The sequence below is a fragment of the Haemophilus sputorum HK 2154 genome (assembly GCF_000287615.1).
Taxonomy (GTDB): domain Bacteria; phylum Pseudomonadota; class Gammaproteobacteria; order Enterobacterales; family Pasteurellaceae; genus Haemophilus_A; species Haemophilus_A sputorum.
The window spans coordinates 1-57,671 of record NZ_ALJP01000023.1; the positions used below are offsets into that span (position 1 = coordinate 1).

Annotated in this window: 55 protein-coding genes and 2 tRNA genes (1 of these 57 running past the window's edge); 18 read left to right on the forward strand and 39 right to left on the reverse strand. The window is 39.5% G+C overall.

The features are described from left to right. Positions 1 to 1,068 precede the first annotated feature (1,068 nt). From csm6 to HMPREF1128_RS09170, 10 genes are all read right to left on the reverse strand, one after another. The gene (csm6, locus tag HMPREF1128_RS09125; protein ID WP_007526695.1) at positions 1,069 to 2,268 is read right to left on the reverse strand and encodes a CRISPR-associated ring nuclease Csm6; all 1,200 of its coding nucleotides are present in this window, start codon (positions 2,266 to 2,268) and stop codon (positions 1,069 to 1,071) included. 7 nt (positions 2,269 to 2,275) lie between these two features. Beyond that, entirely contained in the window at positions 2,276 to 3,448 is a 1,173-nt protein-coding gene (locus HMPREF1128_RS09130; protein WP_007526914.1) for a Card1-like endonuclease domain-containing protein, read from the reverse strand. Positions 3,449 to 3,457: 9 nt separating this feature from the next. Beyond that, positions 3,458 to 3,748, reverse strand: a complete 291-nt coding sequence (gene csx16 / locus HMPREF1128_RS09135) for a CRISPR-associated protein Csx16 (RefSeq protein WP_007526957.1) — start codon at positions 3,746 to 3,748, stop codon at positions 3,458 to 3,460. 60 nt (positions 3,749 to 3,808) lie between these two features. Next, positions 3,809 to 4,729, reverse strand: coding sequence for a CRISPR system precrRNA processing endoribonuclease RAMP protein Cas6 (gene cas6, locus HMPREF1128_RS09140; protein WP_007526934.1), 921 nt, complete (start codon positions 4,727 to 4,729; stop codon positions 3,809 to 3,811). Further along, on the reverse strand, positions 4,729 to 6,282 hold the full coding sequence (locus HMPREF1128_RS09145; protein ID WP_007526819.1) for an RAMP superfamily CRISPR-associated protein: 1,554 nt from the start codon (positions 6,280 to 6,282) through the stop codon (positions 4,729 to 4,731). The genes cas6 and HMPREF1128_RS09145 overlap by 1 nt, the downstream gene beginning before the upstream one ends. Then, positions 6,279 to 7,217, reverse strand: a complete 939-nt coding sequence (csm4, locus tag HMPREF1128_RS09150) for a type III-A CRISPR-associated RAMP protein Csm4 (protein WP_007526964.1) — start codon at positions 7,215 to 7,217, stop codon at positions 6,279 to 6,281. The genes HMPREF1128_RS09145 and csm4 overlap by 4 nt, the downstream gene beginning before the upstream one ends. Before the next feature lie 9 nt (positions 7,218 to 7,226). Continuing rightward, positions 7,227 to 7,919 (reverse strand): type III-A CRISPR-associated RAMP protein Csm3, encoded by a 693-nt coding sequence (gene csm3, locus HMPREF1128_RS09155; RefSeq protein WP_007526791.1) that lies wholly within the window; start codon positions 7,917 to 7,919, stop codon positions 7,227 to 7,229. 15 nt (positions 7,920 to 7,934) lie between these two features. After that, positions 7,935 to 8,324 (reverse strand): type III-A CRISPR-associated protein Csm2, encoded by a 390-nt coding sequence (gene csm2 / locus HMPREF1128_RS09160; RefSeq protein ID WP_007526634.1) that lies wholly within the window; start codon positions 8,322 to 8,324, stop codon positions 7,935 to 7,937. Positions 8,325 to 8,333: 9 nt separating this feature from the next. Then, complete coding sequence (gene cas10 / locus HMPREF1128_RS09165) at positions 8,334 to 10,511, reverse strand: type III-A CRISPR-associated protein Cas10/Csm1 (RefSeq protein WP_007526761.1); 2,178 nt, start codon at positions 10,509 to 10,511, stop codon at positions 8,334 to 8,336. 109 nt (positions 10,512 to 10,620) lie between these two features. Then, positions 10,621 to 11,430, reverse strand: a complete 810-nt coding sequence (locus tag HMPREF1128_RS09170) for a Cof-type HAD-IIB family hydrolase (RefSeq protein WP_007526669.1) — start codon at positions 11,428 to 11,430, stop codon at positions 10,621 to 10,623. 123 nt (positions 11,431 to 11,553) lie between these two features. Between HMPREF1128_RS09170 and HMPREF1128_RS09175 the strand changes: the two genes are divergently transcribed. Next, complete coding sequence (locus HMPREF1128_RS09175) at positions 11,554 to 12,231, forward strand: DNA utilization protein GntX (protein ID WP_007526743.1); 678 nt, start codon at positions 11,554 to 11,556, stop codon at positions 12,229 to 12,231. 147 nt (positions 12,232 to 12,378) lie between these two features. On the opposite strand, the gene asd is transcribed toward HMPREF1128_RS09175, so the two are convergent. Next, positions 12,379 to 13,494, reverse strand: coding sequence for an aspartate-semialdehyde dehydrogenase (gene asd, locus HMPREF1128_RS09180; RefSeq protein ID WP_007526951.1), 1,116 nt, complete (start codon positions 13,492 to 13,494; stop codon positions 12,379 to 12,381). 180 nt (positions 13,495 to 13,674) lie between these two features. Here asd and sodC point away from each other — a divergent pair, with 180 nt between their 5' ends. Next, complete coding sequence (sodC, locus tag HMPREF1128_RS09185; RefSeq protein WP_007526920.1) at positions 13,675 to 14,223, forward strand: superoxide dismutase family protein; 549 nt, start codon at positions 13,675 to 13,677, stop codon at positions 14,221 to 14,223. A 93-nt stretch (positions 14,224 to 14,316) separates the two neighbouring features. On the opposite strand, the gene accC is transcribed toward sodC, so the two are convergent. From accC to nadR, 10 genes are all read right to left on the reverse strand, one after another. Further along, positions 14,317 to 15,660 carry an acetyl-CoA carboxylase biotin carboxylase subunit gene (accC, locus tag HMPREF1128_RS09190; protein ID WP_007526802.1) on the reverse strand — a complete coding sequence of 448 codons (1,344 nt, stop codon included), beginning with the start codon at positions 15,658 to 15,660 and terminating at the stop codon, positions 14,317 to 14,319. Between the two features lie 126 nt (positions 15,661 to 15,786). Then, positions 15,787 to 16,263 carry an acetyl-CoA carboxylase biotin carboxyl carrier protein gene (accB, locus tag HMPREF1128_RS09195; protein ID WP_007526766.1) on the reverse strand — a complete coding sequence of 159 codons (477 nt, stop codon included), beginning with the start codon at positions 16,261 to 16,263 and terminating at the stop codon, positions 15,787 to 15,789. Positions 16,264 to 16,613: 350 nt separating this feature from the next. Then, the gene (mltF, locus tag HMPREF1128_RS09200; RefSeq protein WP_007526732.1) at positions 16,614 to 18,068 is read right to left on the reverse strand and encodes a membrane-bound lytic murein transglycosylase MltF; all 1,455 of its coding nucleotides are present in this window, start codon (positions 18,066 to 18,068) and stop codon (positions 16,614 to 16,616) included. 9 nt (positions 18,069 to 18,077) lie between these two features. After that, entirely contained in the window at positions 18,078 to 19,376 is a 1,299-nt protein-coding gene (locus tag HMPREF1128_RS09205; protein ID WP_007526909.1) for an NAD(P)/FAD-dependent oxidoreductase, read from the reverse strand. Positions 19,377 to 19,454: 78 nt separating this feature from the next. After that, positions 19,455 to 19,531, reverse strand: a tRNA-Arg gene (locus HMPREF1128_RS09210). Positions 19,532 to 19,544: 13 nt separating this feature from the next. Then, positions 19,545 to 19,639: transfer RNA gene (locus HMPREF1128_RS09215), tRNA-Ser, on the reverse strand. A gap of 181 nt (positions 19,640 to 19,820) precedes the next feature. After that, a complete protein-coding gene (locus HMPREF1128_RS09220) occupies positions 19,821 to 20,339 on the reverse strand; it encodes a porin family protein (protein ID WP_007526706.1) in 519 nt (172 codons plus the stop codon). A gap of 72 nt (positions 20,340 to 20,411) precedes the next feature. Then, positions 20,412 to 21,128 (reverse strand): two-component system response regulator ArcA, encoded by a 717-nt coding sequence (arcA, locus tag HMPREF1128_RS09225; protein WP_007526899.1) that lies wholly within the window; start codon positions 21,126 to 21,128, stop codon positions 20,412 to 20,414. A 154-nt stretch (positions 21,129 to 21,282) separates the two neighbouring features. Continuing rightward, positions 21,283 to 21,975, reverse strand: a complete 693-nt coding sequence (locus HMPREF1128_RS09230; protein WP_007526697.1) for a metallophosphoesterase family protein — start codon at positions 21,973 to 21,975, stop codon at positions 21,283 to 21,285. Then, positions 21,972 to 23,246, reverse strand: a complete 1,275-nt coding sequence (gene nadR / locus HMPREF1128_RS09235; RefSeq protein WP_007526869.1) for a multifunctional transcriptional regulator/nicotinamide-nucleotide adenylyltransferase/ribosylnicotinamide kinase NadR — start codon at positions 23,244 to 23,246, stop codon at positions 21,972 to 21,974. Before nadR ends, HMPREF1128_RS09230 begins: the two co-directional genes overlap by 4 nt. A gap of 219 nt (positions 23,247 to 23,465) precedes the next feature. Between nadR and ribF the strand changes: the two genes are divergently transcribed. The 5 genes from ribF (at position 23,466) to rlmB (ending at position 30,663) form a co-directional block, all read left to right on the forward strand. After that, positions 23,466 to 24,422, forward strand: a complete 957-nt coding sequence (gene ribF, locus HMPREF1128_RS09240; RefSeq protein WP_007526753.1) for a bifunctional riboflavin kinase/FAD synthetase — start codon at positions 23,466 to 23,468, stop codon at positions 24,420 to 24,422. Between the two features lie 58 nt (positions 24,423 to 24,480). Then, on the forward strand, positions 24,481 to 25,371 hold the full coding sequence (locus tag HMPREF1128_RS09245; protein ID WP_007526889.1) for a hypothetical protein: 891 nt from the start codon (positions 24,481 to 24,483) through the stop codon (positions 25,369 to 25,371). A 35-nt stretch (positions 25,372 to 25,406) separates the two neighbouring features. Continuing rightward, positions 25,407 to 28,223, forward strand: coding sequence for an isoleucine--tRNA ligase (gene ileS, locus HMPREF1128_RS09250; protein ID WP_007526689.1), 2,817 nt, complete (start codon positions 25,407 to 25,409; stop codon positions 28,221 to 28,223). Between the two features lie 253 nt (positions 28,224 to 28,476). Beyond that, positions 28,477 to 29,835, forward strand: a complete 1,359-nt coding sequence (gene pssA, locus HMPREF1128_RS09255) for a CDP-diacylglycerol--serine O-phosphatidyltransferase (RefSeq protein WP_007526860.1) — start codon at positions 28,477 to 28,479, stop codon at positions 29,833 to 29,835. An 87-nt stretch (positions 29,836 to 29,922) separates the two neighbouring features. Then, a complete protein-coding gene (gene rlmB, locus HMPREF1128_RS09260) occupies positions 29,923 to 30,663 on the forward strand; it encodes a 23S rRNA (guanosine(2251)-2'-O)-methyltransferase RlmB (protein WP_007526887.1) in 741 nt (246 codons plus the stop codon). A 36-nt stretch (positions 30,664 to 30,699) separates the two neighbouring features. Here rlmB and mfd read toward each other — a convergent pair whose 3' ends face one another. Beyond that, on the reverse strand, positions 30,700 to 34,161 hold the full coding sequence (gene mfd, locus HMPREF1128_RS09265; protein WP_007526728.1) for a transcription-repair coupling factor: 3,462 nt from the start codon (positions 34,159 to 34,161) through the stop codon (positions 30,700 to 30,702). A gap of 119 nt (positions 34,162 to 34,280) precedes the next feature. Here mfd and HMPREF1128_RS09270 point away from each other — a divergent pair, with 119 nt between their 5' ends. After that, on the forward strand, positions 34,281 to 34,574 hold the full coding sequence (locus tag HMPREF1128_RS09270) for a YfcZ/YiiS family protein (RefSeq protein WP_007526960.1): 294 nt from the start codon (positions 34,281 to 34,283) through the stop codon (positions 34,572 to 34,574). On the opposite strand, the gene HMPREF1128_RS09275 is transcribed toward HMPREF1128_RS09270, so the two are convergent. The 10 genes from HMPREF1128_RS09275 to dnaA all read right to left on the reverse strand — a co-directional run bounded on the left by HMPREF1128_RS09275 (position 34,571) and on the right by dnaA (position 44,524). After that, positions 34,571 to 34,921, reverse strand: a complete 351-nt coding sequence (locus tag HMPREF1128_RS09275) for a RidA family protein (protein WP_007526785.1) — start codon at positions 34,919 to 34,921, stop codon at positions 34,571 to 34,573. The genes HMPREF1128_RS09270 and HMPREF1128_RS09275 overlap by 4 nt on opposite strands. Next, a complete protein-coding gene (locus HMPREF1128_RS09280) occupies positions 34,918 to 35,415 on the reverse strand; it encodes a hypothetical protein (protein WP_231287874.1) in 498 nt (165 codons plus the stop codon). The genes HMPREF1128_RS09275 and HMPREF1128_RS09280 overlap by 4 nt, the downstream gene beginning before the upstream one ends. Positions 35,416 to 35,499: 84 nt before the next feature. Further along, on the reverse strand, positions 35,500 to 36,537 hold the full coding sequence (locus HMPREF1128_RS09285; RefSeq protein ID WP_007526725.1) for a branched-chain amino acid aminotransferase: 1,038 nt from the start codon (positions 36,535 to 36,537) through the stop codon (positions 35,500 to 35,502). 87 nt (positions 36,538 to 36,624) lie between these two features. Continuing rightward, positions 36,625 to 37,569 (reverse strand): 2-hydroxyacid dehydrogenase, encoded by a 945-nt coding sequence (locus tag HMPREF1128_RS09290; protein ID WP_007526636.1) that lies wholly within the window; start codon positions 37,567 to 37,569, stop codon positions 36,625 to 36,627. A gap of 77 nt (positions 37,570 to 37,646) precedes the next feature. After that, positions 37,647 to 38,501 carry a 3-deoxy-8-phosphooctulonate synthase gene (kdsA, locus tag HMPREF1128_RS09295; RefSeq protein ID WP_007526827.1) on the reverse strand — a complete coding sequence of 285 codons (855 nt, stop codon included), beginning with the start codon at positions 38,499 to 38,501 and terminating at the stop codon, positions 37,647 to 37,649. A gap of 135 nt (positions 38,502 to 38,636) precedes the next feature. Further along, positions 38,637 to 40,304: an anaerobic C4-dicarboxylate transporter gene (locus HMPREF1128_RS09300; RefSeq protein ID WP_010128239.1), complete on the reverse strand. Its 1,668-nt coding sequence runs from the start codon at positions 40,302 to 40,304 to the stop codon at positions 38,637 to 38,639. Positions 40,305 to 40,446: 142 nt separating this feature from the next. After that, the gene (locus HMPREF1128_RS09305; RefSeq protein ID WP_007526829.1) at positions 40,447 to 40,881 is read right to left on the reverse strand and encodes a methyltransferase family protein; all 435 of its coding nucleotides are present in this window, start codon (positions 40,879 to 40,881) and stop codon (positions 40,447 to 40,449) included. 26 nt (positions 40,882 to 40,907) lie between these two features. After that, the gene (recF, locus tag HMPREF1128_RS09310; RefSeq protein WP_007526747.1) at positions 40,908 to 41,993 is read right to left on the reverse strand and encodes a DNA replication/repair protein RecF; all 1,086 of its coding nucleotides are present in this window, start codon (positions 41,991 to 41,993) and stop codon (positions 40,908 to 40,910) included. 66 nt (positions 41,994 to 42,059) lie between these two features. Continuing rightward, positions 42,060 to 43,163 (reverse strand): DNA polymerase III subunit beta, encoded by a 1,104-nt coding sequence (gene dnaN / locus HMPREF1128_RS09315; RefSeq protein ID WP_007526839.1) that lies wholly within the window; start codon positions 43,161 to 43,163, stop codon positions 42,060 to 42,062. 17 nt (positions 43,164 to 43,180) lie between these two features. Continuing rightward, a complete protein-coding gene (gene dnaA, locus HMPREF1128_RS09320; RefSeq protein WP_029494984.1) occupies positions 43,181 to 44,524 on the reverse strand; it encodes a chromosomal replication initiator protein DnaA in 1,344 nt (447 codons plus the stop codon). A gap of 206 nt (positions 44,525 to 44,730) precedes the next feature. Here dnaA and prfA point away from each other — a divergent pair, with 206 nt between their 5' ends. From prfA to HMPREF1128_RS09345, 5 genes are all read left to right on the forward strand, one after another. After that, positions 44,731 to 45,813 carry a peptide chain release factor 1 gene (gene prfA, locus HMPREF1128_RS09325; protein ID WP_007526922.1) on the forward strand — a complete coding sequence of 361 codons (1,083 nt, stop codon included), beginning with the start codon at positions 44,731 to 44,733 and terminating at the stop codon, positions 45,811 to 45,813. 41 nt (positions 45,814 to 45,854) lie between these two features. Then, entirely contained in the window at positions 45,855 to 46,412 is a 558-nt protein-coding gene (locus HMPREF1128_RS09330) for a hypothetical protein (protein WP_007526770.1), read from the forward strand. Positions 46,413 to 46,478: 66 nt separating this feature from the next. After that, positions 46,479 to 47,051, forward strand: coding sequence for an META domain-containing protein (locus HMPREF1128_RS09335; protein WP_231287875.1), 573 nt, complete (start codon positions 46,479 to 46,481; stop codon positions 47,049 to 47,051). Between the two features lie 6 nt (positions 47,052 to 47,057). Then, a complete protein-coding gene (gene prmC / locus HMPREF1128_RS09340; protein ID WP_007526757.1) occupies positions 47,058 to 47,927 on the forward strand; it encodes a peptide chain release factor N(5)-glutamine methyltransferase in 870 nt (289 codons plus the stop codon). After that, entirely contained in the window at positions 47,924 to 48,790 is an 867-nt protein-coding gene (locus HMPREF1128_RS09345) for a SirB1 family protein (RefSeq protein ID WP_029494985.1), read from the forward strand. Before prmC ends, HMPREF1128_RS09345 begins: the two co-directional genes overlap by 4 nt. Before the next feature lie 170 nt (positions 48,791 to 48,960). Here the strand turns inward: HMPREF1128_RS09345 and HMPREF1128_RS09350 are convergent, their stop codons facing one another. Next, positions 48,961 to 49,368 carry a MerR family transcriptional regulator gene (locus tag HMPREF1128_RS09350; RefSeq protein ID WP_007526955.1) on the reverse strand — a complete coding sequence of 136 codons (408 nt, stop codon included), beginning with the start codon at positions 49,366 to 49,368 and terminating at the stop codon, positions 48,961 to 48,963. 121 nt (positions 49,369 to 49,489) lie between these two features. Between HMPREF1128_RS09350 and HMPREF1128_RS09355 the strand changes: the two genes are divergently transcribed. Both HMPREF1128_RS09355 and fghA read left to right on the forward strand, forming a co-directional pair. Continuing rightward, entirely contained in the window at positions 49,490 to 50,626 is a 1,137-nt protein-coding gene (locus HMPREF1128_RS09355; RefSeq protein ID WP_007526736.1) for an S-(hydroxymethyl)glutathione dehydrogenase/class III alcohol dehydrogenase, read from the forward strand. An 8-nt stretch (positions 50,627 to 50,634) separates the two neighbouring features. After that, positions 50,635 to 51,462: an S-formylglutathione hydrolase gene (fghA, locus tag HMPREF1128_RS09360; protein ID WP_007526953.1), complete on the forward strand. Its 828-nt coding sequence runs from the start codon at positions 50,635 to 50,637 to the stop codon at positions 51,460 to 51,462. A 124-nt stretch (positions 51,463 to 51,586) separates the two neighbouring features. Here fghA and corA read toward each other — a convergent pair whose 3' ends face one another. Next, entirely contained in the window at positions 51,587 to 52,540 is a 954-nt protein-coding gene (corA, locus tag HMPREF1128_RS09365; protein ID WP_007526678.1) for a magnesium/cobalt transporter CorA, read from the reverse strand. A gap of 364 nt (positions 52,541 to 52,904) precedes the next feature. Here corA and tatA point away from each other — a divergent pair, with 364 nt between their 5' ends. From tatA to tatC, 3 genes are read left to right on the forward strand one after another with little or no spacing between them, the layout of a single operon-like run. Continuing rightward, positions 52,905 to 53,126, forward strand: coding sequence for a Sec-independent protein translocase subunit TatA (gene tatA / locus HMPREF1128_RS09370; protein WP_007526803.1), 222 nt, complete (start codon positions 52,905 to 52,907; stop codon positions 53,124 to 53,126). A gap of 3 nt (positions 53,127 to 53,129) precedes the next feature. Then, positions 53,130 to 53,723, forward strand: coding sequence for a Sec-independent protein translocase protein TatB (tatB, locus tag HMPREF1128_RS09375; RefSeq protein ID WP_010128243.1), 594 nt, complete (start codon positions 53,130 to 53,132; stop codon positions 53,721 to 53,723). Further along, entirely contained in the window at positions 53,713 to 54,471 is a 759-nt protein-coding gene (gene tatC / locus HMPREF1128_RS09380) for a twin-arginine translocase subunit TatC (protein WP_007526851.1), read from the forward strand. The genes tatB and tatC overlap by 11 nt, the downstream gene beginning before the upstream one ends. 41 nt (positions 54,472 to 54,512) lie before the next feature. Here tatC and HMPREF1128_RS09385 read toward each other — a convergent pair whose 3' ends face one another. The 5 genes from HMPREF1128_RS09385 to HMPREF1128_RS09405 form a co-directional block, all read right to left on the reverse strand. Continuing rightward, the gene (locus tag HMPREF1128_RS09385; RefSeq protein ID WP_007526940.1) at positions 54,513 to 54,875 is read right to left on the reverse strand and encodes a DUF4870 family protein; all 363 of its coding nucleotides are present in this window, start codon (positions 54,873 to 54,875) and stop codon (positions 54,513 to 54,515) included. Between the two features lie 87 nt (positions 54,876 to 54,962). Further along, a complete protein-coding gene (gene cysE, locus HMPREF1128_RS09390) occupies positions 54,963 to 55,778 on the reverse strand; it encodes a serine O-acetyltransferase (protein ID WP_007526671.1) in 816 nt (271 codons plus the stop codon). A gap of 39 nt (positions 55,779 to 55,817) precedes the next feature. Then, entirely contained in the window at positions 55,818 to 56,828 is a 1,011-nt protein-coding gene (gene gpsA, locus HMPREF1128_RS09395) for an NAD(P)H-dependent glycerol-3-phosphate dehydrogenase (protein ID WP_007526841.1), read from the reverse strand. A gap of 172 nt (positions 56,829 to 57,000) precedes the next feature. Continuing rightward, positions 57,001 to 57,498, reverse strand: coding sequence for a protein-export chaperone SecB (secB, locus tag HMPREF1128_RS09400; protein ID WP_007526949.1), 498 nt, complete (start codon positions 57,496 to 57,498; stop codon positions 57,001 to 57,003). 9 nt (positions 57,499 to 57,507) lie between these two features. Continuing rightward, positions 57,508 to 57,671: the final stretch of a rhodanese-like domain-containing protein gene (locus HMPREF1128_RS09405; protein WP_007526862.1), read on the reverse strand. The gene runs 283 nt beyond the window's last position; 164 of the gene's 447 nt are visible here — the last part of the coding sequence; its start codon lies off the right edge, out of view; the stop codon is at positions 57,508 to 57,510.

Sequence of the window (57,671 nt, forward strand, 5' to 3'; positions counted from 1 at the left end):
ATTTTTTATCTCCTATATTATTACTACCCTGATAGCAAGTTCGCAGCACTTGCCAAGCTGGAAGGCTAATCCTTCATCAAGCGGTCAACCACTTCTCTTGTTGCGTACGCAACAACTACTTCTGCTACAAGTAACCACATAACTTTCTCCTTCTGTTTCAATTTACCAATACGTTTTAAGCTCGTCAGCTGCCCATTTTCCGCTGAAGCTCACGGTGTAACTACCACTTGATAATAATAGTAATCACAGCATTAACTGTACCAATCATTACTTTCTCCCTATTGAGCTATTTTGGTTGCGGATAATAAAGAAATCTGCAAACACTTTTTCATTTTGCAAATTTGTATTAGCTGCGATAACCGCCACAGCAAGCGGGCTGTTTTGCTATTGTTTTTTCAACTCTTCTAACACAGCTTCAATAATACGAATCATGGTTTCTAACCTTTTCTTTTTCCTCTTTTATTAAATAAATAGTTTTACCCTGCGGACTCTCGGCTCCGCGAGCCGCCGAATTAATCTTCGGAAGCGTTTTGCACCGCTCTTGCGATTGCAGTTACAATCGCGACAACGACTAAGCGTTCAATCATTTTTTATCTCCTATATTATTACTACCCTGATAGCAAGTTCGCAGCACTTGCCAAGCTGGAAGGCTAATCCTTCATCAAGCGGTCAATCGCTTCTTTTGTTGTTTTGTTGTTATTTCTATTGAGAATAGTATCTCAACTTTCTTTGTTTCAATCTGTATTACAAATTTGTAATTGTTGCCGTGATAACCGCCACGGCAAGCGGTCGCATTAAAAACGAATAGGTGGTAATAATGCGAAATGATTGATATGTTCTGATGTAATCATGATATTTCTCCTCGTTTTCAATGATGCGCAGTTTAGCGATTTTTTACATTGCGTTTGCGTTTTGCAAATTTGTATCGCTGAACTGCTTGTTTTCGTTTCGATTGCGTTATCGCGTTTCGATGAGGGTATTATAGGGAGGAAAAAGGAGTGGCGAGGGAAATGCAAATTTGTAAAAAAATGCCCTTCAATAATTTGAAGGGCAATGAAAGAAAAGGTTTTAAATTAACTTTAAACGTTTTAAATCGGATTCTATTTCATCAAAATTAATATTCTCTAAATCAATATTGAGTGAATAATTCCCTGTTCTATGTGAAGCAGAAGGGATATAGTCACTTTTTGCACCTTTAGCGAGAGAGAAATACTCCATCATTTTCTTACGAATATCAGTTTGTGATTCTGATAACACTTTTTTTAGATCATTTTCAACACCGCTGCCAGCTAAACGTTCTTTCATTATATCTTTTTTCTCTTTTATTTCTTGAAAGTCAATGTTAAGTGGTTTAATGTCTCTATAAATTGCTAAATAAGTATCTCTGGTTTTTTCATCATCTCGAATACCAACATTCCAACCTTGTTTTTTAGCAACTACAAGACTCAATAAAAGAGTGTAACCTCTTGGTGCAAGTTTAATTTGTTTATTACCAAACATTACATTGCATTCATCCATTGGAGATAAAAATTTTAATGACGGCTGTTCTAATAATGCTTGCGCATTTTTTATCGACTCACTATAAGAGATAGATTGTTGTTTTAAATCTTCAGGCACTCCTAACCCCAATCTTACCCAAGGAATTTCAGCAAGCATTACCTTACCATCTTTGGCATCAATTTCTTTACCATCACGATCATTAATTAAATATGAATAAGGTTTCGGATAGTAGAAACTAGGTAAGTTTTCATATTGTGCATCAACTAAAACATGCGAAAGGCTATCTTGCTCACGCCCATAAAGCGAAAGCGCATACCCCATAAAAAAGCCCATTGTTTTGCGTCCACCAGCGATAGAAACGTGTAATTGCGAATTTTCATCTTGGCAGAGTTCACCTACTAATTGCACGATACTATTTGCCGCATATTCATTTTCTTCAGGGGTGCGAATGTCTGGTAAATTCTGACCGCTTGCGTCTTCAATAATCTTTACACAATTTTCATCAAAGTGAATAGAAGAAAAACCATATTGCTCTCCATAATCTTCGATAAATTCTTGCAATGCACCTTTGCTTTCTTTTCGTCCACCTTGCATACCAAGTAGTGTTTGAAGCAATTTATTTTTACCTTGTTCTGTAGTTATTACTTGAATTTCTGTTGGAATAAAGCCTTTTTCTGTATCTGTAACAAGCGCATAAAGGGTTTCAGTCACAACCGCTGGTGACATTCCTGTTACAGAAAGCAGTATTCTTTTATTATAATTACTCATAGTATACCTATCTTTTTCCAATCCATTCTTGAATTTTAGATTTTAATCGTTGTAAATCTTTTCCTTGGATAATTTCAATATTCAAGAAACTTGCACGATTTTTAACTTGTTCAGGCACTTCAAAATAACTAACTAGACATTTCTTCGTCATTAAACCACCGTAATCTTTAAGTGTTTCTAATTTATAAAGAATATCATCAGCTTTTATTCCACCACTTTTATCCATTAATTGTGTTTTACATTCAATAATATGTAATTTATTTTTTGCCATGAATATAATATCAAATTCATTTTTATTGCCTTTATTTTCTGCACTATATTCATTTTTACCTAGCTTAAATTTAGGATTTGCTACATCAACACCACAAGCAAGATCCTCTATATTAGAAATTTCTTTAAGTTGAAAATAGGTATAATCCTCTAACCAACCACCATTTAAGAAAGTTTTAATCTCTTTATTTTTGAAATCAATAGTTCGTCCATCATATTTAATTAATCCTTGATAATCTAAGCCTAGAAATAATTCATCCATCTTCTTAGTTTTAGGATTACCTTTCGTATATTCAGATTTATAACCATTGCTTTGAGAGAGAGTCGCATGCATATTAAGCAATGGAATCAGTTGTGTATAATCGTCATAATTCCTAATAAATGTCTCAACAGCAGCTAAGTATTTTTTACGTTCTAAGGGATTTTGCGTAGTTAATACTGTAGAACCATAAGCAGAAAGATAAATATCAATTTTATTTTTAGCTTTCATTTCTAAGTTTGGTAGCCATTGCTGCTCTTGGTCCTTAGAAATAAATAGAATTTGATTACTATCTGTATCAATATAAAAAATTGGCTTACCTAATGCACTAAACGCATTTTCAGCAGCAATAGACATTAATTTTGTTCCGCCTGTTACATTTAAAGCAATACTTTCATTTTCATATTCTTCAACTAGCTTGAAGATCTCATCTTCCATTAAACCAAAATTAAATTCATCAGAGATGTTTTTTAATTCAACTCTTACATTTAATTTTTCAAATGTTTTCGCCAAGTATTCAGCTCGTTGTTTCATTGCTTTAGAAACAAGAAAAATCGCTTTTTTAGGTTTAAACTCACTATCTAAAATAGGCAGTAAATTTGGTGCAGCTTGTGCTGAAACTAAACAAACGTGAATATCATATTTTTGCATAATAAAATCCTATAATTTTTCTATCCAAAATGGTTGGATTGAGCATTGTTGCTCGGTTAATTGTTCACACGTCAATTCTGTTCCACGTTGTTCGCGTGAAACATTAACAGATAAAAAATAAAATTTTGCCCCTTTTTGACAGATTTCTGCGGCCAAGTGAATAGGAAGCGTACCAATAACTACATCACCTGTTTGTACAAGTGAAGTATTTAAATGACTTTCAAAACGATCGATCTGGATATTTTGTTGTTTTACCCATTCAATCGCACCTTCATGTCTTGAAATAAACCACGTTGTCATACCTATTTCCTCAAAGATTTAAAATTAAATAATAGCAAGCGGTCTATTTTTTGTTATAAATTACAAATTTGTAATTTGATATTTACCTAATCCAAAGGTTGCATTTTTTCCACAATGTAACCATTGACCGATATAAAGCAACTTGGCTAATTCTGGTGATAAGTTTTTAAATTGCCATTTACCAATTACCCCTCCTAACTTCATTTTTTGTTCTTGTCGGGAAGAATAACGCGTCCAATCTTGCCATTTTAAGCATTTTTCATCTTCAATTTGCGCGATCTGATTTTTTAGTAACTCAAAGTCTAAATGTAATAGCTCAAAATGAAATTCACTTAATAACGCAATACGTTTAGCAAGTGAAATAAAAAAACGCTCTACATTGATTTCCTTATCACTCAATGGCTTACCGTTTTCTTGCAAACGTAAAGGAGTACTAATTTCAATCACAGCATTATTTGCAAAATGTTCCGGAAAATTCACCTCTTTACGATGTTCAGTAATATTGCCATCAAATAAAACAGACTCAAATCTTCTTGCACTTTCGTTAAACGCAGAAATATCCAATAAATTTGCTCTGCCATGCCCAACTTTATATTCAAACGCTCGTTTGAACGCAAATGCAATTAAAGGCAGTTGTTCGATTAACCGTCCAAACAATACCAATGAAAACTGAAGTATTTCACCCGAAAAATAGACTTTTTCGCCCCATGTAGGTGGTTCAATCATATAACCATTTGGCACTTGGCTAAATTTTTGAATTTCGTGTTCACTTGGTGCAGGTGTCTCAAAAATATTCGTGTAAGGGCAAGTACGATAAAGCGGACAACCTTTGCAATCTGCTTGTTTTGTCATGCAAGCAATTTTACGCAACGCACGCCCAAAGGCTCCACGCAAGGTAGAGCCTGCATATTCGGGCAGTTGAATAGGTTCAGTTACAGTGAAAGTAAATTGGTAGCGGACTATTGGCAGTGAACTTAGCATTATTCTGCCACCAGTTTATTGCGCAATTTTTTAAATTCTACGGCTGATTTTGCTTTTAAATTACTGAAACCACTTAAACCATCAACATATTTTTGTAAGCCTTCATTTGGTTTTGTAGGATCGATTTTTTCATAAAGATAATGACGATCTTCTTTATTCCATTGTTGAGCCTCTTCTAACAATTTTTGGGCTTCTGCAAAAATAGGAGATACTGTAAATTGTTTTCTTTCCTGAGAATCCCATTCGACCAACTTAGCTTCTACTAAACGTTGATTGTCCGAAAGCGAATCTAACAATGTTTGCTTTTCTTCTTCCGCGTTTTTTTCTGCTAAACGCTTGGCTTCCACCTCGGCTTGTAAGCGAGCTTGTTCTGCTTTTTGTGCTTCACGTTTCGTTAAAATTGCTGTGCGATCAAATTTGGATTTTGGCTGTGTCTCACACCATGTTTTTAAGACTTCATTTTCCGTCGTTGGATTAATTTCAACTAATGCCCAGCCTAAAGGTAGAAGGGCCGTTTGCTGCGAACCATTTATACCTGCTAACCATACGGTTGTACTGCTATCTTTAAACGTTGGTGGTGTACCTTTTGCTCCCATTATCTTAATTTGAGCAATATTATCACCTTGATAGGTTTTACTATCCGCTCCATTTTTTCCTAAACGGATTAAAGCAACATTTGGTAACGTTATCAGGCTTTCAAGTAATTTGATATATTGAGTAGCAACCAAATTACGCTCTTGTAATAGCTCTATTTCTTTTTTAAAAATAGGTAGATAGAATTTTTTAAGGGCATCAATAAGCTGTGTTAAAGAAAAAGTATTTTCACTTTTAGTTAAGGTTAATTGGCTTTGGAATGCACGATATTGTCCTGCAGTGATACATTCTCTACGTAATGCCATAGCCCGCCCTTTACCATCTGTTTTACCTAATTTCTTTTTAAAATTCAGAGCATAGTAAATTTTACTTTCAACTTGTGATTCTGGAACAAAATCACTAAATTTAATATGACGTAATTTACTTTCTCCAAAATCACCAATATATTCTTTAAGTAATTTTCCATGATCTTTTGCGTTTACTTTAGGATTATTTTTTGCCTGATGAGCTTGATCTAATAATGCTGTTGCCAAAGCCCCTTTAAATCCACTTCCCGGAATATAAGGTAAATGTTGAATGGGTAAATAAGCTGTACGTTCAATCGAGAGATTATTAATCACTTTATTACCATCATTTTCACGCTGTGCCACTTTACCAACACGATTTTTATAATCTTGTGCTAAACCTTCTGCGACATCTGCAAAATAATAGGCGCTTGCAATAGCTTTATCTTTTTGATTTAAGAAAAAACGTTGAATAGCAAGTAAATCTAAACGGTTCACAGCATTTAACAGCTCTATTCTCTCGCGTTCATTCAATGCTAATTGACTTGGCTCAAAATTAAATAACGTTTCGCCATCAATCACATAATTTGTTGGCTCAAAATCTTCTCCACAACCAATATGAATAGGACTTAATGGAGTTAAATAAACCTTGTGAGTTTGCATAAATTTGTTCATTTGTGATCCTTATGTTTAAAATCGACAAATAAATTTAAAACGGGAGCATAGCCCTGATGTACCGCATTTGGCTGAGCGTGAGAAACATTACCCAATCCATTCCCTAAAAATAATCGTGGTTCATATGTTTCAGGCGTAAAAATCGCAGCTGGCTTTGCCAAAATAATCGGCTTTTTAAATGGGCTGGAACTTAATGCCTGAATATTGCCGTGGCGACCAAATCTAGTGGTAATTTGGTAATAGCAATATGCTTTATCTAAACCTAAATTTTGTGGTGCACAATTTGCCAAAGTTAAATAGCAATTTGCATTTTGTTGGGTAAAATCTACCGCTTTTGAATTATCACAATAGAATTTTCCTAGCCCAATAGAAGCATCTCTCCCAAATCCAAAACTTCCTATATCTTTAAGGATTTGCGTTAAATCATCTAATGAAAAACGAACTTCATCTAATACGATATAAATATCAAATTTCTGTTCTATACCAAACCAAGTTAGCTCAGTTGAGTACGGGGCAAATTGTCCTTCTCCTGTCGTATTAGTTTGACGATTAATAGTATTGTGGAATTGATCTTGTTTTTCTTTTTCAAACTTGAAATTAGCTTGTAAAGCACATTCTTGCCAAAATTTTACCGCACTTTTTTTTACATCACTGATTTTAACCCATTGGACTTTTTTCAAACTTTTACGATCCGTTTCTGTTTTAGTTTCCCAAAATTTAGAAGGTAAAGTGGGTAAGGGTAGAAAGCCTTCGGGAAAAGCATCAGACACCACCATAAATGGGCGTTGTGCAGTATAACCGTCTAATAATTCAATTAATCGAGCTTCACCAAAGCGATTGCGTATCGCCCAGCAAAGTTGTCCGAATAGAGTATCACCCACCAAAGGCGTTCCAATCGCGCTTTGGAGGGTTAGTGTGAAACGATACAATTTCATAGCACCACCTTATTCAAAGGGTTTGATATCGTCTAAACTACGTAATTCCCCATTCACGGTTAATTCAACAAACTTCACTTTACCGTAACCACGTGAGCCTGAACCGCCAAGACTATCCATTTCAAGGAGTTTCAATCCTTTTAACACTAATGCTAAAAGTTCAGGTTTATCGCCTTCAAATTGGCGTAGCATTAGCTTAAAATCAAATTTTGCACCAGCAGGCACACGTTCAGTTTGGCGAGGATTACCAGCAGTGGACGTAATACGGTCGATAGTATTCTCATTTTTCGCTTCTGTTAAAAGTTGGTTATCATTACGAATAGATTTTTCCCATTCTGCATCTAATGCGCAATCCCAGAAAGCTAAACGAGAAACACCAATTTCAGCAACTTCTTGTTCACTATTTTTGGTATCACCACTAATGCCGAATAAACGTAAAATGTTTTTTACTTCTTCAGGAGTTTTAGATACTTCTTTTAACGTTAATGGTGTGCTTTGCACTGCACCCGAACGCCATTCTAATAAGGTCCGAATTTTCCCTTTAAGGCTTGATCCAGGAATATAAGGTGATTGTGTAATCGGGTGTTTAATTACTGAATTATCAATACCACCAATATGCATTTCGCTATCACCCGCACCAATATGTAAACCTGTTTGTAATTCTAATTTTGCTTTAATTTCAATAATATTTGTTAATTTCATAATTAGCATTCCTTATTAAATTTCTTCTAATTTGCAAAAGCCCATTACAGCTTCCATAAATAATTTTGCATCTCTTAAAGTTTCAACATTATTTGCTTGATCAATACAGCGATTAAATACTTCTGAGAAATTTCTATCAACGTGTTTACGCCCTTCGGCATATGCTACTTTTGCTTTTAACATTTTGATAAAAGGTACTAACTCCTTAAATTTATTTTCTTTATTTTCACGCGCTAATTGCACACGCTCATTCCACATCGCTAATTCATCATAAAACTTGCGTAATTGCGTTGTTTTATTAACATTCTTATTTGATTTAACATGTTGGGCTGCACGTTGCGCAATATCTGAAAAAATTTCAGCAGATTTATCTGTACCAAATTTAATTTCATTAATGTTTAACATAAGTTTTCCTTATCGTTTTTGATAAAAATAGTTTGTTAATGGAATAGCAAAGTTTAGTTTATATGTACCAATTCCTTTATCGCCTAATGAAATACTCATTTCACTTAATGCTTTATTTCGATTTTCTTTAGAGAGTTTATCCGTTACATAACGTGCGGTTCGATAATAAAAACGACTCCGCCATATTGTATTCTCAATATTCTTCATATCTGCCGCTTGTTCACATAAATGAATTAATGAATAAAGATAAGAAGTCGAAATTTTATAAGTTTCTGCTAAGCGGTGAATTTCTTCCTCTAAATCACAAAGTTGTTTCCAATCCGCCCACTTCACCGACCGATTAAAAATCGTCACTGCATTTTTTCCTTTCGCTGTAGAAACTTTTTCACCCTTATCAATACTTTTCGATTTATCCAAAGCGTCTTCAGCTAAATCGCCTAAACGTGGCACAGGAATGTTTGATTTACTCATTACCATTCCAACCGAAAAATGAATCTCAGGATTTCCCGCCACATATCGACTAAAAGCTTGTTGCATCGCGTGAGCAACTTTTTGTGTGGAATACCAAGGGCCAATCAAAAAGAAGTCATCACCACCCGCAAATACGGTGTACATATTGGGACTATTCTCAGCACAATATGCCGGCAACCAAAGGCTAAAAAATTGGTTCATTTGACGAGAAAGTGCTGCCATTTTCGCAATATTGGCAGGCTGAATACCTTTTTGGAAAATTGAACCAAGATTATCGACATCACCTTTTAAGGTCATTAAAGCATCTTGCCCTTCATCTTTAGTTTGAATTTCCTCAAAGGTAACAATTTTTCCTTGGTTATCAAAAGGCACATAAGCGTTGATATAACGACGAGCATAGCCATTCCAAATTGGAACATTGGTATTTTCTGGCAATGAAAAATCCCAAAAGCGGTAAATATCATTACTATGCAAACCAAACTTACCTGTATCACTTTCATTTTTGGTAAAAATAACTTTAAAACCAAAAATTGGTAATTTGAGAATTTGTGTCTCATATTCATGATGAATTTGTGTTTTTTCATCAGCAATAATTATGCGTTGTCGTTTAGAAAGCATTTCCCCAATTTTGATCTGATCTTCTGAAATAACCGAATAATCTTTACCCATTTGCGCAGGAAAGAAACTATTCATCGCACAAACACTATTAGGATAATTTTCTTCATGCACACTTTGCGTGGTATCCGTTAAATCTAATCGTTTGAGTTTTTGTTCTTCTAAATTTTCAAACAGTTTTTTCACTAATTTCTCATAATTACTCTGCTCGAATTCATGTGTTTGGGCTATCTGAACAGCAATACCTAATCCAATTAAACCGTAAGTTTCTTTAATAAACCATTGATTCAATTCATTTTTTATTTTTTGTATTGCTGTTTTTACTTTTTCTGTATTTGGTGCAATAATCAAAAATTTTCCAGCCGCATTCATCATTTGAGAAATCGTTGGCAAACTACAAGCACTTAAGATTTTAAGTGCTGCAAGTTCAGTAAATAGTGAGACTTGGAAAGAGCGACCACGTAGAATTTTTGCAGCGCCTTTATTCGATTCGCTGCCACCAGAAAAAATAAAATCTTGAATGCCAAAGAAGTCTCCTTGAATTAGTAAAAATGGAGCATCCTTCTCTGCATTTTCATCCGCGAGAGCTACCACAAATGCTGCCACGACTTTAGTAAAATCATAAAAAGAAATATCATGCCTATAAAGACTCGGAATGTGTGATGTAAAACATTGCATTGCCGTATCAAAATGATCTAACCATAAATTCAAATTTGTTTGGTGGGAATGTGGGATAGCGTCAATTCCTTTTATAAAATTACCCCATAATTCAGACAAAGAAGCCTTTAGCGTATTTTTAATAGGGAAAATAGAATTCGCTGATAATTCTCGATATTCATAGGAAAAAAGATTGGTATTAGGCTGATGTCCATTTTCTAAACTTATATTTTCAAATAAGCTAGATAATCTTTCATTTACAATGATTTCTTTTGATGATGAATTTCCTAAAACAATATCTTCTGCTTGAGAAATAAAAGATGATACATCTATTAACTGTAAATGTTTAGGGAAAGGAGGTAACAAGAATTGATGTTTTTTAGCAAATTCACTCAAATAATAATGAATCACTGAAAAAGCAAGAGAATTTCTGTAAATTGACATAATTACTCCATGTAATAAAATTTAGCTAAGTATAATCAAAATTATAAATAATTACTAATAAATAAACATTTATAAACTAATTTCTAATACTTAATTCATATGTTAACAATTAAATTACCCCTAACGTTTCCAATGCATACAAAATGCCATCTTCACGGATATCTTTGGTGACAAAATCAGCAATCGCTTTCAGTTCTTCTTCCCCATTTCCCATCGCAACAGAAAAACCAACCGTTTCAAACATTTCTAAATCATTAAATCCATCACCAAATGCCATTGCTTGTTGAGGTTCAAGTCCTAAATAAGCTAATGTATCTTCAATCCCACGTGCTTTAGAGTTTTGTTTAAGGAAAATATCTACTGCATTTTCATGCCAACGTACTGCTTTAAGATCGTCACCTAATACCCCCGCGGCTTCTACGGCTTCACGTTGTTCTTCATTATAATAAGCTAACATTTGTACAACGTTATTCTTCAAATAGAAATCTGGATCGATAAGGTAATCAGCAGTAATCGGGGTGGTCGCTTCTTTAACAATCGCATCATCCGCAGAAACCGCTATTGCTTCACGGCTAACGAACGCATATTTAATGCCTAATCGTTGTAATTTTTCAACCGCTTGCGTAATGCGCTCCGTGCTTAAGCCATAAGCGCTAATCTGCTGATCACGATAAAGATTATCCTGCCCGTTAATGGTTACTAATAATTGGAAACCCTCTTCATTCAGATATGGCAATAAAGCTTTAGGAAAACCACCCACATTTCGACCCGTTGCAATAGCTGGAATGATCCCTTTTGCTTTCAAGCGAGGTAACACTTCTTCAATAATTGAAGTGGGAATACGAGCTTCGTTTTTAATATATAGTGTGTAATCAATATCAAAGAATACGACTTTAATAGAATCTGGTGTGATTTTCATGAGAGTACCTTCTTACAAGCGGTGAGATTTTGGTAAAAATTTACCAAGATTGTACTCGCATTTCGAAGGCCGTCGCAAAATTTATTTGGCGGGTATGCTAAATTCTGCCGAAAAGGAGAAAAGATGAATCAGGCAGATTTTAGATGTTTCGAATGTAAAAAACGTTTAGCATTATCCCACCATGGATTTTGTAGTCGTTGTGTACGGTTACTGGAGAAAAAACCTTATTGTGGTCATTGTGGAATGCCATTATTAGAGTTTTCTATGCAATGTGGAGAGTGTTTAAAACACGAACCTAAATGGCAAAGGTTAGTTCGCATTGCGATGTATCAAAAGCCGCTTTCAGATTGGATTCATCGATTTAAATTTCAGCAACAATACTGGCTAGATAAACCGCTCGCCCGATTATTGCTGCTTTCATTAAGAGAAGCAAAACGAACACATAGTTTGCAATTACCTGAAGTCATTATGCCTGTGCCTCTATATTGGCAACGCCATTGGTGGCGTGGATACAATCAAGCGACGCTACTTGCCCGACCATTAGCCACCTGGTTAAGTCTACCATTAGAAGAAACTGCGATTAGTCGCATTCGCGCAACCCAGCCACAACGAGAACTTACCGCTAAAGCGCGCAGACATAACTTACAACATGCCTTTCATTATGCGCCTAAAAAACATTATGAACGTGTTGCTTTAGTTGATGATGTCGTGACAACTGGCTCAACTATCAACGCCATCGCACGTGTGCTACAAAAGCAAGGGGTAAAAGAAATTCAAGTTTGGACGTTAGCACGAGCTTAGCCGGCTCTGACAAAATAATAGATAATTTAAAGAATAGGTTAAATAACACCGAAGATTGGTGAAAAATAAAAGCGGTTAAATTTCTATAGTTTTTTGCAAAACATCAAGAAAATTTAACCGCTTGATTTTATTAAGAAGTCTTAAAAATTATTTAGTCAATTGCACTAAAATACGGCGAACAGGCTCAGCAGCACCCCATAATAATTGGTCGCCTACAGTAAATGCGGCTAAGTATTCTGGGCCCATCGCTAATTTACGTAAACGGCCAACCGGCACGCTTAATGTCCCTGTTACTTTAGCAGGTGTTAATTCACGTAAAGTAGTTTCTTTATCGTTAGGAATCACTTTTACCCACTCATTGTGTGCAGCGATGATTTGCTCAATTTCCTCTAATGGAACATCTTTTTTCAGTTTAATGGTAAACGCTTGGCTATGGCAACGTAATGCACCAATGCGTACGCATAAACCATCTACTGGAATTGGATTATCACTTAAACCTAAAATTTTGTTGGTTTCTGCATAACCTTTCCACTCTTCTTTGGTTTGTCCGGTTTCTGGTAATAATTTGTCAATCCAAGGAATGAGGCTGCCACCTAATGCTGCACCAAAGTTTGCTGTTGGGAAGCTGTCATCACGCATGGTTGCGGTCACTTTGCGTTCAATATCTAAAATAGAAGAGGCTGGATCTGCTAATTCTGCTTTCACGCTGGCTTCTAATTGACCCATTTGTGAAAGTAATTCACGCATATTTTTAGCGCCCGCACCTGAAGCAGCTTGGTAAGTTGCCACAGAAATCCACTCAACTAAATCTTTTTCGAATAAACCACCAATTGCCATTAACATTAAGCTAACGGTACAGTTACCACCGACGAAGGTTTTAATGCCGTTTTTTAAGCCTTCTGAAATAACATGTTGGTTTACTGGATCTAAGACGATAATCGCATCTTTTTGCATACGAAGTGCTGAGGCTGCATCAATCCAATAGCCATTCCAGCCGGTTTCACGAAGTTTTGGATAAACTTCATTCGTGTAATCACCACCTTGGCAAGTGACGATAATGTCTAATTTTTTTAATTCGTCAATATCGAAAGCATTTTTAAGATCGCCTGCTTCTTTACCTGCAAAAATTGGGGCTTTTTGACCCGCTTGCGAAGTAGTGAAAAAAACTGGGTTAATATTGGCGAAATCATTCTCTTGAACCATACGATCCATTAATACTGAACCGACCATTCCACGCCAACCGACGAAACCGACATTTTGCATTGTGTTGCTCCTGAATAATTAATAATGTTTTAAGGGGTAAGGTGCATAAATACTCTATTTCGACATAAAATGCAATGCTTGAAATCATAGTTTTTGCCGATTTGTAAATTTTGTACACAATACCCTAATAATAGGTAGAATTAAAGATATCATTTCATCAACCATAAATGGAGTATTACAATGAAAATGAAAAGTGCAGTCGCTATTTTAGCTAGCTTAGGTTTGTTCGCTGCAGTTTCTGCTAATGCAGAACAAGCGCCTGAAAAATTAGTTGTGAAAGTACAACAATTAGATGTTGAGCATGGCAATAAAGACGTAGGTACTGTTGAAATTACCGAATCACCTTACGGCTTAGTTTTCACTCCGAATTTAAATGGCTTAGCACCAGGCTTACACGGTTTCCATATTCATGAAAACCCAAGCTGTGAGCCAAAAGAAAAAGACGGTAAACTGACTGCAGGCTTAGCGGCAGGCGGACACTGGAACCCAAATAACGCTAAAGGTCATGGCTTCCCATGGTCTGATGACGCTCACTTAGGCGACTTACCAGCATTAACCGTATTACATGATGGTAGCGCAACTCAACCAGTTTTAGCACCACGTATTAAAAAATTAACTGAAGTGCAAAATCACTCTATTATGATTCACGTTGGTGGTGACAACCACTCAGATCACCCAGCTGCACTTGGCGGTGGCGGTCCACGCATGGCATGTGGTGTAATTAAATAAGTCAAAATAGACAAAAATAAAGTGGGTTAACGTTTTAAATGCTAACCCACTTTTTCATGACAAGCGGTAATTTTTTAATACCGCTTTACCAAATTATTTTAAACCAAGTTTCTTCTCAAGATAGTGGATATTCGTGCCACCTTTGCGGAAGTTTTCATCAGCCATGATTTGTTCATGTAATGGAATATTGGTTTTAATGCCTTCAATGATAGTCTCTGATAATGCGTGTTCCATACGACGAATAGCAATATCACGATCTTCAGCAAATGTAATCAATTTACCAATCATTGAATCATAGTGTGGTGGTACAGAATAACCCGCATAAATGTGGGAATCCCAACGTACACCTAAACCGCCTGGTACATGTAGAAGCGTAATTTTGCCTGGTGATGGTAAGAAGGTATTTGGATCTTCTGCATTGATACGGCATTCGATAGCATGACCTTTCACTTTAACATCCTCTTGAGTAATAGAAAGTGGTAAGCCAGCTGCAACACGTAATTGCTCTTTAACTAAATCGATGCCGGTAATCATTTCAGTAACCGGATGCTCTACTTGTAAACGGGTATTCATTTCAATGAAATAGAATTCGCCATTTTCAAATAAGAATTCAAAAGTACCCGCACCACGATAGCCAATTTCACGACATGCATTCGCACAACGTTCACCGATGAATTTACGCAATTCAGGGGTGATACCTGGTGCCGGTGCTTCTTCCACCACTTTTTGATGGCGTCGTTGCATTGAGCAGTCACGTTCTGCTAAATAAATCGCATTACCGTGAGTATCTGCTAAAACTTGCACTTCGATATGGCGAGGATTTTCTAAATATTTCTCCATATAAACCATATCATTATTAAATGCTGCTTTCGCTTCTGCCTTAGTCATCGCAATAGATTCTTCCAAGTCTTTTTCTTGGTAAACCACACGCATACCACGACCACCGCCGCCACCTGAAGCTTTGATGATAACAGGATAGCCAATGCGCTTAGCGATCTCTTTATTTTTTGCCATATCGTTGCCTACTGGGCCATCAGAACCTGGTACACATGGCACGCCTGCTTTTTTCATCGCATTGATAGCTGACACTTTATCGCCCATTAAACGAATCACATCCGCAGTTGGTCCAATAAAAGTAAAGCCTGATTTTTCTACTTGCTCTGCAAAATCGGCATTTTCAGATAAAAAACCATAACCTGGGTGAATCGCATCTGCGCCGGTTACTTCAGCTGCAGCAATGATAGCAGGAATGTTTAAATAACTTTTTACAGAAGGTGCTGGCCCGATACAAACGGTTTCATCAGCTAATAAGACGTGTTTTAATTCACGGTCAGCGGTTGAATGAACAGCAACCGTTTTAATACCTAATTCTTTACAAGCGCGCAAAATGCGTAGGGCAATTTCGCCACGGTTAGCAATGACAACTTTTTCTAACATTGCGTGTTCCTCATCGGGCAGGCATAGCCTGCCATTTAAAACAATCAAGCGGTAAAATTTTCTTCAAATTTCACCGCTTACCACACGGGCTTTGGCTCAATAAGTTCACCAACTGCCCATGCTACCTTATTCAATAATTACTAATTTTTGATCGAATTCAACAGCTTCGCCATCATTCACTAAGATCGCTTTTACCACACCGGCTTTATCTGATTCGATACGGTTCATCATTTTCATTGCTTCAACAATACAAAGTGCATCACCTACTTTTACTGACTGACCTACTTCGATAAATGGTTTAGCATCTGGGCTTGGGCTACGATAGAAAGTACCAACCATTGGAGAAAGTACTGCATGACCGCTTACTTCATTATTTGCTGGTGCTGCTGGTGCACTTGGCGCTGCTGGTGCACTTGTCGCTGCTGGCGCAGCAGCTGGAGCAGCAACAGGTGTTGGTGCAGCAGTATATTGAACTGCAGGTGCTGCCACCACTGGTGCTGCACGACTAATGCGTACTGTACCTTCTTCTTCAGACACTTCTAACTCAGTGATGCCTGATTCTTCAACTAATTCGATTAATTTTTTGATTTTGCGAATATCCATAATGAAATTCCGTCAATTATATTAAGAAATGGATGCCGTCCATCAAATATAGACGGCGGAAAAATATTTGTGTAGATTACCTGATTTTCGGCAATTTTGCGAATAAAATCTTCTAAAATTGGCGAAAGTTTGCTGAATTTACCACTCATCGTAGCAGTTATTTTTCAACCAATTTGCCCTAAATAGGACAGATAAAATTACAAATTTATGCCATACAAGCGGTCATATTTTCGTAAAAATTTCCAAAATAGGTGCTTATTTCTTATTCTTCATTGAATACCATAAAGGCAATTCCTCTTCGTTCAGCAATTTGGCGTTTATGTTTCCAAATGCGTTGAATTCGGCGGAATTTATTGCAAGTTAACGTTTTTTTGGGTTTCAGGCGCAATTTGCGTTTCATCTTCAACTCCTATTTGTTTTTCTTGATTTTTTTGTTCTTCTATACGCTGATGATTCACAATACTGTTGTAATATCGACGAATATTTTCAACATACTGCAACGCTTCAAAACCACGCGCATAGCCATATTTTAGTCCAGTATAATGTCGTTTTTCAGCCAATAATGGTAAGTTTTTCTTTACATCTAACCAATTATCCGGATCGCCACCAAGCTGACGGGTTAAACGGCGTACATCTAATAAATGACCTAAGCCCATATTATACGCCGCCAAGGCGTACCAAATTCGATCTTCTTGAGCGATAGTTTCGGGAATTTGACTAATCAAAAGGTGCAAATATTCCGACCCACCTCGGATACTCTGCTCTGGATGCGTTCTATCTGTTACTCGCATTCTTTCTGCGGTATCTTTCGTTAGCATCATAATCCCACGAACACCTGTTGGAGAGGTCGCATTCGGATCCCAATGTGATTCTTGATAAGCAATGGCAGCCAGCATTTGCCATTCCAGGTCGCCTTTATATTTTTCAAAAATCGGTTGATATTTCGGCAATACCTCTCGAATAGCTTGAAGATAACTCTGGGCATCAACATAGTCAAACTTATTGAGGTAGCTAAAATATTTTTCCTCAATTCGAGCAATTAACCCTGTATCATTTGCTTCGCCCATAAATTCAAGCACAGCCGCTTGTAATTCACTGTAAGTACTTTTCGGCAAATACCATAATACAGGCGCTTCATCCGTTAAATCAAAACCGACGGCAATTTTCGGGCTAATATGTTGCGCAGCAGAAATATCTACGGAAGTTGCCACTGTATAAGGAATTTTCCCTTCTGCAACTTGGATCAAAAGCTCTTCTTGTTCTGCTTCTTCCGCAATTCGCCAGTTAAGATTTGGGTTTTCTAATTTAAGTCGTTGTAGAATAGGTAAAACTGCCGAACCTTTAGGAATAACAAGCTCTTGCTTAAGGTCAGCTAAGCGATAAGGGCGAGGGGTATCTTTACGGTAAACCACCTGCCATGAGGTTGAATAATAGCTTGCACCAATCTGAAATTGCTCACTTAATCGATCTTGATACAACAATCCTGCTGCGGCAATATCAATTTCATTTTCTTTTAAAGCCTTGAAGATTTGTTCGCTATTATCAAACGCTTTAATTTCTAAATTCACATTAAGATATTCAGCAAACGCCTTGGCTAGCTCATAATCAATTCCCGCCTTACCTTCTGCACCAACGAAATAAGAAAGTGGGTGGTTAATTAGCCCCACCCTCAATATTTTACGTTGTTGCACTTGAGTATGACGATTCTCTTCGGCTAGCATGACTTTTTGCCATGGATAAACCATATCCCATGCCCAAAGTAGCAAAGCAAATCCAATGAAAAATCGAATCAATAAGCCTTTCAAATCAGCCTCTTATCTATATTTGTCTAAGAATCGGTAGTAAAGCATGCCTATTTTCAGCGCCAATTTTTTACCTAACTTACCGCCAGGAATACTCGGTACTTTTAAACCTTCAAAAATAGCCAAACGCTCATCATTGCCTTCAATCGCCTCAGCAATAATTCGCCCAGCAAGCCCTGTTAAAGCAACACCATGCCCAGAAAAACCTTGCGCAAAATAGACGTTTGGTTTTACTCGACCAAAATGTGGAGTAGCATTAAGCGTCATATCAATCGGCCCAGCCCAACCATAATCAATTTTTGCGGTTTCTAGCTGTGGGAATACGGCTAACATCTCTGAACGCATTTTTGCAATCATATCCACATTCGTACTCGAATCTGAACCGAATAATAAGCGATTATCTGCGGACAAGCGGTAATAATCTAAGAAAATATTGTTATCACATACCGACATGCCATTATTGATTAAGCTATCCGCCATTGCTTGAGAAAGGGGTTCAGTCGCAATAATAAAACTTTCTACTGGTAAAATTTTCTTCTCAATACCAAAAGTAATTCGTTTTGAAAGGGCATCGATATAAGCATTTGTAGCTAATACCACGTTTTCACAAGAAACTGCAAAACCTTCTGCAAAAACGACCGCTTGCGTATCGCTATTTATTTGAATATCGGTAACCGGTGAATGTTCAAAAATGGTTACACCTAATTGCTCGCATGCTTTGGCAAGCCCAAGGCAATAATTTAACGGATGAAGATGCCCTGAGTTGCTATCAAATAAACCGCCAACATAAATATCGCTACCGACATGTTGCTGCAACTGAGATTTATCCCATAACTGCATATTTTGATAGCCAAAAGTTTCTCGACTGGCTTTCTCCATTGCAATTAAGTCATCCATTCGACGTGAATTAAGCGCTAAAGTTGCATAACCCTTCTTCCAATCACATTGAATACCATATTTTTTTACACGCTCGTCAATGATATCAATCGCTTCAAGTGACATTTCCCAAAGTTTTTTTGCTTTCTCAAAGCCAACCTGTTCAATATATTCATCAATGCCTTCTTCAAAACCATTGATTGCCTGCCCGCCAGAACGTCCAGAAGCGCCAAAGCCAACACGAGCGCCTTCTAACACAATCACTTTTTTGCCTCGTTCAGCGAGCTCTAATGCAGTGGAAAGCCCTTGAAAGCCAGCACCAATAATGCAAACATCACAAGATTGCGGGGAGGAAAGACGCGGAAATTGAAGATTAAGATTTCGAGTATCAAAATAGTAAGATTTATAGTGTTCTTGGTATGCAAAATTCAGCATAAAATAAAAAGAATAATGAAAAATGAAGATGATTATAAAGGATTTAATTAGATTAAAGAAGAAGATTTAAAGCTTGAATGGCGCACCCGAGAGGATTCGAACCTCTGACCGCTCGGTTCGTAGCCGAGTACTCTATCCAGCTGAGCTACGGGTGCGTGATAGAATAAATGGCGGTGAGAGAGGGATTCGAACCCTCGATAGAGCTTTTTAACCCTATACTCCCTTAGCAGGGGAGCGCCTTCAGCCTGCTCGGCCATCTCACCACACACTGTGTCTGTGGGTGTGCATAATACTGGATTTCAGCGAGAAGTCAAACGCTTTTCTCACAAATTTCTGCATTTTTACAACATTTGCCGATCTAATAGGCAAAAAGCTGATTTTTTATAAAAAATGGGATTTTGCAAAACCTCTGCAAAATCCCACCGCTTGTTGTCTTTCACACGATTAGAAACGATAACCTACGTTTGCAGTGAAGTCATTGCCTCTTAGTTTGGTGCCACTACGTTTTAAGTTATTACGAGTGTACTCTGCACCGACTTCTACATTGCTTGAAACCGCATATTTCGCACCAGCGCCATAGCCGTAACCACGGAAAGTTTCATCGCCAACTTTGCTTGAGGTTGCATCTACTTTCACATAAGGCAATAAATCCGCCCCTACACGATAGCCTTGTTGGTAAGCCACTGTGTATTTATTTTTTTGTTTTACATCACTAAATACTTTGGTGCTACCTAATTTTGCTTTACCTTGAACAACACCTACAAGGTTATTACCGTAATCCATACCGTAATCTACAACTAATGCAGGACCCGTTGATTGTTTACCTTTGATGCCATCAACTTTGTATTTTGCGCTAGTTAAATCTACACCTACACCTACGCCAGTAAAAGTCTCACCTACAGGCGCTGCCATTGCAGATGCTGAAAATGCACCCGCGACGATTAAAGCTGCGATATGTTTCATATGTTATCCTCACTAAATAAAACAAGATAAAATGATAAGCAGAAACTGCTTATAAAGATAGACTCAAGAGTCTTATTCAAGTTCACCACAAAAACGATAACCTTCGCCATGAATAGTCACAATAATTTCTGGTGTGCTCGGATGATCCTCAAAATGCTTACGAATACGGCGAATGGTAACATCGACAGTACGATCGTGCGAACGAAGTTCACGGCCTGTCATTTTTAATAAAAGCGTTTCACGGGTTTGAATTTTACCCGGATTTTCGCAGAAATGTTGTAAAGCACGGAATTCACTGCGCGGTAATTTATTCTCTTCGCCTTCAGGGCTGATTAAACTACGGCTATTCACATCTAACGTCCAACCATTAAAGCGATATTGCTCAACTTGATTCCCTTCTTTATTGAGCGCTTGCTCTTCTAGCATGGTACGTTGCAATAAATTGCGGGCACGAATGGTTAATTCACGCGGGTTAAATGGTTTTGTAATGTAATCATCTGCCCCAATTTCTAACCCTAAAATTTTATCAACTTCGTTATCACGCCCAGTTAAAAACATTAAAGCCACTTTAGTATTTTCACGTAATTCGCGTGCTAGCATTAAACCGTTTTTACCTGGTAAGTTAATGTCCATAATCACTAAATCAATTTGCTGCTTGGCTAAAATAGCATTCATCGCAGCTCCATCGCTCGCTTCAAATACATCATAACCTTCCGCCTCAAAGATGTTCTTGAGCGTGCTACGTGTAACTGCTTCGTCTTCAACAATTAAAATTTGTGGATTGTGCATACTCTATTCCCTACATTCAGCAACAAAAAACGCGTTATTCTACCTTAATGATTTACTAACTAAAAAGGGCTATTTTAAAATTTGGTGAACTTTATCAAATTTTTGTTAAAAATAGCTTTTTTTCTACCGCTTGCAACCAACCTAAAAGGTTCAATTATTTTAGGTGGCGATCATCCACCCCTTTAATTAAATACTGCCCCTCAATATCTGCTAAACTTCTAAAACCAATATTGAAAATTTCGCAATGCTTATTACGATTAAGCGTTTGGTAATCAAAATTATCATGGTGATGCCCGTGGAAAATCTTACTTGCACCCATTTTTTTAGCCAGTTGATTTAATACAGCAAACCCTTGTGGATGGGGTTTTGGAGCTTCATGGCTAATCAGAATGTCTGCTTTCTCATTTTCTAAGGCCTCAACATCCGAAGGAAAAATTGAGGTTCGATGTCGAAGCGGTAATCCACCACGCCAGATTTTCTCTTGAGGCATATATTGGCAATAATGAATCGGATCAAAAAACATCGGGCGATTCGGTGGCATCCAAATATGTCCACGAAATACACCGCCAAGGCCTGCTATTCTTACCCCTTGAATCTCTTGTACCTTGCCATGCAAATTACGTTGCTTCCAATCACTTCCCCAAAGCGAGTCAAACGCTGCAACCGTTTTGCTATCATGATTGCCATGAATAAACCAAACATCAGCATAATTGGCTAATCGGTCTAACTCCGCAGGGCTAGTGAGCTGTAAATCACCCAAGATCACCAAAGCTACATTCGTTTGTGATGCTAAAATCGGATAAAGATGCGCATAGCTTCCATGTGGGTCGCCAGCAAAAAGAATCATGACTGACCATCCGTATTGTATTGCTTAAACTGAAGTGGAATCGGTTCATCATTTAAAATCGCTTCTACCACTTCTTTCGTCTGGTTATAACGATCTAAATAACTTGGCGATTCAATTTCAATATAAGGCACATGGTGTTTTTCTAATAATTTTTTCAATAAAGCTTGAAAACGTTGACGCTGTTTTTGCGAGCCTAAACTACGCAGCCCATCATCCACCCATTTGGTATTATTTGATAGCAAAATGGTCACATCAAACGGATACTCTCTAATCATTGAATCTAAGAATGGGTGTGCTTTGCCTTCATACTGAATACAAAAAGCTTGTGTAGTAATGTAATCGGTATCAATAAATGCAACTTTATGCGCATGTTTCATCGCATAATCAACATAACGTTGATGTCCTAATGCCATTTGCGGATAGTCAGAATATTGCATTGCCTGTTCATCGCCACCAAGCTGTTCAAACACAAATTCACGCCCATATTCCCAAGCAGATGTGGTATTAAACACATTTGCCAATTTGCTCACCAGCACCGATTTACCGCTACTCTCGCCACCTAAAATGGCAATGGTTTTGACAAAAAACGGACGCACCTCTTTTGGAATAAAACGCCAATATTGGAATGGATTATTTCGAATTTTTGTTGCAGAAACATTAAAACGCTCACGCGCTGGATCCACTAAAACTACTTCTAAATCTAAATATTTTTCATAAGGTGCTTTATCTTGCACCTCACTGCTAAATACCATTGTTGGGTGAATATTTTTCTGTTCAAACAACGCTTTAACGCGCTCAGCCCAAGCTTCCCAACCGTTTGGATAACTTGGAATGCCCTCTTCATTTAAGTGGTGAATAAAAATTTGCTTTTGCTGATATTTAAAAATCTGCTGCATCCAACGTAATCTATCTTGATTTGTCGGCATACGCTTCATTTTACTTTCTTGGAATAGCTTCAAATCACGCTCAGTGTCGGTACAAACCACCACATGCAATAAATCAACTTTACTGAACGCTTCGTAAATCATATTGATATGGCCAGTATGCACTGGGTAGAACTTCCCAAAAATAACACCCACACGCTGGTGATCGTTTTCAACAATGTTCAACACACGGTGCAAAGCCTTCAATTTATTGGCACTTGGATTTTTAATTTTGCCGCTGACTAATTGATTAAAATAAGCGCGTGTCACGCCTGCTTGTTCACAAACATCGTTTACTTTGAGGTTTAACTGTTTACGTTTAAATTGGAGGTATGCAAAATCTGCCATAGGGATACTCCCGTTAGAATATTTTGCTTATCATAGCCTAAAATGTAGCATTTGAATAACTTTTTATCTCCGTTTAATTTCCTCAATGCTTTATCTATATAACATAATCAAACAAGCGGTCAGATTTCATGCAAGATTTGCAAAAATCTCGCCAAATTCGACCGCTTAAGCTATAATCAGCAACATTTTCTACATTATTTGACGGATAAATATCTCGCCATGCAACTCATTCGAGGATTCCACAATTTAGCGCACAGAGCAGAACTTGAAAAAGGTTGCGTATTATCAATTGGTAATTTTGATGGTGTCCATCTTGGACATCAAAATGTTTTAGCTCGCCTTATTGATAAAAGTTTGGCGTTAAATTTGCCTTCCGTGGTGATGATTTTTGAACCGCAACCGCGTGAGTTTTTTGCACAAAAATCTGGCGATTTTTCGCAAAATCAACCACCAGCAAGATTGATGCGACTACGCGATAAACTCAAATATTTAGGCGAAGCAGGAGTGGATTTTGTGCTTTGCGTCCGTTTCTGTGAAAAATTTGCCAAGCTCAGCGCGGAAGAATTCATTACCGACCTATTGGTTAAACAACTGAAAGTGCGCTATTTAAGCGTAGGCGATGATTTCCGCTTTGGTGCTAAACGCGCCGGCAATTATGAAACCTTACGCAATGCCGGTTTAAAATATCGTTTTGCGGTAGAAGAAAGCCATACACATAGCCTAGAAGCAGAACGCATTAGTAGCTCACTTATTCGTGAAGCGCTACAAGCCGATAATTTAACATTAGCAGAAAAACTGCTTGGTAAACCTTATTCGATTGCAGGACGTGTTGCACATGGCAATAAACTTGGCAGAACGATTGGTTTTCCAACTGCGAATATTATGCTTAACCGCTTGGTAACCCCCATTCAAGGGGTTTATGCAGTGCAAGTGGAAACCAAATCTGGCAAATTTAATGGGGTTGCTAACATCGGCAACCGCCCAACGATTAATGGCACAAAGCCGCTACTAGAAGTACATATTTTCGATTTCAACCGTTCTATTTACGGTGAAGCTATTGAAGTAAGTTTCGTGAAAAAGCTCCGAGATGAGGTGAAATTCTCCAATATTGAAGCCTTAAAGCAACAAATTGAAAAAGATAAACAACAAGCGGTGGAATTTTTTAGAAGCATTTGATAATGCCTAAGCTAGGTATAATCTGGTTCCTTTGTGAATGAAAGTTAGATTTATTAATATGAGTAAATTATCTAAAACAGAAAAAATTGTAAAATTCTTAGAAGAACATCAAGGTAAAAAATTTACTACACGTGAAATTGTTGAGAATTTACTTATTCTATATCCTGAAGATTTTTCAGAGAAACGTAAAAAATATAAAGATGAAAAAACATTTATAAATCAGCTTTGTGCAGAAAGTAGTTATGCTCATTTGCAAGCCTCTCATAATGTTATTAAATATGAAAAAGATCCTGAATTGAAAAAATTCGTTTACTGGTATCAAAAAGAAGAACATGAAAATCCACTAGTAAAACCGAAACTAAAAGATAATTATTCAGAATATGAGCTTTATCCAAAATTTATTCAGTATTTACATCAAGAACTAGATTTATATTGTTTAAGAATTGATGAAAAAACGTCTACCAATATCAATGGTAAAGGAGCAAACAAATGGCTTCACCCTGATATTGTTGCAATGAAAGCACTTGATCAAGATTGGGATAGTTCTGTTAAAGATTGTATGAAACAGAGTTCAAGTCAAAATGTGAAACTCTTTTCTTTTGAAGTAAAAAAAGAATTAAATACCAGTAATTTGCGTGAAAGTTTTTTCCAAACAGTTAGCAATTCTAGTTGGGCAAATGAAGGATATTTAGTGGCTTCAAGTATTGCAAAAAATTGTTATGAAGAATTAAGAGTTTTATCTTCACTACACGGTATTGGTGTAATTTTATTAAATCCAAACCAAATTGAAGAAAGTAAAACAATTTTTCCTGCAAAACATAAATTTGATGTAGATTGGCAATCGGTAAATCGAATTGTGAATGTGAATACCCATTTTAAAGAATATATTGATTATGTTTCTGTTTATTATCGAACAGGAAAAATTTTTGAAAAGAATTGGAATAAATAAATTTAAATATCATTTTATTAACTGGAAACAAAAAAATGACTGATTACAAAAACACCTTAAATCTGCCTGAAACAGGTTTCCCAATGCGTGGGGATCTCGCAAAACGTGAGCCTGACATGCTTAAAAACTGGTATGAAAAAAACCTATACCAAAAAGTGCGTGAAGCCTCAAAAGGTAAAAAATCTTTTATTCTTCACGATGGTCCTCCGTATGCAAACGGTAATATTCACTTAGGTCACGCCGTTAATAAAATTTTAAAAGATATTATTATGAAATCGAAAACCGCTTTAGGTTTCGATACCCCTTATGTTCCGGGTTGGGACTGCCACGGTTTACCAATTGAGCTAAAAGTAGAAGGTTTAGTGGGCAAACCAAATGAGAAAATCTCAGCAGCTGAATTCCGCCAAGCTTGCCGCGAATACGCAAAAGAACAAGTAGAAGGACAAAAAGCAGACTTTATCCGTATGGGAATTCTAGGTAACTGGGATAATCCATACTTAACCATGAACTTTGAAACTGAAGCCAATATTATCCGCACGCTGGGTAAAGTTATTGCTAACGGTCATTTATATAAAGGTTCAAAACCTGTTCATTGGTGTTTAGATTGTGGCTCTTCATTAGCAGAAGCTGAAGTGGAATATGAAGATAAAGTTTCTCCATCTATTTATGTGCGTTTCCCAGCGGTCAATGCACAAGAAATAGAGCAAAAATTCGGTGCGGAAGGCAAAGGAAGTGGTCAAATTTCTGCGTTAATTTGGACAACCACACCTTGGACATTGCCATCTAACCGTGCGATTTCATTAAACGAAAATTTTGATTATCAATTAGTTCAAATGGGCGAAGAACGCTTGATTTTAGCCAAAGAATTAGTTGAGGCTGTTGCTAAAGCGGGAGAGATTGAACAGGTTGAAGTATTGGGCGAGACTAAAGGCAGCGAGTTGAATTTACTTCGCTTCCAACACCCGTTCTATGATTTTAGCGTGCCATTTATTTTAGGTGACCACGTTACCACTGACGGCGGTACAGGTTTAGTTCACACCGCACCAGACCACGGTCAAGACGACTATATCGTTTCACGCAAAAACGGTATCGAAATGGCAGGCTTAGTTGGCAACGACGGCAAATTCAAATCTGATGTACCATTCTTTGCGGGCAAAGGCGTGTTTGAATCGAATGAATTAGTGTTAGACAAACTCAAAGAAGTAGGCGCATTGTTCAAATTAGAACGCATTAAACACAGCTACCCACACTGTTGGCGTCATAAAACCCCAATTATTTTCCGTGCAACCCCACAATGGTTTATCGGGATGGAAACGCAAGGTTTACGCCAACAAGCCTTAGGTGAAATTAAATCTGTTCGTTGGATTCCAAGCTGGGGTGAAGCGCGTATTGAAAACATGGTAGCAAATCGCCCAGACTGGTGTATCTCACGCCAACGTACTTGGGGTGTGCCAATGACGATGTTTGTGCATAACGATACCGAAGAATTACATCCACGCACATTAGAAATCTTAGAAAATGTTGCCAAACGTGTAGAAGAAAAAGGTATTCAAGCTTGGTGGGATTTAGATCCGGTTGAAGTACTCGGCGAAGCAGATGCAAAACTTTATCGCAAAGTGCCTGATACTTTGGACGTATGGTTTGATTCAGGATCAACTTACGCTTCTGTGGTAGAAGCTCGTCCAGAGTTTAATGGCAATAGCGCAGATATGTATTTAGAAGGTTCAGACCAACATCGTGGCTGGTTTATGTCATCACTGATGCTTTCAACCGCAACGAATGGTAAAGCACCTTACAAACAAGTATTAACTCACGGCTTTACCGTTGATGAAAAAGGCAGAAAAATGTCTAAATCATTAGGTAATGTGATTGTACCAAGCGAAGTTTGGAATAAAAACGGTGCAGATATTTTACGTTTATGGGTAGCCTCAACTGACTACACGGGTGAAATTACCGTTTCACACAATATTTTAAACAGCGCAGGTGAATCTTACCGTCGTATTCGTAACACGGCTCGCTTCTTATTAGCAAACTTAAACGGCTTTGATCCTAAACGTGACTTAGTAAAACCAGAAGAAATGGTAGCACTTGATCGCTGGGCAGTAAGCTGTGCATTAGAAGCACAAAATGATATCAAAGAAGCCTACGATAACTATCAATTCCATACCGTAGTACAACGTTTAATGCGTTTCTGCTCAATCGAAATGGGATCGTTCTACTTAGATATTATTAAAGACCGTCAATACACCACCAAAGCAGATAGCCTTGCTCGCCGTAGCTGCCAAACTGCATTGTGGCACATTGCTGAAGCACTTGTGCGTTGGATTGCGCCAATTCTTTCATTCACGGCAGATGAAGTTTGGGGTTACTTACCACAAGTAGAAGGTCGAGCAGAGTTTGTCTTCACTGAAGAATTCTATGAAGGTTTATTCTCACTTGGTGAAAATGAAAAATTAGACGACAACTACTGGCAAAAACTCATTGCTGTCCGTGCAGAAGTTAACCGTGTATTAGAGCAAGCACGTAAAGACAAGGTCATTGGTTCAGGCTTAGAAGCAAAAGTGACTGTGTATGCGAATGAAGAAATTCAACCACTATTAGCACAGCTTGGCAACGAATTACGCTTCGTACTCATCACTTCACAAGCGGTCATCAAACCACTTAGCGAAGCAGATGTTGCAGAAGGTGAACTTGCAGGCTTAGCCGTCAAAGTTGAACGTGCAGAAGGCGAAAAATGCCCTCGTTGCTGGCACTATGCAACCGATATCGGTGCAAATGCAGAACACCCTTCAGTGTGTGGACGCTGCGTTGAAAACGTAGCAGGCAGTGGCGAAGTTCGTCATTTTGCGTAAAACAAATAAAATGTGGGGATGCATTTCCCATATTTTATTAAACTAATTTCTCCGTTTTTTCTTCTGCCAAATCTCCCCTACCCCTCGAAGCTCAAAGAGGGGGAATTTTTGATGAGGAATAAAGATCTTCATTATTTCGTAAAGATAAATCCCCTCTTTGAGCCTCGAGGGGTAGGGGAGATTTGGCAGTATTGATTAACGAAGAAATGATGTTGTATAACGTTCGAGTTATATGATACAAGGAAACCGTAAAATGCTGATTTTAAATAAACCTCAATATGCTAAAAAGCAACTGAATAATTTGATGTTTATTCCGCAACAAGCGGAAAAAGTCGAATTTCTTGCAGATAGCCGTGCGTTCAAAACGCGCATTTTACAGCTTATCCATTCTGCAAAATCCCGTATTTATTTGACCGCTTTATATTTTGAAAAAGATGAAGCAGGGCAAGAAATCTTAGCAGCCCTCTATCAAGCTAAACAAGCCAACCCCTCTCTTGAAATTAAAATTCTAGTCGATTGGCACCGTGCGCAACGCGGGCGAATTGGTGAAGGAGCAGTAAGCTCTAATGCAGATTGGTATGCAGAACAAAAAGCGCAATATCACCTTGAACAAGCAATTGAGTTTTGGGGTGTGCCAATTAACAAACGTGAAGTTTTCGGTGTGTTACATCTCAAAGGTTTTATATTTGACAACACGCTAGTTTATAGCGGTGCAAGTATCAATAACGTCTATTTACAACAGTTTGAGCGTTATCGATACGACCGTTACCATGTGATTGAAAACGCAACCTTAACCGACAGCATGGTTGAATTGCTAGAAAAACATATTATTAGCCAACCTGCAGTTTGTCGATTGGATGATGTCAATCGCCCGAAAACCTTTGAACTTCGCCCGCAAATTAAAGCGTTTCGCAAATATTTAAGCCAGCAGCAATATCAATTTGCCGGCAAAGCACAAGATGAAAACTTAAGCCTTTCACCGATTATCGGTTTGCGCAAACGTAATCAACTAAACAAAGTGATTGAAGCACTCTTTTACCAAGTGCAAGACAAACTTACGATTTGCACACCTTATTTTAACTTCCCGCGCTCGCTCCAACAGCGTATTAAATGGTTGTTAGAAGGCGGTAAATCAGTAGAAATTATCGTAGGCGATAAAACTGCAAACGACTTCTACACTAAACCAGAAGAAAAATTCACGATGGCATCAGCGCTGCCTTATCTCTATGAGAAAAACTTACGCGCGTTTGCTAGACGTTTTGACCATTTTATTCAAAACAAACAACTGACGATTCGCCTTTGGAAAGATGATGAAAACAGCTACCATTTAAAAGGAGTTTGGATCGATAACTGTTATATCTTACTCACCGGTAACAATCTCAACCCACGAGCTTGGGCGCTAGATGCGGAAAATGCGGTATTGATTCATGATCCTAAAGCAGAATTAAGTGAAAAAGCACAAACTGAGCTAAGCCATATTCGTCAACATACCAAAGTGTTAACCCACTATAGCGACTTAGAACAGCTCAAAGACTACCCAGAAGCGGTGCGCAAATTACTGAAAAAATTTGGCCGCGTGAAGCTCGATAAAGTCGTGAAAATGTTGTTATAAGAACAAATAAACATACTAGAAAGCAGGGCGTGTATAACACGCCCTACGCCTTCTTAACATACCTGAAATCCATATCAAGGAATCACTATGAGTGAACAAATCTACGGCATTCACGCCATAAAAGCTTTTTTAGATAATGCACCAGAACGCTTAATTGAAGTATTGGTGCTAAAAGGCCGCGAAGACAAACGTCTTAATCCATTATTAGGCGAATTAAAACGCTTAGGCGTGGCAGTTCAACAAGTCAACCGCCAAACTTTAGATAACAAAGCGCAAGGGGAAGTGCATCAAGGCATTATTGCGCGTATAGTGCCACAAAAAGAGCTCAACGAACATGATTTAGATGCGATTTTAGCCAACAAATCTGCGCCATTTTTACTCATTTTAGATAGTGTAACCGACCCGCATAACCTCGGAGCTTGTTTGCGAACAGCAGATGCAGCTGGCGTTGATGCCGTCATTGTGCCAAAAGACAAATCAGCCCAACTGACCTCAGCCGCACGAAAAGTGGCTTGTGGCGCAGCAGAAACTGTACCGCTCATTCGCGTGACAAACCTTGCTCGCACCATGCGTGAGCTACAAGAAAACCACAATGTTTGGATTGTAGGCACCGCAGGCGAAGCTGATGCTAGCATTTATGAAGCTAAATTAACGGGAGCAATTGCATTAGTGATGGGCGCAGAAGGAGATGGTATGCGCCGCTTAACACGTGAACATTGCGATCAACTCATTAGCATTCCAATGGCGGGGTCGGTTTCTTCTCTCAACGTGTCAGTAGCCACGGGTGTTTGCTTGTTTGAAATTGTCCGCCAAAAATTAGCAAACTAATCACGAAAAAAGACCGCTTGTACAAGCGGTCTTTTCTTATTGAAGATTTACCAATAAATCACTCACAAACGCCAAGCGTTTTTCCCCTTCTTCTAACGGGATGCTAAATTTGAATTTCAGTGGCCCATCAAATTTATATACCGATTTATCAGACTGAATCAGTTTCAAGAATTTCATCGGTTCGGGTTCTGCCGTTGGTAAGAATTCTAAATAACCGCCATGAATTCCCGCTTCCACTTTCTTCAAACCCAGCCCTTTCGCAATATGGCGAAGTTGCGTCACTTGGAATAAATTCTTCGTCGGTTCAGGCAATAAACCAAATCGGTCAATCAGCTCAACTTTCAAGGCTTTTAAAGCTTCATCATTTTCTGCTGAAGCAATACGCTTATAGAACGAAAGTCGCATATTCACATCAGGTACATAGTTATCTGGCAAGAGGGCTGGAATTCGTAATTCAATTTCCACCTGAGATTGTGTAATTTCATCTAAACTCGGCTCTCTACCCGCTTGTAATGCCTGCACCGCATTTTCCAGTAAATCCATGTAGAGTGAAAAACCGATAGATTCAATCTGCCCGCTTTGTTCTGCACCTAATAATTCGCCTGCACCACGAATTTCTAAATCATGCGTCGCTAATACGAAACCCGCGCCTAAATTATCAATTGAGCTAATCGCTTCTAAGCGTTGTTGTGCATCTTTCGTTAACGTTTTTGGATGCGGCGTGAGCAAATAAGCATAAGCTTGATGGTGCGAACGTCCTACTCGGCCTCTTAATTGATGTAGCTGCGCTAAACCAAACTTATCAGCACGTTCAATAATAATGGTATTTGCCGTTGGTACATCAATACCTGTTTCAATGATGGTGGAACAAACGAGCAAATTAAAACGTTGATGGTAGAAATCACTCATCACTCGTTCTAAATCTCGTTCGCGCATTTGCCCATGACCAATTACAATACGGGCTTCTGGAACGAGTGTTGCTAATTTTTCCGCACAGTTTTCAATCGTGGCGACATCATTATGCAGATAATAAACCTGCCCGCCACGCAAGATTTCACGCAGAATCGCTTCGCGAATAACCGTATCATCTTGTTCTCGCACAAAGGTTTTAATGGTTAATCGGCGCGCTGGCGGGCTAGCAATAATCGAGAGATCACGCATACCATTGAGCGCCATATTTAGTGTACGCGGAATCGGAGTTGCGGTTAGGGTAAGAATGTCAATATTCGCACGTAACTGTTTGATCTTCTCTTTTTGACGAACACCAAATCGATGCTCCTCATCGATGACCAATAAGCCAAGATCCTTAAACTGCACATCGTCCTGTAGCAATTTGTGCGTGCCGACTAGAATATCAATTTTGCCATCTGCTACTTTTTCTAAAATCGCTTTCTGCTCTTTCGCGGTTTTGAAACGAGAAAGTACTTCCACGTTGATCGGATAATTTGCAAAGCGATCTTTGAAGTTTTCATAATGTTGTTGTGCCAACAATGTCGTCGGCACCAGTACTGCAACTTGTTTGTGGTTTTCTACCGCCAAGAAAGTCGCCCGCATTGCTACTTCAGTTTTACCAAACCCAACATCGCCACAGACCAATCGATCCATCGCTTTTGGCAAACACATATCACTAATGACTGCATTGATTGCCGTTTTTTGATCGAAAGTCTCTTCAAATGGGAAAGTACCTGCAAATTGCATGAAACTCTCTCGATCATACTGGAATTGGAAGCCTTTTTGCGATTCACGTTTCGCATACACATCTAACAATTCTGCTGCCACATCACGGATTTTCTCTGCTGCTTTCTGGCGCGTTTTCGCCCAAGCTTCACTGCCTAATTTATGTAATGGCGCGCTTTCGTCCGCTCCGCCAATGTAACGCGAAATAAGATGCAAACTGGCAACAGGCACATATAATTTTGCTTCGTTAGCATAATTGAGCACCAAATATTCCGCTTTGACACCACCAGCATCTAACACCGTTAGCCCAGCATAACGCCCAACGCCATGTTCTAAATGCACCACCGCTTGCCCAATTTTTAGCTCGGCAAGATTACGAATCAAGGTATCTGGATTCACCGTTTTGCGCTTATCAGATTCACGTCTTTGCTGTACACGCTCGCCTAAAAAATCTGTTTCGCAAATGACTGCTAAATTCTGACCGCTTGCATTTTCAATAATAAAGCCTTGATCTAACGGTGAAACCAACAAGCTTAAGGCTAAATCAGCCGCTTGTAAGTTTGGAATTTGCTTCGGTTTCAAAGCCAAAGGCGAAAGTAAATCCAATAAGGTTTCACGTCGCCCTTCACTTTCCACCGAGAAAACAATACGACCATTAAATTTAGCACAAAAGGCTTCAAAATCTGCAAAGGGTGTTTTACTGCTGTGGTTGAGCGCAACTGGCGGCAATTTCGCTACATTGAGGTTACTTTTAGCGGCCGATTTACGCACTTTCTCAGCCGTTAAACTTAAACGTGCGAACCCTTTAAGCTGACGGTTAATCTCTTCAATCTTAAACCATAACTTTTCTGGTGCAAGTAATGGACGCATCGGATCGACACGGCGGCTTTCATAACGACGGCTCGCATCTTGATAAAACTGTTCTGCTTTTTCTTGAAGACCATCAAAAGTAATAAACAATGTATTTTGTGGCAGATAATCAAATAGACTCACCATCTCTTCAAAAAAGAGGGGCTGCCAATATTCAATGCCCGCATTCAAAATACCTTTACTAACCTGCTGATAAATATGTTCTGGCTCACGGCGGATTTCGCCAAATTGTTCACGAAATTTAGTTCGAAAATGTTCAATCCCTGCTGCATCGGTTGGAAACTCATGCGCTGGCAGTAAGTTAATCTCGTCAATTTCTGCAATGGTGCGCTGGCTGTCCGTATTGAAAGTGCGAATAGAATCAATTTCATCATCAAAAAAATCAAGACGAAATGGCGATTCTGCCCCCATTGGAAAGAGATCTAACAGCGCACCACGCACGGCATATTCGCCATATTCCAACACTTGCTCAACTGCACGATAACCCGCTTTGGCTAATTGGTTTCTGAGTGAATCAATCGAAAAACGATCACCTTTTTTAATTAACAATACATTATTAGCAAGATAATCTGGCGGACACAATTTCTGTAACAAGGTGTTAATTGGCAGCAAGAAAATTTGCTTATTGCCTTGTTGTAACTGAAATAGTGCGGAAAGACGCACAGAGATAATATCTTGATGCGGAGAAAAGTTATCGTAAGGTAAGGTTTCCCAGTCCGCAAAAACAGAAACAGGCAAGGCACTAAACTGCTTGAGTGCTTTTTCTAATCGATTCGCTGTCTGAGAATCTGGCGTCACCACAACACTCACGCCGTTAAAGTCTTGCGCTGCTTGCGCAATAATCAAACTATCGGTATGCCCAATAACATTCCCGAGCGTTTGATGATCCTGAAATTTTCCCCCTTCTTGCTGACTAATCAGCGGTAGGGTGTATTGAAGATGAAAAGACATAAGATTGTATGCTAAATAAAAATATTAGCGCTATTGTAGCCTCCACAGGCTTTTTTGCCAAAGAATTCAGCTTAGGCTTATAATAAGCCATGCAATTCAGCCTTAATCGGAGAAACCCCATGCATAAAACCATGCAACAAAAAGCGGCAGAAGCCCACAATATGTGTAAGTTAAAAGGTGAGTCGATGTTAGATAATCAAGACCGCCAATTGGCTTTTGAGATTGTCTATTCAAGTGAAGAAGAAGCATTGCAAGCGGTCGAATTTTTCACGCAAAAAGCAAAATCAGTGGAAAGCGAACCTTGTCAAATCACGCATGAAATCTTACCGCTTGCAGAAGGGTGTTTGTTAAAAATGGCATTACTTTTTAGCTGCCAAGCAGAGTTAATTCTCTTTCAAATGGCACTACGTTAACCATTGACAGCTGCAGTCACAACAATTTCTACTTTCCAATTCGGATCCGCCAAACGGGCTTCTACTGCCGCTCTTGGCGGGGCTTGATTAGGGGCAACCCATTCGTCCCACGCGCGATTCATTTCGGCATAATCGCCCATATTCGCTAAATAAACCGTTGCCATTAAAATGCGGCTTTTATCTGAATTCGCTTTTGCCAAAAAGCGATCAATCTCGCCTAATACTTGCTGAGTTTGTCTATAAGCATCTTGGCTTGCGTCAGTTGGCACTTGACCAGCTAAATAAGCGACACCATTAAATACCGCCACTTCTGAAAAACGTGAGCTGACATCAATACGTTGAATCATTTTTCTTCCTCTTTTCTCATACAGCCGCTAACAAAACGACTTTTCCCAACTTGTTGTTCAATGACCATCGTCTTGCCATCAAACGCTTTGATTTCCAGCCCTGAAAAATTACGCTGGCTATGCTGATAAGTCTGATAAATCTGCGCTTCGATTTTTTGCACTTGGGCATTAGTTTTCAACTCAGCTTCAATATCTGGATGATGTGCGCGACGAAGATTTTGTTTTTCAATTTGATAACGTAACTGCGTTTTATCTAACGCCCAATGACCTTGATATTCTGTTTGATAAGCAAAAATAGGCTGCGCTAATGGTGCTAAAATTAGCCCTTCAATCGTGAGTTTTCCATCTGCTGCATAGCGAACGTGATCTAAAATTTGTGCACTAGGCGGATAGTCCGTTTTACACACCCACTGCCCTACAATATCTTCGTTTTTAGCCGTGCTGCCACACCCTACCAGCGTCGCACTCATCAGGCATAATGCCATTTTTTTCATCTCATTTTCCTGTTTGAAAATGCAAACAAGCGGTGACATTTTGCAAATTTCTTGCGAAATCCCACCGCTTGTATGATTGACAGATTATTCTACTTTAACAATCCAACCTTCTGGCGCTTCAACATCACCAAACTGAATACCCGTTAATTCGTTATACAGTTTGCGTGTTACCGGCCCTACTTCAGTTTCAGAATAGAACACATGGAAGTTGCCTTTGTGCTGAATGCCACCTACTGGTGTAATAACAGCCGCTGTACCACATGCGCCTGCTTCTGCAAATTGGTCAAGCTGATCAATGTACACATCACCCTCTACTGTTTCCATTCCTAAGCGATTTTTCGCAATGTAGAGTAAAGAATATTTGGTGATACTCGGTAAAATCGATTCAGAAGCCGGGGTAACAAATTTGTTATCTTTGGTAATCCCAAAGAAGTTTGCCGCGCCCACTTCTTCAATTTTCGTGTGCGTTTTCGGATCAAGATAAATCGCATCCGCGAATTTACGGGTTTCTGTGCCTTGCGCTGCGGCTAATTCATGCGGAAGTAAACTTGCTGCGTAGTTACCGCCCACTTTCACGCCGCCTGTACCCATTGGCGCTGCACGGTCGTAATCTGTGGTAATAAAGTTAGATGGTGCTAAGCCACCTTTGAAATAAGCACCAACTGGGCAGCAGAATACTGAGAAAATAAATTCTGGTGCAGCTTTTACACCAATATTTTCGCCCACGCCGATTAAGAATGGGCGTAAATATAAGGTTGCGCCCGAACCATATGGGCCTAACCAATCTTGGTTCGCTTTTACCACTTCTTTACAGGCACGAACAAATAATTCGGTTGGCACTTGTGGCATTAACAAGCGGTCTGCTGTGCGTTGCATACGCGCTGCGTTTTCTTGTGGACGGAATAAGTTAATTGAGCCATCTTTACAACGGTAAGCTTTTAACCCTTCAAAACATTGTTGTCCGTAGTGTAATGCCGTTGAACCTTCGTGAATGTGTAAGGTGCTGTCTGTGGTTAATTTACCCTCATCCCATTTGCCATCTTTCCAGTGCGCAATAAAACGGTAGTCCGTTTTAATATAAGAGAAACCTAAATTTGCCCAATCTAAATCTTTTAAAGCCATTGTTGTGTCCTTTGTTATATGCGGTTATTTAAAAATAGTATCTCGATTTTAAGCGAAAAAAATGTATAAATGTAGAGAAAATGTGATTTATTTTCCCGTTAAAACAAATTCTTCAATATTTTGTGCTACTTTATTGACCAAAGTGGTTAAGGCTGAATCACTTGCCCACGCCACATGGGGTGTAATCAACAAGTTCGGTTGCGTTTTTGCGGTAAGCCAAAGCGCATCATCACTTGCTGGTGGTTCTTTAACAAGCACATCTAACGCCGCGCCCGCTAATTTGCCGCTTTGTAGTGCTTGTAGTAAATCTGCCTCGTTAATCAAACCACCACGCCCCGTGTTAATTAAACAAGCTTTCGGCTTCATCAAAGCTAGTGTTTTGGCGTTGATAAGCTGCTCGGTTTGTGGCGTAAGGGGGCAATGCAGTGAAATGACATCTGCTTGCTTTAATACCTCATCAAACGCAGTATAGCCTTCACGAACGGTTGTCGCATGTTGATGTTCTGCAAAAAGTACGCGCATTCCGACCGCTTGTGCCAGTCTTGCGACTTCATTCCCGATACAACCTCGCCCGATAATGCCGAGTGTTGAACCCTGCACATCACTAATCGGATAATCAACATAGCAGAACTGTCCGCAAGTTGCCCATCGCTCCGTCAGAAGTTGGTCGCGATGATAGTCAATTAAACGATGTTTCAGCGCATAAATCATTCCAATCACATGTTCCGGTACAGTCACCGAAGAATACCCAGTGACATTTTTAACGGTAATGCCTAATGCTTTCGCTGCCACCAAATCAATATTATTCGTGCCTGTTGCGGTAACAGCAATTAACTTAAGCTTGGGTAATTGGCTTAAAATTTCATGATTTAAAATCACTTTGCTGGTAATAATAATGTCAGCATCTTTCGCACGTGCTAAGACCTGCTCAGCTGCAGTATGTGCATACTCGGTTAATTGATGCGGAAATGAAAAACTGGGAATACGGTGGCTGGCAGGAATGCCGGTGCTGTCTAGAAATACGATATTCATGGAAAATTCCTTATCGCTGAGATCGAAAGCAAGCGGTCATTTTCGCAAAAAATTTTACAAAAATGACCGCTTGTAGATTAGTTCGCTGTGTCTAATTCAGGGAATGATTTTACTAAATCATCAATGGCTTTCATTTGTGAAACAAAAGCTTCAAGTTTCGCTAATGGTAACGCTGAAGGGCCGTCACATTTCGCATTGTTCGGATCTGGATGCGCTTCTAAGAATAAGCCTGCTAAACCTACTGCCATCCCCGCACGGGCAAGCTCAGTTACTTGCGCACGGCGTCCGCTTGATGCAGCACCAAATGGGTCGCGACATTGTAGAGAGTGCGTCACGTCAAAAATCACTGGGCAGCCGTTTGAAACGTTTTTCATCACGCTAAACCCTAACATATCCACCACTAAGTTATCGTAGCCAAAGTTGGTGCCACGGTCACAAAGAATCACTTTATCGTTACCACATTCCGCAATTTTTTCTACGATATTTCCCATTTGTCCTGGGCTTAAAAATTGGGGTTTTTTCACGTTAATCACGGCTCCTGTACGCGCCATGGCTTCGACTAAATCAGTTTGGCGGGCAAGGAAAGCAGGAAGCTGAATCACATCAACCACTTCCGCAACAGGTTGGCATTGATAGATTTCATGCACGTCTGTAATAATGCTCACACCAAAAGTTGATTTTAATTCTTGGAAGATTTTTAAACCTTCTTCCATTCCTGGACCACGATATGAATGAATAGATGAACGGTTTGCTTTATCAAAAGAGGCTTTGAACACATACGGCACGTTGAGTTTGTTTGTTACTTCAACATAATGTTCACACACACGCATTGCCATATCACGGCTTTCTAATACGTTCATTCCACCAAATAGGGTGAAAGGTTTGTCGTTAGCAACATCAATATTGCCGACTTTAACGATTTTATTGGTCATAAAGAGTCCTTTGTTGAGGGCTGCCGCTCTGCAAGCGGTCGGATTTTAGTGAAGATTTGAAAAACGCCATCAAAAACTGATGGCGTTTTATTTGACTAACATTTTACCCTGTTTAAAAAGGGTTTCAAAATGTTATTAGATATAGCCGTAAAGCCCTGCGAAGAGGTAACCGAACAAGCAGGCAGTAAATACGCCGATTAAGCCCGGTAAAATAAAGCTATGGTTAATCACGAATTTACCAATGCGAGTTGTACCTGAACGGTCGAATTGAATTGCCGCTAAGTCACTTGGGTAAGTTGGTAAGATGTAGTAACCATAACAAGCACTTGCGAAGGCTAAAATCACACCCGGTTCTACACCGATATTTAATGCAAGTGGAACGAATGCCACTAATGCCGCTGCTTGTGAGTTTACGAATTTAGAGATAAGTAACAACATTACCGCATAAGTCCATGGATGTGCTTTTACAATATCACCTAATGCGCTTTTCATCATTGGGGTATGTACAGCAAACATGGTTTCCGCCATCCAAGAAATCCCGAATACCGCCACTAAAGCAATCATACCAGAACGGAAAATTTCGTTTTTACTGATTTTACCTGCATCTGTTTTAGTGAAAATCACAATTAAAGCACCAGCAAGTAACATGAAAATTTGAATCACGTGTACCATGCCTAAAGGCGCGCTTTTCTTGATGCTATCTTTTAATGCGATGGTCGCATTCGCAATCGTTTCAGATTGACCATTTGCTGTCAGTACCACTTGGCCATTTTCTGCTTGTAAACTTTGAGTCACATTACCTTTGGCATCTACAATTTGAACGTTGTCATAAGCTGTTTTTGCTTTAGCTTTGCTCTCTTTTACATCTAAAGCCACTACGCCATTTTGTGCTTGCGCTAAAATTTGGCCATCTTTAACATTGAAGCTTTTCACAGCTTTGTTATCTACCACAACTTCAACTACTTGTGCTGGCGTATTTTTCTCAAATGATGGACGAAGCTCTTTGAAATAACCTAATAAAGCAACCAGTAAAATCGTACCGAAGAAAATCCACATCGCAGTCCAGCTAGATTGTGGTAATTTTTTGTCTAATAATGAAGTGCTGTCACCATAAACATATTTACGGAATTCTGGATCTTTAATTTTCGCTTGGAAGTCGGCGTCTTTGTCTAAATCTTTCCCTCTAAACCAGCTGAAAATCCCGATAGCTAATACCCCGAAAAGGGTTGATGGTACAGTCACTTTTAATAAGTCTAAATAACCGTCGAAACCAGCAAGTGGGTTTTTCGCATTCACTAAGAATGTCGTTAAAGTTACCACCGCCACAGATACTGGTGAAGCGATAATCCCCATTTGAGAGGCAATTGAACTTGCTGCCATTGGGCGCTCAGGGCGAATATCATTTTTAATCGCGATGTCATAGATAATCGGTAACATGGTGTAAACCACATGCCCCGTTCCACATAAAATGGTAAGAGAACAAGTGACTAATGGCGCAAAAATACTTACATATTTTGGATTTTTACGCAGTAATTTCTCAGCCACTTGCAACATGACATCTAAACCGCCACTGGCTTGCAATGTTGCTGATGTTACCACTACCGCCAAAATCGTTAGCATAACATCAATTGCTGGCTTACCCGGTTCAATACCAAAGCCGAATACCAATACGATTAAGCCGATACCACCTAGCATACCCAGTGCAATACCGCCTTTTTTCGCGCCATAGAATAAACAGATCAACACAATGACGAGCTGAATCGCAAATTGTGCGCCTTCCCCTAGGTTCATAAGAAAGTCCATAAATTACCTCTTTCGGATTATTAAAATGACTAAATTGAGTGTAGCATACCCCGTATGCTAAAACACCGCCTTTCTTCGCAGAATTTGATATAGATAAAGATTTAAGCTAGTTGAACGTTTGCGTTGCTGATTTAAAGAATAACTAAATCCAACGACGTACACGCGCGCAATAATCTTGATAATCCCGCCCAAATTTTTCAGTAAGCATTCGCTCTTCAGGCAAAATCTGGAAAATTTGAATATAGCTAATAAACAATGGCAATACCGATAATGCCCAAAGATTCCCTCGCCATAAAACAAAAGCAATCAACAAAATAGCAAGGCTTAAATACATTGGGTTGCGGCTAAAGCGAAAAATACCATGTTGAACAAGTGCAGAAGTCGCCTCTAATCGGCGAGGGTCAATCGTGGTTTTAGCTTGATAAAAAGCCCATAAACTTAAGCTCCCAATAAGGGTGGCAAGGATTCCTAACGCCACTGCAAGCGGTCGAAAAAAGGCAACACTTTGCAAATGAGGAAAGAGACTCATCAAGCCTAAAGCAAGAACAAAAACAATTGGCGGTGGCAGGCTTTTCATGCTGAAACTCCTAAATGAATTGTAATTTATAACGGGCTAATCTGACCATTTTGAACTTCGAAATGCTTATCGTCTGGTTGAATCAGCCATTGCATTTGGTTAAGTTGCTCATGCGTAATTGCAGTCACAAAAACTTGCGCTTGGCTTTCACGCAAACGCTGTGCTAATAGCGCACGCTTAGTTGGATCGAGCTCAGAAGCAAAGTCATCAATGAGAAACAAACACTGGCGAGATTTGTTCGCCACTAAATGTTCTCCTTGAGCCAGTCTTAAAGCACACATCAACAATTTTAATTGTCCGCGAGAAAGCACATCTTCAACCGGCAAACCACTGGTTCTAAAACGAAAATCCGCCTTTTGCGGCCCAACCATGGTATAACCTACCGATTTATCTCGTTCAAAACCTTGCGCTAGAATCTCTGCATAATCTGCACCCTTCTCCCAACCTTGATGAAAACTCACATTCACACTCAATTCTGGTAAAAAGAATTGCACTGTTTTTTCAATTTCAGGACGCAAGGCTTCCGTATATTCAGCTCGCATGGCGCTTACAATTTCAGCACATTTTACTAATTCAATATCCCAAGCTTTCAGCGCATGATAATGGTGAACTTGGTGTAATGCTGCATTACGCTGTTTGAGTAAACGTTTAAGGTTTGCCCAGTGGGCATAGAATTCAGTATGTTGATGAAACAGTCCCCAATCAAGGAAAGCACGGCGAAAACTTGGCCCGCCATTGAGCAAAGTTAACCCTTCAGGCGTGATCACTTGCATGGGTAATAAATGTGCTAAATCGGCAATTTTATTCCCGTCTTCTCCGTTAATTTTTAGTGTTGTATCGCCAGAACGTTTTTTTTGAATCCCGACAGACCAGCTGTGCTGTGCTTCTTCTAAGCGCCCATGTAAAACAAAATCATCTGCCTCGTGATGAATCACTCGCTGACTCACATGGCTTTTAAATGAACGGCCATGCCCTAAATAAAAAATGGCTTCTAGCAGGCTGGTTTTTCCACTGCCGTTTGCACCGACAATAAAGTTAAAACTTGGACTAGGTTCTAAATCGACAGATTGCAGATTGCGGAAATTTTGAATAATCAGGCGAGATAATGGCATAGAAGTGTATAAAAAGAAGTTTTTATTAAATCTCCCTCCAATTGTGGAGGGAGAAAAATTTAACAATTACAAACGCATCGGCATAATGACATATTCTGCCGTGCTATTATCGCAATCTTCAATTAAGCAGCTAGAGCTAGCATCGACTAAATTAAAACGTACACGTTCGCATTTTAACGTGTTAAGCACATCCAATAAGTAGCTCACATTAAAGCCAACTTCCATTTCTGGGCTTTGGTAGTGCACATCAATAATTTCTTCTGCTTCTTCCTGTTCTGGGTTATTTGCGGTAATTTTAAGCACGTTATCTTTAAGCGCTAAACGCACACCACGGAATTTTTCGTTAGAAAGAATCGCCGCACGCATTAAAGCACGTTTTAACACTTCGGTTTCTGCTTCTAAAATTCGATCTGCGTTACGAGGCAATACTCGGCGATAATCAGGGAATCGACCATCAATCAGTTTTGAAGTAAAGACAATGCCATTCATTGAAACACGAATGTTGCTTGAACCAATTTCTAAACGCACAGGCTCTTGATTGCCTGAAACTAAACGAGAAAGCTCAAGAACCGCTTTGCGTGGCACAATAACGGAATGGGTTGTCAATTCTTGACTTAGTGCCATCGTACAAACCGCTAAACGGTGTCCATCTGTTGCAACTGTGCGTAATAAATTCCCTTCGGTTTCAAATTTCATCCCGTTTAAGAAATAACGCGCATCTTGGTTTGCCATGGAAAATTGGGTCGCATCAATTAAACGTGCAAGGGTGGATTGATCAATGGTGAAATCCACTTCTGGCTTCCAATCCATTAAATTCGGATAATCACTTGCTGGCAAAGTCGCTAAATTAAATTTACTTCTTGCCGCACGCACTAAAGCTCTATCTTCCTCAAACTGCACCGAAATCATGCTATCTTCCGGTAGGCTTCGGCAAATATCTAAGAATTTTTTCGCAGGAATGGTAAATTTTCCGTCAAATTCGACCGCTTGTTCTAGCGTTGCAAGCGTCGTGAGCTCGACTTCTAAATCCGTTCCTGTCATTGATAACTGGTTACCTTGGATTTCAAGCAAGATATTGCCAATCACAGGCAGCGTTGGGCGATTGCTTAATACGCCACAGACCTGTTGTAATGGTTTGAGTAACTGTTCTCTGGTAATCGTAAATTGCATAATGTTGCCTATGTTGTCTAGGAAGAAAGTTTTCTGGTTAAATTAGTATAATCTTCTTGTATGCTGCTTTCACTTTCACGCAGCTTGTTAATTGCTTTACATGCATGCATCACGGTGGTGTGATCGCGTCCACCAAATTCGCGGCCAATTTCAGGTAAGCTATGGTTCGTTAGCTCTTTAGCCAAAGCCATTGCCATCTGACGTGGGCGAGCCACTGAGCGGGTACGAAGTTTGGATTTAATATCCGCTAACTTAATATTGTAATACTCTGCCACAACACGCTGAATATTTTCAATCGTAATTAAATGATCGTATGACGCAAACAGATCGCGTAAGGTTTCACGCACCGTATCTACGGTAATCGGCTGTTGTTTCCATTTCTGCCATGCAATCAATTTATTCAGTGCGCCTTCTAACTCACGCACATTGGTACGGAGTTTTTGCGCCATCATATAAGTAGCATCATCAGAAATTTCCGCGCCACGGTCTTCTGCTTTTTTACGTAAAATAGCGACACGCGTTTCTAATTCTGGTGGTTCAATCGTAGAACTGATCCCCCAACTCAAACGAGATTTAATGGCTGGATCAATGCCTTCTATATTTTTCGGGAAAATATTCGAAGTCAGCACGATCTGCTTTCTCTGCTCTAATAACGCATTGAACAGGTGTAAAAATTCTTCTTGTACTTTCGGTTTATCTGCTAAAAATTGAATATCATCAATCATCAACACATCAAGCGAACGATAGAATTTTTTGAGTTTATCCGCTTCCACACTGCTAGTGTTGATCGCTTTTAAAATATCGCGATAAAAACGTTCAGAGTGAATATAAAGCACGCGCAGATTCGGTGAGCGCTGTAACAACGCATTACCGATAGCATGTAATAAATGGGTTTTTCCTAAACCGGTACCGGCATATAGCGAGAAAGGATTGCAATGTGTCTGCCCTAAATCACTCACTACTTGTTGCGCAATTGCTTTTGCCAGTTGATTAGATCGTCCTTGAACGAAATTATCAAAGTTTTGGTTGGTATCAATTCCTGTGCGCAATCCACTTTCTGGCTTTTGCACGATGGATTCAATTTGAACAGATCGGCTTGATTCGACTGGTTTAATCCCAACTTCGATCGACACCTTTAACCCTTCATTTTTTGATAAAAAACGAGCGAGATCGATAATTTCGGCAAGAAATTTGTCTTTTACCCAGTTCTCAACAAATTGGTTGTGCGCATAAAGTGTGAGCTCTCCATTGGCAAAACTCGCCTGTAATGGGCGAAGCCAAGTATTATAGTCTGTTGGTGAGACTTTGGTTTGTAAATGATGTAAACAATCAGCCCAAAGAGAAGACACGTTTTGCTCCAAAAATTTGTTGTGAAAAGATTGGGTATAATACCCGAAAATCTTGTGGAGATCTTGCAAAATTTTCACAAAAAACGACCGCTTGCATTTAAATTTTGCGGGCGGATCTTATCGTTTAAATGCGCACGTGACTTTCTACAAGCAATTTCATCAAATTTCCGTTACAATATGCGCAATTTTTAGTTCTCCTTTATTAACATATATCAAGAATGAAAGACTCTATTATCAGTAAATTAGACAGTTTAAGTGAGCGCCATGAAGAGCTTCAAGCCTTATTAGGTGATGCTTCAGTAATTAGCGATCAAGACAAATTCCGTGCTTATTCGAAAGAATATTCTCAACTTGAAGAAGTGGTTGGCACTTTCAATCGTTGGAAAAAACTCAACAACGATATTGAAGAGGCTCAACTGCTTTTAGACGATCCGGATATGAAAGATATGGCAGCAGAAGAAATTGCCGAAAATAAAGCTGAGATCGAAAATTTAGAACAACACTTACAAATTTTATTGCTACCGAAAGATCCAAACGACGAATATAACGCATTCTTAGAAATTCGTGCCGGTACAGGTGGTGATGAAGCTGGGATTTTCGCTGGCGATTTATATCGTATGTATAGCCGTTATTGTGAAAGCAAACGCTGGCGAATTGAAGAAATGTCTGCCAACGAAAGCGAGCAAGGTGGATATAAAGAAATTATCGTAAAAATTTCAGGTGAAGGTGTTTATGGTCAACTGAAATTTGAATCAGGCGGTCATCGTGTTCAACGCGTACCAAAAACTGAATCGCAAGGCCGTATTCACACTTCTGCGTGTACTGTCGCTGTAATGCCAGAATTGCCAGAGTCTGAAATGCCTGAAATCAACCCTGCAGATTTACGTATTGATACTTACCGTTCATCTGGTGCAGGTGGTCAGCACGTTAATACCACTGACTCAGCGGTACGTATTACGCATATTCCAACAGGGATTGTCGTTGAATGCCAAGACGAGCGTTCACAACATAAAAATAAGGCAAAAGCGTTAGCCGTATTAGCATCTCGTATTGTACAAGTTGAACAAGAGCGTCAAGCGGCAGAACAAGCAGATACACGCCGTAATTTATTAGGCTCGGGAGACCGTTCAGATAAGATCCGAACATACAACTATCCACAAGGCCGTGTTACCGATCACAGAATCAACTTAACGGTTTATCGTTTAGATGAAGTAATGAACGGTAAAATTGATGAACTTATTCAGCCAATTATTACCGAATACCAAGCAGATCAATTAGCTGCTTTATCTGAAAATCCATAATTAAAGGGCTACCCTTTTTATTTACTTTATTAGGAACTGTTATGAAAAAACTATTATTAGTTGCAAGTATTTCTTTACTCAGTGGCTGTCACCTTTTTACGCAATCAGGGACTAGCACAACAACTTCACAACCACAAACTTCAGTAGATACATTAACCGCAAAACATTTTGTTGGCAGATGGAACTGTGAAATGGATGGTGGCAAAGTTGGAAGCTCAAACCAAGTTAATCTAGGCGAAGATGGTGTTGCAAAATACATTGGTTTGATTGCAATGCCAAAAGAAAACCCTGCATTCCAATTTGAAGTAACCCGTGATGGTACTTGGTCATTTGCTAACAATACGCTTGCGTATGTGTTTAAGAAAAGTTCAGTAAAACGTGCGCATACTGATTCTATGTTAAATAACATCAACAGCGACAAAGACGTACAAGCAATGGAAAAAGAATACTTTTCAAGCGTAAAAGCACAAATGTCTAAAGCTAACCAAAAACCAATTATGCTAAAAGTGAGCAACTTCTCCCAACATCGTTTTACTATTAGTCAAACTGTTGGAAACACTGAGCGTACTGGCCAATGCTCACGTCCAATGGCAAACTAATCTCTATGCTAGTGAGAAGCACAGCCTTGGCTGTGCTTTTTCTTTAAATCTTACATAACGCAAAATATGAAAAAATATCTCTTTTCCCTTGCAACATTATTTCTTTTATTAGGTTGTACAAACCCCAATAAAATAAACATAAAAGAAAAGGATTTAATGAACCAGATGTGGGTTTGCCAATCAGAGATTTCAGGCACAAATATTCGTATTCTTGAAACATTAGAGTTTTATGATAAAACTGTGAACCCAGCGACAAATAATAACGAATATATGAATACTGCTCTCTTCTACCCAAAAGATGATAAAGCGTTAAAACTTCATTTTCATGAATTAGGAAGCTGGAAAATTGTTGGCAATAAACTCTTTTATTTTGTGCATTTCTTAGAAAATAATAACAATATTGCAGACTTAATCGGAATAATGAATGAAAAAGCGGAAATCATAGACATCGCGCGAGAAATGCATTCAAATTATAAAGGGCAACCTTATAAACCGGAAGAGCTCGAACCAACAGAAGTCACCATTTCAGCATTTACCCCAAACGAGTTTACATTTAAGCAAAAAATTTCTTCTCACTACTCTCGTCATGGAAAATGTATAACTGAAAAGAAACTTGATGAAAAAACTTTAGATCAATAATTATTTATGAACTACACCGACTGGTTAGCCTTTGCGATAAACGCTTTAGCGCCTAATAAAGCCACCGATCCTTATCTTAATCCTAAAACCGATGCAAATTTGCTATTACAAGCGGTCACAAAACGATCGAAATCAGCTATTTTTGCCTTTGGCGAAACAGAATTAACGGAATCTGAAACTGTACAACTTGCCACATTATTAGCGCGACGTGTGCAAGGGGAGCCGATGGCCTATATCTTAGGTGAGAAAGAATTTTGGTCTCTTACTTTAAAAACCTCACCGCATACGCTGATTCCTCGCCCTGATACCGAATGTTTGGTTGAACAGACACTAAATTGGGCTAACAAGCGGTTAAAAACGCAAGCACATTTGCAAATTTTAGATTTAGGCACTGGCACAGGCGCAATTGCGCTTGCACTGGCTCACGAATTAGGCGAAAAAGCACATATCATCGGCGTTGATTTTAAAGCTGAAGCTGTGGCACTTGCACAAGAAAACCAAGCCAATTTAGGTTTGCATAATGTCGCATTTTTACAAAGCAATTGGTTTAGCGCCCTTGAAAATCGTAGCTTTGACCTTATTGTGAGTAATCCACCCTACATTGATGCAGAAGACAGCCATCTCAACGAAGGCGATGTTCGTTTTGAGCCCTTAACTGCATTGGTGGCAAATAACCAAGGATTAAGTGATTTAGCCCATATTATTTGCCATGCCCCTGCATATTTAAATGCGAAAGGCGCACTCTTTTTAGAACATGGCTGGCAACAAGCAAATGCGGTACAATCTTTATTTCGTGAAAATGGCTGGGTTGAAGTTCAATCTATGCAAGATTACGGTGGGCAAGACCGAATTACCAAAGCAGAACAGACAAAATAATGGATATTATTGAACAACTTTTAAAAGAAATCTCCTCAAATGAAGGACAAATCAGCCAAACTGAAACTCAAAAATATCTGTTTCAAGAAATGCGCCGTCTTTCCGCTTTAGTGGATGATGAAATTTCTGATAAACAAATTATTGCCAAAATGTCGCCATTGGTACGCAAAGCGAAATTGGCTGTGACCGCAGAAGATTGCCAAACGCGTGTTGAGCAGCTCATTGAGTTTGTCTATCACACTTTAGGCTTTCATTGTGAACCGGAAGGTTATTTCAACAGCAATTGCATTTTGCTGCATAAAGTATTAAGTGAGCGAAAAGGAATGCCTATTTCCATGGCTGCGATTGTGCTTTACCTTGCTGCTTCACTGGATTTACCGATTTTTGCAGTAAATTTTCCAACGCAACTGATTCTTCGTGCTGAATTAACACATGCTGATGGCAGACGAGAAACCCGTTTTATCAATCCATGGCAAGGCGATTACGTCAGTGTTGAAGAATTAGAAAAATGGCTGATGGCAGAAGCGCATTTTGGGGTAACGGTCACACCTGATAACTTGCGCCGAGCTGAGCCTGCAGAGTTGCTCGAGAGAGTGGAAATGCTATTTAAAATGGCGCTTACCAAAGAACAGAAATTTGAAGCGGCATTACGCTTAATTGAATACCGATTGATCTTCTCGCCTGAAGATCCATATGAAATTCGAGACCGTGGCATGGTGCTTGCTAGCATGGATTGCTATCAAGCCGCTTATGAAGATTTAAGCTATTTTATTGATCAGTGTCCAGAAGACCCTTCTGCCATGATATTAAAAAATGAAATTCAAGGCTTAGAGCGCAAATCTAAACAAAACTCACTCCACTAACCTGTGGAAAATACAATTCACACCTAAAAAATGAGCTTTTATTCCACAGCGAAGTGTTTGGTGTAATAACTATAAGAGGCTTAAAAAAGCGGTCTATTTTTAGTTAGCTTTTGCAAAAGCCTCTTGCAAAATTCTTTGTAATACCGTGATTTGCCCACTCTTTTGCCTTTTTAGGTCGTTTCAGGAATCTGTGGCAAATTCACAGCTTCCACCGAGCCTAGTGCTTTGGCTTTTTGATAAAATGCTAACTTGTATTCCAGCAAGTTTAAATAGCGTTTTAATTCGGCAATTTGACACTTTACATTTTCCGTTTGGCTTTCAAATAATGCAAGGCGTTCGTCAATGGTATCGTCACCAATGGTGGTACATTCAGCGAAGCGTTTGATGTCTTTTAGGCTCATGCCTGTATTTTTTAAGCATTGTAATAAACTCAACCATTGCAAGTCGTTATCAGTAAAACGGCGATTGCCGTGTTCATCGCGTCCAACGTTAGGCAATAAGCCCTCTTTGTCGTAAAAGCGTAAAGTGTGGGCAGAAATACCGATTTTTTCGGCAGCTTTAGCGGTGGTGTAAGTCATTTCCCTTCCTTCCAAATAAAAAGTTGCAAAAAATGCTTGCCTTAGAGTGAGCTCTAAAGTGTAAACTGTCATTATCTTGCTTATGCAAGGCAACTTTGTCAATGAATTAAGAGGAAAAACAATGGAAATTAAACAAATCAACTCAACAATTAAATCTCGTGCGGCGGTAGCATTCGCCCCAAATCAACCCTTACAAATTGTAGAAATCGACGTAGAAATGCCCCGCAAAGGCGAAGTGCTAATCCGCAACACTCACACAGGTGTGTGTCATACTGATGCATTTACGTTATCAGGAAGTGATCCTGAAGGCGTATTCCCAGTGGTGCTTGGACACGAAGGTGCGGGTGTAGTCGTTGCTGTGGGTGAAGGCGTGTTAAGCGTAAAACCAGGCGATCACGTTATTCCGCTTTATACCGCAGAATGTGGCGAATGTGAGTTTTGTCGTTCAGGTAAAACCAACTTATGCGTCTCAGTGCGTGATACACAAGGTAAAGGCTTAATGCCAGATGGCACAACGCGTTTTTCTTATCAAGATCAGCCGATCTATCACTATATGGGCTGTTCAACCTTCAGTGAATACTCAGTTGTTGCAGAAGTTTCACTAGCGAAAATCAATCCAGAAGCCAACCATGAACAAGTATGTTTGCTCGGCTGTGGCGTTACCACGGGTATTGGAGCGGTGCATAACACAGCAAAAGTACAAGAAGGCGACTCTGTTGCCGTGTTTGGCTTAGGGGCAATTGGTTTGGCAGTGGTGCAAGGTGCGCGTCAAGCCAAAGCCGGTCGTATTATCGCCATTGATACCAATCCTTCAAAATTCGAGTTGGCAAAACAGTTTGGTGCAACGGATTGTTTAAATCCGAACGATTACGATAAACCGATCAAAGATGTGTTGTTAGACATTAACAAATGGGGCATTGACCACACCTTTGAATGTATCGGTAACGTAAATGTAATGCGTCAAGCATTAGAAAGTGCACACCGTGGTTGGGGACAATCCATTATCATCGGTGTAGCGGGTGCAGGACAAGAAATTTCAACTCGTCCGTTCCAGTTGGTCACAGGTCGTGTTTGGAAAGGCTCCGCATTTGGTGGCGTGAAAGGTCGCTCTGAACTTCCGAAAATGGTGGAAGATTCAATGAAAGGCGACATCCAGTTAGAACCGTTTGTGACTCACACAATGACACTCGAACAAATCAATGAAGCCTTTGAGTTAATGCACGAGGGTAAATCGATCCGCACGGTTATTCATTACTAAGGTACGCGATGAAACTGATTGAACAACATCAAATTTTTGGCGGTTTGCAGCAAGTTTGGGCACATGATGCCCAAACGCTTCAATGCGAAATGAAATTTGCCGTCTATTTGCCAAATAATCAGGAAAATCGACCGCTTGGTGTGATTTATTGGCTTTCCGGTTTAACGTGTACGGAACAAAATTTCATTACCAAGTCAGGCTTTCAGCGTTATGCGGCAGAACATCAAGTGATTGTGGTTGCCCCCGATACCAGCCCTCGCGGAGAGCAAGTGCCGAACGATGCGGCTTACGATTTAGGGCAAGGTGCAGGCTTTTATCTTAATGCGACCGAGCAGCCTTGGGCGACGAATTATCAAATGTATGATTATATTTTGAATGAGTTGCCTAGTCTGATTGAGGAAAAATTTCCTACCAACGGCAAACGTTCCATTATGGGGCATTCAATGGGCGGACACGGCGCATTGGTATTGGCACTACGAAACCGGGAACGTTATCAAAGTGTTTCTGCCTTTTCGCCCATTTTGTCGCCAAGCCTTGTGCCTTGGGGAGAAAAAGCCTTTTCTGCCTATTTAGGAAAAGATCGCGAAAAATGGCAGCAATATGATGCCGGCTCGCTCATCCAACAAGGCTGTAAAGTGCAAGGTATGCGCATTGATCAGGGCTTGGAAGATGAGTTTTTGCCAACACAATTGCGTACCGAAGATTTTATCGAAACCTGTCGTGCGGCAAATCAACCGGCCGATGTGCGCTTCCACAAAGGCTACGATCATAGCTATTACTTCATCGCCAGTTTTATTGGTGAGCATATTGCCTATCATGCGGCATTTTTGAAGTAAGTAAAAGCGTGGCCTGTTTCCAAAGCTTTTCGATTAGTTAATGAGGTTAGTCGGTGAAAAGTAATCAGCCCCTTAATCAGTTGGACTAAACTTCCAACCGATTAAGGGGCAGGTTTTATTTAGTCTAAAGCCACCCTTTTCGTTTAAAGTAAACATAAGGTGTCGCTGCCGCGAGAATCATTAACCCAATTGCCATCGGGTAACCATATTGGAAATGTAGCTCTGGCATAAACTCAAAGTTCATTCCGTAGGTCGATGCCACCAACGTTGCTGGTAGGAACATCACTGAGACCACCGAGAAGAATTTCATAATACGGTTCTGTTCAATATTGATGAAACCCATCGCTGCTTGCATCAAGAAATTCACTTTTTGGAATAGTGATTCATTATGTGGTTGCAAAGATTCAATATCTCGCATGATATCTCGTGCTTGCTCTAGCTGATTATTTGGCAAACGAGTTTTGCGTAATAAGAAACTTAGTGCACGTTGGGTATCCATCAAACAGAGGCGTACTTTCGAACTGACATCTTCTAATTCAGTTAAATCAGAAAGCGCTTCATTAAGGCTATCGCCTTGCTGTTTACCATTCAAAATCACATGGCTTAAATTTTCTAAGTCTGAGTAAACGGTTTCAATGACATCAGCAAGCTGCTCGATTTTGGTTTCAAATAGATCTAACAACAATTCATAAGCATTGCTATCAATCAATTTCATACGACGTGAACGCATTCGATAAAGACGAAATGCAGGTAAATCACGTTCACGCAAGGTAAATAAACGCCCATCACGAATGGTAAATGCGACGGTTGCAATATCCGCATAACCATCATCATCAAGGCAATAAAAAAATGAGTGTAGATGTAACCCGTCTTCATCTTCAAAAAAACGTGCAGAAGCTTCTAAGTCTTCTAATTCATGTTCTTCAGCAAGGGTTTGGTCTAGTCCGAGTTTTAATACGCTACGTTCATCATCACTAGGGTCGATTAAATCAATCCAAATCGCATCATTAAGCTGATCGCGAGAGGTATCATCAATACTAATGAGATGGGCGTGTTCTAATGCAAAAGCGCGAATCATTTCATTTCTCCATAGAGTTAGGAGGTGATGAACAAAATGAACAAAAGGAAAAATACTAGGCGAGCGGTACCGACCAAGTCGGCATCTTGAGGCGGACAAGGCGGGTTAAAATGCAAAGTATCGACTATGGCTGTCCAAAATGTATAATCCTCAAGTAAAAATAACGGCGCAAATACTACAGAGGTTCAGCAAATGAGTCAAGAAAAAGGCAATCAAGCGGTCTATTTTCAAAGAATTTTTGCTAAATCTAGCTAACTGAGCGCTAAACTCCACAATGTATGTTTTTCGTTGCTTTTTATTTCAAACAATTCAGCGTATAATCGAAACGCAATTATTTTCTAATTTAAATTAAGAGGAATTCACTATGGGTATTAGCATGCCACAACTTCTGATTATTATTGCTATCGTTGTATTACTATTCGGAACGAAAAAACTGCGCTCATTAGGTTCAGATTTAGGCGAATCCGTAAAAGGCTTTAAAAAAGCAATGTCTGAAGAAAAACCACAAGATGCTAGCTTTGAAAAAGTAGAATCAAAAGCCGCTGAAAGTGCAGAACAAAAAGCAAAAGAAAAAGAGCAGGCATAATCCGTGTTTGATATCAGCTTTCAAGAATTACTTTTGGTATTCGTTGTAGGCTTAGTCGTATTAGGGCCGCAACGCTTACCGGTAGCGATAAAAACAGTCATGGGATGGATTAGAACCATTCGAGGACTAGCGGCGAACGTGCAAAATGAACTTGCCCAAGAGCTCAAATTAAAAGAGTTACAAGAAAGCATAAAAAAAGCAGAAGCCTTAAATCTGAGTGCACTTTCGCCAGAATTAAGTAAAACGGTTGAAGATCTTAAACAATCTGCTCAGCAAATGCAGTCTTCACTGAATCAAACTGAAGGTGAAATTCGTAAGTTGACTGATGAACAAGTTGCGGAAATTCAAGCAAAAATTGCACAAGAAGAAACTGCACATTCGCAAAATAGCGAAGAAACTCCACCGCTTGTTGCAGAGAATGCAGAAAACAATGAAGTGGAAACGGCACAAGTGCAAGAAGAAAACACGACTTCTGCAGCTGATATTGCCGAAATGGCAGAATTAGATGAAGAAAAGTTAGCCGCGCAGCTTTCAGCTTACTACTCACCAGATGATTTTGAAGCACCAAAATCGGAGGATAAACCGCATGCAAGCTGATCAATCCCAACCGTTAATTGCGCATTTGGTGGAACTTCGAAACCGACTATTAAGAATTTTCATTTTCATATTAGTCGTTTTTTGTGGCTTGGTATTTTGGGCAAACGATATTTATAGCCTACTTGCTGCGCCATTAACTGACAATCTGCCAAAAGGGGCAACAATGATTGCCACCAGCGTGGCAACGCCATTTTTTACACCCATTAAATTAACGGGTGTTGTGGCAATCTTTCTTTCCGTGCCTTTTATTTTGTATCAAGTTTGGGCTTTCGTTGCACCAGCCTTATACAAGCATGAAAAACGATTGATTTACCCACTATTGGTTTCCAGTACTTTGCTCTTTTATGCTGGTGTGGCTTTTGCCTATTATGTCGTTTTCCCATTAGTGTTCAGTTTCTTAACGAGCACCACACCGGAAGGCGTACAAATGGCAACAGATATTAGTAGCTATTTAGATTTCGTTCTGACTATCTTTATCGCTTTTGGTATCTGTTTTGAAGTCCCTGTGGCAATTATCTTACTCTGTTGGGCAGGCATAACGACACCTGATGATCTTAAAGCAAAACGCCCTTATATTGTGGTCGCGGCATTTGTCATCGGTATGATACTCACTCCACCAGATGTTTTTTCTCAAACCTTGCTAGCCATTCCAATGTGCTTGCTGTTTGAAGTGGGCGTTATCTGTGCCAGATTCTATAAACCACGAGAAGAATCTACCGAAGAGCCTTCACAAGAAAGCCAATCTTAATAACAAAAATGCGCACTTAGTTAAGTGCGCATTTTTTTGTCTTATTTTAACCATCCTGTCGGTGTGACACTTTGGTTATCCATCAACTTAATGAAGCCATAAACAACACGGAAAATGTACCAAATTCCTGCCGCCCAAATAATAAGCACGCCGATGAAAATAAAGGTAAGTAGTCCGCCAATCAACATCCCAATAACTACGCCCCAAAAAGTACGAATTAAATAGTTAATATGATCGTGGTAATAGGTATGAATCAATTCATCACGTCTAATATAAGCAAGAATGACGCCAATTAACGTAGGCAATCCCCCGAAAATCATGCCTAACCCAAACAAACCGTATAAAAGGTACATGAGGTTACGTTGTTTTTCTAATGAAGGTTGAGGTGAAAATTCTTCTTGCATAAAGCCTCCTTAAATAGACAAGCGGTCTGATTTTAGCAAAACTTTACCAAAATTTGACCGCTTGTAAAGTCATTCATTTTGGGAGAATTAAATCCCCTCACCATCCATGCCTTGAATATATTCAAAGTATTGATTCATCTCAAAGGCTGGTTTTTGCTCAGCAGACTGACTAATAATACGCGCTGGCACACCTGCCGCAGTAGCATGATCAGGCACAGGCTGCAACACCACAGAATTCGCACCAATTTTGGCATATTGACCAATTTCAATATTTCCTAAAATTTTGGCACCTGCGCCAATCATCACCCCCTCTCGGATTTTTGGATGACGATCACCGTGTTCTTTGCCCGTTCCGCCTAACGTAACGCCTTGTAGAATCGACACATCATTTTCAATCACTGCAGTTTCACCCACCACAATACCTGTTGCATGGTCAAACATAATCCCACACCCCACACGAGCAGCAGGATGAATATCCACATCAAAAGCAACCGAGATTTCATTTTGCAGATAAACAGCTAATGCTTGGCGACCTTGTTTCCAGAGATAATGGGTCACCCGATAGCTTTGCAAAGCGTGGAATCCTTTAAGATAAAGTAATGGTGTTGTCCATTTATCTACCGCTGGATCTCGCGTTCTAACCGCATCAATATCACACGCTGCACTCATAATAATGCTCGGATTAGCTTGGTAAGCCTCTTCAATAATCTCTTTCAGCGCAATGGCAGGCATAATTGGATTTGCCAGTTTATTCGCCAGAATATAGCTTAACGAGCCCCCTAGATGGCTATGCTTTAAAATGGTGGCATGGAAGAAACTAGCTAACATCGGTTCACTTTCTACCAACTGATGCGCTTCTTGACGAATAGCTTGCCAAATTTGATCTAATTCTGTTTGTGTCATTTCATTTCCTTTTGCAAAAAATTCACAAAATCCGACCGCTTATTCGCCTTTTCGCTCACGGCCTAGCAGAGATTTCACGACATCATGCGCATTTTTGCCTTCAAACAGCATTTGGTAGATTTGCTCAACAATCGGCATTTCTACGCCTTGCGCTTGTGCTAACAAGTAAGCTTCTTTGGTGTTATAGAAACCTTCCACAACCTGTCCGATTTCCGCCATAGCTTGTTCTGCAGATTGCCCTTGCCCTAAAGCTAAACCGAAACGACGGTTACGTGATTGGTTATCGGTACAAGTTAACACTAAATCACCTAGCCCCGCCATTCCCATAAAGGTTTTTGGATCAGCCCCTAATGAAGCCCCTAAACGGCTAATTTCTGCTAATCCTCGGGTAATCAATGCTGTTCTAGCATTCGCACCAAAGCCCATTCCATCAGAAATCCCTGCGCCAATCGCGATAACGTTTTTAATCGCCCCACCAAGCTGCACCCCCGTCATATCATGGTTAATATAAACGCGGAATGCTTTTGAACAGTGAATACGTTGCTGCATTTCATCAGCAAAAACCGGATCATTAGAAGCCAATGCAATGGCTGTTGGCATACCTGCCGCTAATTCTTTTGCAAATGTTGGGCCAGAAAGCACCGCTAGGGCGTGTTCTTTTCCAAGAATTTCTTCTGCTACGGTTTGTAGTAAACGCCCCGTGTCGCGCTCTAGCCCTTTGGTTGCCCACATAATACGGTGATCAGGGCGAATCAATGGCTTAATATTATTCAACACTTCAGCAAATACATGGCTTGGCACGACGACCAAAATATCGCGAGATTTAGCTAAAGCTTGCGCTAAATCAGATTCAATCGTTAAAGCATCAGGAAAAGGAATGCCAGGCAAGAATGCTTGGTTGGTACGCTCACGGGCTAATACTGCCATTGTTTCAGGCAGATGCCCCCATAAATAGGTTTGGTGACCATTACGAGAAAGGGCAATCGCTAAGGCTGTACCATAAGAACCAGCACCTAATACCGTGACCGGTGCAGAATAGGTTGAAGTCATAGATTCTCCTTAAAAGCTTGGCAAAAAATCATAAAAAAATGACCGCTTGCCGAGAATAAAAGTGCCGCTCAAAGGCGGGAATGGTTGGCATTGTATCAAAAAACCTTATGACTGCCAGCATAAAGAAAAAAGGGTATGCGCAAATTACGCATACCCTTTTATCAATAAGAAATTAGTTTACCGCTGTTTCGTCGCTTTGTTCAGCCGCCGCTTGGCGCTCTAAATAATCTACGAAAAGTGCATCAAAGTTTACCGGCGATAAGTTTAATGCTGGGAAAGTGCCACGATTCACTAAGCTTGAAATCAATTCACGTGCATAAGGGAATAAGATTGTCGGGCATTGTGACGCTAATGCGTGTTGTAATTGAATGCCTTCTAATCCTTTAATAGTGAACACACCTGCTTGTTTCACTTCGCAGATAAATGCAGTATCACCGCTATCTTCTAAAGTTGTGCTCACCGTCATGTGTAATGCAACTTCATAAAGATCTTCATCTACTTGAACAGTTTCAGTATCTAACTCAAAGCCTAACTGCGGTTTCCATTCTTGATGGAAAATCGTTGGAAGGTTTGGCGCCTCGAATGAAACATCTTTGATATAAATACGTTGAATTTGGAATTCTACCGGGGTTTGTTCGGTATTTTCTGCTACTTGATTCTCTTCAGCCATAATGTGTCCTTATTTCTTTTTCACAGTCGGTAAGTTTTCTGCTTTCCAGCCAACCATCCCTTCTTTTAATACATAAACTTGGTTGAAACCTTGTTTGGTTAATAGCTCAGCACTTTTGGTCGCGCTAAAGCCATTAGCATCTAATAAAATAACTGGGCGATCTTTGTATTTGT

Coding starts and splice junctions, on each gene's coding strand:
- csm6 (WP_007526695.1), bottom strand. CDS start 2,268: ATGAGTAATTATAATAAAAGAATACTGCTTTCTGTAACAGGAATGTCA.
- HMPREF1128_RS09130 (WP_007526914.1), bottom strand. CDS start 3,448: ATGCAAAAATATGATATTCACGTTTGTTTAGTTTCAGCACAAGCTGCA.
- csx16 (WP_007526957.1), bottom strand. CDS start 3,748: ATGACAACGTGGTTTATTTCAAGACATGAAGGTGCGATTGAATGGGTA.
- cas6 (WP_007526934.1), bottom strand. CDS start 4,729: ATGCTAAGTTCACTGCCAATAGTCCGCTACCAATTTACTTTCACTGTA.
- HMPREF1128_RS09145 (WP_007526819.1), bottom strand. CDS start 6,282: ATGAACAAATTTATGCAAACTCACAAGGTTTATTTAACTCCATTAAGT.
- csm4 (WP_007526964.1), bottom strand. CDS start 7,217: ATGAAATTGTATCGTTTCACACTAACCCTCCAAAGCGCGATTGGAACG.
- csm3 (WP_007526791.1), bottom strand. CDS start 7,919: ATGAAATTAACAAATATTATTGAAATTAAAGCAAAATTAGAATTACAA.
- csm2 (WP_007526634.1), bottom strand. CDS start 8,324: ATGTTAAACATTAATGAAATTAAATTTGGTACAGATAAATCTGCTGAA.
- cas10 (WP_007526761.1), bottom strand. CDS start 10,511: ATGTCAATTTACAGAAATTCTCTTGCTTTTTCAGTGATTCATTATTAT.
- HMPREF1128_RS09170 (WP_007526669.1), bottom strand. CDS start 11,430: ATGAAAATCACACCAGATTCTATTAAAGTCGTATTCTTTGATATTGAT.
- HMPREF1128_RS09175 (WP_007526743.1), top strand. CDS start 11,554: ATGAATCAGGCAGATTTTAGATGTTTCGAATGTAAAAAACGTTTAGCA.
- asd (WP_007526951.1), bottom strand. CDS start 13,494: ATGCAAAATGTCGGTTTCGTCGGTTGGCGTGGAATGGTCGGTTCAGTA.
- sodC (WP_007526920.1), top strand. CDS start 13,675: ATGAAAATGAAAAGTGCAGTCGCTATTTTAGCTAGCTTAGGTTTGTTC.
- accC (WP_007526802.1), bottom strand. CDS start 15,660: ATGTTAGAAAAAGTTGTCATTGCTAACCGTGGCGAAATTGCCCTACGC.
- accB (WP_007526766.1), bottom strand. CDS start 16,263: ATGGATATTCGCAAAATCAAAAAATTAATCGAATTAGTTGAAGAATCA.
- HMPREF1128_RS09205 (WP_007526909.1), bottom strand. CDS start 19,376: ATGCTGAATTTTGCATACCAAGAACACTATAAATCTTACTATTTTGAT.
- HMPREF1128_RS09220 (WP_007526706.1), bottom strand. CDS start 20,339: ATGAAACATATCGCAGCTTTAATCGTCGCGGGTGCATTTTCAGCATCT.
- arcA (WP_007526899.1), bottom strand. CDS start 21,128: ATGCACAATCCACAAATTTTAATTGTTGAAGACGAAGCAGTTACACGT.
- HMPREF1128_RS09230 (WP_007526697.1), bottom strand. CDS start 21,975: ATGATTCTTTTTGCTGGCGACCCACATGGAAGCTATGCGCATCTTTAT.
- nadR (WP_007526869.1), bottom strand. CDS start 23,246: ATGGCAGATTTTGCATACCTCCAATTTAAACGTAAACAGTTAAACCTC.
- ribF (WP_007526753.1), top strand. CDS start 23,466: ATGCAACTCATTCGAGGATTCCACAATTTAGCGCACAGAGCAGAACTT.
- HMPREF1128_RS09245 (WP_007526889.1), top strand. CDS start 24,481: ATGAGTAAATTATCTAAAACAGAAAAAATTGTAAAATTCTTAGAAGAA.
- ileS (WP_007526689.1), top strand. CDS start 25,407: ATGACTGATTACAAAAACACCTTAAATCTGCCTGAAACAGGTTTCCCA.
- pssA (WP_007526860.1), top strand. CDS start 28,477: ATGCTGATTTTAAATAAACCTCAATATGCTAAAAAGCAACTGAATAAT.
- rlmB (WP_007526887.1), top strand. CDS start 29,923: ATGAGTGAACAAATCTACGGCATTCACGCCATAAAAGCTTTTTTAGAT.
- mfd (WP_007526728.1), bottom strand. CDS start 34,161: ATGTCTTTTCATCTTCAATACACCCTACCGCTGATTAGTCAGCAAGAA.
- HMPREF1128_RS09270 (WP_007526960.1), top strand. CDS start 34,281: ATGCATAAAACCATGCAACAAAAAGCGGCAGAAGCCCACAATATGTGT.
- HMPREF1128_RS09275 (WP_007526785.1), bottom strand. CDS start 34,921: ATGATTCAACGTATTGATGTCAGCTCACGTTTTTCAGAAGTGGCGGTA.
- HMPREF1128_RS09280 (WP_231287874.1), bottom strand. CDS start 35,415: ATGAAAAAAATGGCATTATGCCTGATGAGTGCGACGCTGGTAGGGTGT.
- HMPREF1128_RS09285 (WP_007526725.1), bottom strand. CDS start 36,537: ATGGCTTTAAAAGATTTAGATTGGGCAAATTTAGGTTTCTCTTATATT.
- HMPREF1128_RS09290 (WP_007526636.1), bottom strand. CDS start 37,569: ATGAATATCGTATTTCTAGACAGCACCGGCATTCCTGCCAGCCACCGT.
- kdsA (WP_007526827.1), bottom strand. CDS start 38,501: ATGACCAATAAAATCGTTAAAGTCGGCAATATTGATGTTGCTAACGAC.
- HMPREF1128_RS09300 (WP_010128239.1), bottom strand. CDS start 40,304: ATGGACTTTCTTATGAACCTAGGGGAAGGCGCACAATTTGCGATTCAG.
- HMPREF1128_RS09305 (WP_007526829.1), bottom strand. CDS start 40,881: ATGAAAAGCCTGCCACCGCCAATTGTTTTTGTTCTTGCTTTAGGCTTG.
- recF (WP_007526747.1), bottom strand. CDS start 41,993: ATGCCATTATCTCGCCTGATTATTCAAAATTTCCGCAATCTGCAATCT.
- dnaN (WP_007526839.1), bottom strand. CDS start 43,163: ATGCAATTTACGATTACCAGAGAACAGTTACTCAAACCATTACAACAG.
- prfA (WP_007526922.1), top strand. CDS start 44,731: ATGAAAGACTCTATTATCAGTAAATTAGACAGTTTAAGTGAGCGCCAT.
- HMPREF1128_RS09330 (WP_007526770.1), top strand. CDS start 45,855: ATGAAAAAACTATTATTAGTTGCAAGTATTTCTTTACTCAGTGGCTGT.
- HMPREF1128_RS09335 (WP_231287875.1), top strand. CDS start 46,479: ATGAAAAAATATCTCTTTTCCCTTGCAACATTATTTCTTTTATTAGGT.
- prmC (WP_007526757.1), top strand. CDS start 47,058: ATGAACTACACCGACTGGTTAGCCTTTGCGATAAACGCTTTAGCGCCT.
- HMPREF1128_RS09350 (WP_007526955.1), bottom strand. CDS start 49,368: ATGACTTACACCACCGCTAAAGCTGCCGAAAAAATCGGTATTTCTGCC.
- HMPREF1128_RS09355 (WP_007526736.1), top strand. CDS start 49,490: ATGGAAATTAAACAAATCAACTCAACAATTAAATCTCGTGCGGCGGTA.
- fghA (WP_007526953.1), top strand. CDS start 50,635: ATGAAACTGATTGAACAACATCAAATTTTTGGCGGTTTGCAGCAAGTT.
- corA (WP_007526678.1), bottom strand. CDS start 52,540: ATGATTCGCGCTTTTGCATTAGAACACGCCCATCTCATTAGTATTGAT.
- tatA (WP_007526803.1), top strand. CDS start 52,905: ATGGGTATTAGCATGCCACAACTTCTGATTATTATTGCTATCGTTGTA.
- tatC (WP_007526851.1), top strand. CDS start 53,713: ATGCAAGCTGATCAATCCCAACCGTTAATTGCGCATTTGGTGGAACTT.
- HMPREF1128_RS09385 (WP_007526940.1), bottom strand. CDS start 54,875: ATGCAAGAAGAATTTTCACCTCAACCTTCATTAGAAAAACAACGTAAC.
- cysE (WP_007526671.1), bottom strand. CDS start 55,778: ATGACACAAACAGAATTAGATCAAATTTGGCAAGCTATTCGTCAAGAA.
- gpsA (WP_007526841.1), bottom strand. CDS start 56,828: ATGACTTCAACCTATTCTGCACCGGTCACGGTATTAGGTGCTGGTTCT.
- secB (WP_007526949.1), bottom strand. CDS start 57,498: ATGGCTGAAGAGAATCAAGTAGCAGAAAATACCGAACAAACCCCGGTA.